This window comes from Streptomyces sp. NPDC001714 (assembly GCF_042892755.1).
GTDB lineage: Bacteria > Actinomycetota > Actinomycetes > Streptomycetales > Streptomycetaceae > Streptomyces.
In genome coordinates, this window is record NZ_JBIAUL010000029.1 from 1 (window position 1) to 55020 (window position 55020).

Genomic DNA, 55020 nt, shown 5'->3' on the forward strand with positions numbered 1-55020 from the left:
GCCACCCCGAGCAGCGCGGCCGGCTTGTGCCGGAGCAGCTGAGCCATGGCCTCGGCGATCAGCTCGCCACCCGCGGCGGCGTCCGGAACGATGACAACTTCCACGCTGGGCCTGCCGTTCTCAAGAGGGCTGGAGGGTCTGGAAGGTCTATGTGGTTTAGACCAATCTGATGGGACCAATCTAACAGAACCGACCCCTGTCGCCGGAGGCCGGGCGCAGAGAAAGGGGACAAGTGCGAGGTTACGTGAATACGTCAGATGGGGTGAATTGAGGAAAATCTCCGCGGCGGGGGGTCGCGTCCCGCCGGGCCGCCGAAAATTGCCCCGGACATCCGGCCCCACGGCCGCCCCCGGCGGGCTACGCTGCGATCGGATCAACTGTGAACAGTCTCCAACGCATGGACACACACCGTGGTCTAGTCCACAATTGCGTACGAGGGCTGAACGAGTACGGCATCAGCCGTACGGCACAGTCACACTCTTCCGTCTTCCCCGCACAGGAAGGCGGACCGAGGAACCGGAGCTCTCTGCCCTGACTGCCCCGGATCCTCACCTTCGGCCGACTGGGACCGCACACCCCACGGCCGTTGCTGCTCCGGGCTGCGGTGCCGGGAGGGTTGAGGGTCCCTCTCAGGCGCCGCGGCCCGCGGGTGTTTCCGGGCCCGCCCTTCACGCCGTACTCGCCGATTTTCGGCCATCCACATACCCCCAGGTACGCTCACAGACGTGCCCTCCATGAACGAACTGGTCCGCCAGCACACCGCCCTCGACGACTCCGACCTCGAGTGGCTCCATCTGCTGGTCTCGGAGTGGCAGCTGCTCTCCGACCTCTCCTTCGCCGACCTGGTCCTGTGGGTCCCCACCCGGGACGGCACCCGGTACGTCTCGGTGGCGCAGATGCGCCCCAACACCGGCCCCACCTCCTACCAGGACGACATGGTCGGCCACCTGGTCCCGCGCGGCCGCCGGCCGATGCTGGACATCGCCCTGGACGAGGGCCGGATCGTCCGCGAGGGCGACCCGGAGTGGCGCGAAGAGGTCCCCGTACGGGTCGAGTCCATCCCGGTACGGCGCGAGGGCCGGGTTCTCGGGGTCATCGCCCGCAACACCAACCTGCTGACCGTGCGCACCCCGAGCCGCCTGGAGCTCACCTACCTCCAGAGCGCTTCCGACCTCGCGCAGATGATCGCTGCCGGATCGTTTCCCTTCCCGAACCAGCAGGTCGACATGGACGCCTCGCCGCGCGTCGGCGACGGCCTGATCCGGGTGGACGGCGACGGCATCGTCCAGTACGCCTCCCCGAACGCCCTCTCCGCCTACCATCGCCTCGGCCTCGCCGCCGACCTGCTCGGCCACCACCTGGGGCAGACCACGGCCGAACTCGCCCCGACCAAGGGGCCGGTGGACGAGGCGCTCGCCAAACTCGCCAGCGGCTGGGCGCCGCGCGAGTTCGAGATCGAGTCCGAGGACGGCGTCATCCAGTTCCGGGCGATCCCGCTCAAGCCCAAGGGCACCCGCATCGGGTCCCTGGTGCTGCTCCGGGACGTCACCGAACTGCGGCGTCGCGAGCGGGAGTTGATCACCAAGGACGCGACCATCCGGGAGATCCACCACCGGGTGAAGAACAACCTCCAGACGGTCGCCGCGCTGCTGCGCCTGCAGGCCCGGCGCATCGACTCGGAACGCGGCCGGGAGGCCCTGGAGGAGGCGGTACGGCGGGTCGGCTCGATCGCCATCGTGCATGAGACGCTGTCCCAGAACCTGGACGAGCGCGTCGAGTTCGACGAGATCGCGGACCGGGTGCTCGCGATGGTCGCCGAGATCTCGCCGGGCAAGGTCGCGGGCCGGCGCACCGGCCGCTTCGGGATACTCGACGCCGAGGTCGCCACCCCGCTGTCGATGGTGCTCACCGAAGTCCTGCAGAACGCCCTCGAACACGGCTTCCGCGAGGGCGACACCGGCACCGTCGAGGTCACGGCGGTCCGCGGCGGTACCACCAAGGAGGCCCGGCTGCTCGTCACCGTCCAGGACGACGGCGTCGGCCTGCCCGAGGGCTTCGACCCGCACCGCTCAGGCAACCTCGGCCTGCAGATCGTACGGACGCTGGTGGAGGGCGAGTTGGGTGGCACGTTCGACATGGTGCCGGCGCCGGAGCGTGGGACCCGGGTGATCCTGGACGTTCCGGTGCGCCCGCAGAAATAGGCCGCGCCGACGGGGTGTCCGTGCGCGGCACGGGAGGTACGGGCACAGCAAAGAGCCCCGGACCTGGTGGGTCCGGGGCTGCTCGCTCGTTGCTGCTCTTACTGCTAAGCGCATCGGGGGTACTGCGCGCTGCGGCTCGGGGGCGGGAGATGCGTACTCGCTGTACGCGCCGCCAAGCTCAGGCTGTCACCAGGGGTGGGACTGTCAGGCGGTGGCCTGACGGGCCCGGTTGCGGGCGGCACGGCGCTTCATCGCGCGACGCTCGTCCTCGCTGAGACCACCCCAGACGCCGGAGTCCTGGCCGGACTCGAGCGCCCACTGCAGACACTGATCCATAACGGGGCAGCGCCGGCAAACGGCCTTGGCTTCCTCGATCTGCAGCAGCGCAGGACCAGTGTTGCCGATGGGGAAGAAGAGCTCGGGGTCTTCCTCGCGGCAAACGGCGTTGTGACGCCAGTCCATGGCTGCTACCTCTCCTTGGTATTACATGCACGTTGCTTGTGAATGTGAACGCTTTCACGAATCCCTCAACAAGTGAAGGGCCGACCGCCAGGTTCCCTGGCAGGGGTCCTGTGAGTTGAAGGGGGATTCCGGTGGTCAGTGGACGCCGGTGTTGCGGGCTGTCCCGACCGCCACGTAGAGCCTCGCAAACCTCAGCGACGGATACAACCCCTTCCGGAAAGTTTTTTTTGATTCCTCGGTGTCGACTGGGTCACAGCCGTACTTCCATGGGGTGGATCCTGGCCTAAACGTTCGAGTGAAAGGACTTTGGCCCGTTCCGCTCACACAATCACACGCAGTGCGCGGCGTACGCCTGTGAACGTCACGCTCGTACGCAGTCCTAGGTGGTCGCCGTCCATCTGGAGGGGGAGGGGCACCTTCGAATGCAAGGTGAACTGGTCCAGATCGTGCAGGGACACCGCGTGCTTGCCGTGGGGTCCGCGCTCGGGGGACGAAGTGAGCAACTGCGTGCCATACCGGGCAGCGGCGGCGGTCGACAGCCGGCTGAGACCGAGTACGTCGATACCTTTATCGAACGAGGCCTTAGGTGACGTGTACATCGGGCGATTGCCGAGATACGTCCAGGGCGAGGTGTTGCAGACTATCGCCACGACAAGATCCGTGATCGGGTCGGCGCCGGCCCGTTCGAGCGTGATCGTTCCGTGCCGGCGGTGCTGCTCGCCCAGGAATTGCCGGACGACCTGACGAACGTACAGCGCGTGCGTGGATTTCTTACCGAGCTCGCGCTGCTGCTCGACCCGGCCGACGACGCCCGCGTCGAAGCCGAGTCCCGCGTTGAAGGTGAACCAGCGGGCCGGGACCGCCTCGTCCTCGGTGCCGGGAGTACCGGCGGTCAGACCGAGGCCGACGACGCGCTCGCGCCTCTCGCGGAGCGCGTCCAGCAGGTCGCCGGTGGCCTCGACCGGGTCGTTGGGCAGGCCGAGGGCCCGGGCGAAGACGTTGGTGGAGCCGCCGGGGACCACGGCGAGGCCGGGCAGCCGGTCCGGGTCGGGCCCGTCGTGGAGCAGACCGTTGACCACCTCGTTGACCGTGCCGTCGCCGCCGAGCGCCACGACGAGGTCGATGTCGTCGCTCTCCGCCGCGAGCCGCGCCAGGTCGCGGGCGTGGCCGCGGTACTCGGTGGTGACCGCCTCCAGCTTCACTTCGCTCGCGAGCGCGTGGATGAGGACGTCGCGCCTACGTGCGCTTGTGGTGGTTGCCGCCGGATTGACCACGAGAAGTGCACGCATGGATTGCAGCGTACCTACTGGAAAGTACCGGGCCCAGACCGAGTTAGGGATCGGGTAAGAGATAGGGGCGTGAGTCTCAACACTCGGGTGCGAGGGCCGCGGCTCCCGCCGCGGGGCCGAGGGCTACCCTTTCCGGCGTGAGCAGTGAGGATGTGCCTACGGCCGAGAAGGCCGACGGAATCGACGGACCCCGTCCGCGGCGGCTGACGTATGCCGCCGCGCTGGCCGGGCTGGAAGGGCTCGCGCTGCTCGTCGGCGGGGTGTGGCTGGCCGTGCTCGGGTTCACCGGGAATCCGGACGACCGGGGGCAGGCCATCACCGGGGGCGTCACGGTGATCGTGCTGGCGCTGCTGCCGCTGATCGCCGCGCGCGGGCTGCTGCTGCGGAAGAGCTGGAGCCGGGGGCCGGCGGTGATCACGCAGATCATGGCGTTGCCGGTGGCGTACAACCTGCTCCAGGCCGACAGCGTGGCGATTCCGGTGGGGATCGTGCTGGCGGTGGTGGCGGTGGCCTCGCTGGTGCTGCTGGTGAACTCCGCTACCACCCAGGCCCTTGGGATCAAGGGGCCCGGGCGTAGTAGCTGATCTGCGGGTGGGTGGGCCCGCGCCCCTTCGGGGCGTTCTACTCCTCGACGAGCAGCTTTTCCCGCAGCTGAGCCAGGGTCCTCGCCAGCAGCCGTGAGACGTGCATCTGGCTGATGCCGACCTCCTGGGCGATCTGGGACTGGGTCATGTTGCCGAAGAAGCGGAGGAGAAGGATCCGCTTCTCGCGGGGCGGGAGGTCTTCCAGCAGGGGCTTGAGGGACTCGCGGTACTCGACGCCCTCCAGGGCCTCGTCCTCCGCGCCGAGGGTGTCGGCGACCGCCGGGGACTCGTCGTCGGTGTCGGGGACGTCCAGGGACAGCGTCGAGTAGGCGTTGGCCGACTCCAGGCCCTCCAGGACCTCCTCCTCCGAGATCGCGAGCTTCTCGGCCAGTTCGTGCACCGTGGGCGAGCGGCCGTGCTGCTGGGACAGCTCCGCCGTGGCGGTGGTGAGCGCGAGGCGCAGCTCCTGGAGACGGCGCGGGACGCGGACCGCCCAGCCCTTGTCGCGGAAGTGACGCTTGATCTCGCCGACCACGGTCGGGGTGGCGTACGTCGAGAACTCCACGCCCCGGTCCGGGTCGAACCGGTCGACCGACTTGATGAGGCCGATGGTGGCGACCTGGGTGAGGTCGTCCAGCGGCTCGCCGCGGTTGCGGAACCGGCGCGCGAGGTGCTCCACGAGCGGCAGATGCATCCGGACCAGCCGATTGCGCAGCTCCGCGTACTCGGCGCTGCCCTCCTTCAGCCCGCGCAGCTCGACGAACAGGGCGCGCGCGCCGCTGCGGTCCTGAGGTTCGCTGCGGTCCCGAGGCTCGTGCTGGGTCGCCTGCACCACCTCCGCGGCCAGCGCCTCGTCCTCGGCGTATCGCTCGTGCTCGCTCATCGTCCCGCCCGTCGCCCTTCCGCGAGCCTTCGCCCCGGCCCGGTTCGGGGCCGCGACCCCGTTCCGTCCTTCCGGGGGCGCGCCCTGCACGGCACCCTCCAGACCGACCTGCGCGGAGGGGTCCTCCGGGTGCGGCCTGGCCTGTTCCGGGATGCCGTCGATGCCGTCAGCCATGCGGCGGGAGCCCGCCCCGGGGCCTTCGCCCCCGGTCGGCAGTTCCCGTGTGCCGCGCTCTTCGTCCCGCACCGGCCCGTCCCCGTCCCTCACGCCGGCCCGGGTCCCGCGCCGCGCTGTTTGTAGAGGCTGATCGACACGGTCTTGTCCTCGTCGACGGCCGACGAGACCTTGCCCGCCAGGGCCGAGAGCACGGTCCAGGCGAAAGTGTCGCGCGAGGGGGCGTGGCCGTCCGTGGTCGGAGCGGAGACCGTGACCTCCAGCGAGTCGTCGACGAGGCGGAAGACACAGCTGAGCACCGAGCCGGGAACGGCCTGCTGGAGCAGGATCGCGCAGGCCTCGTCGACCGCGATGCGCAGATCCTCGATCTCGTCCAGGGTGAAGTCCAAGCGGGCGGCGAGACCGGCCGTGGCCGTGCGCAGCACCGACAGGTAGGCACCCGCAGCCGGCAGCCGGACTTCCACGAAGTCCTGGGTCGCGGGCTCGCCTGCGATCTGGGACACCCTCACCTCCATGGTGGTACAAGCTTTTCGGGGCCGAGGGTCGCCCCCCGGGGTAACGCACTACGTGGTTCAGCGGTGACGCTACCGCGCTCCGAACTTTTCTGTCCCCGGGACCCCAACCCCCTGGCGTCACTCACAGTAAACCTGTGGATACGCTCCGTGTCTAGAGGTCTGCCTTGCCCAATTGGGAAGAGCGCGCGCCGGGTTGACGTACCCCGGCGTAGAACCGTCGAACCGTCGGTTGCCGTGGTCTTCAGCAGCCGTAGTGCAGTGTCACACGAGGACGTGGTCGACGAAGCACCAGCGCCAGTCCTCGCCGGGCTCGAACGTCCGCATCACGGGGTGACCGGATGATTCGTGGTGGCCTGTCGCATGTCTTCCCGGTGACGAGTCGCAGCAGGCGACGTGGCCACAGGTCAGACAGAGCCGCAGTTGTACCGGGTGCCAGCCCTTGGCGAGACACTCCGGGCAGGTCTCGTTCTGTGGCTCGGGTTCCGGGTGCGGCAGCGCGTCGCGGTGCGTGCACTGTTTCATGATTGCCAGATTACGACGGGTGTGCGGGTGGCCGCGCGGAAAATGAGGGCGGGCGAGGACCATGGACGTGATGCCACTGCTGTTGCTGGTGGCGGGGAGCGCCGCGATCGCCGGTGCGGCCCGGCGCACTCCGGTGCCGGCGCCGCTGCTGCTGGTCGCGGCCGGCCTGGTGGTGTCGTACGTGCCCGGGGTCCCCGACTACACCCTCGACCCGGACATCGTGCTGCCGCTGGTGCTGCCGCCGCTGCTGTACAAGGAGGGCACCGAGAGCTCGTACCTCGACCTGCGGGCGAACATGCGGCCGGTGGCGCTGCTCTCGGTGGGGTACGTGCTCTTCGCGACCTTCGTCGTCGGCTGGGCCGCCTACCTGATCGTGCCCGGGCTGCCGCTGCCCGCGGCGCTCGCGCTGGGCGCGGTCGTGGCGCCCACGGACGCGGTCGCGGCCGCCGCCATCGCCCGCCGGGTGGGGCTGCCGTCCCGGCTCACCACCATCCTGCAGGGCGAGTCCCTGCTGAACGACGCCACGGCGATCACCGCCTACCGCGTGGCCGTCGCGGCCGCCATCGGGGAGGGCGCCTCCTGGGCCCACGGAATCGGGGAGTTCCTCCTGGCCGCGTTCGGCGGCGTGATCGTCGGTGTGCTGCTGATGGTGCCGATCCACTGGCTGCGCCTGCATCTGAAGGAACCGCTGCTCCAGAACACGCTGTCGCTGCTGATCCCGTTCGTCGCGTACAGCGTCGCCGAGCAGTTCCACGCCTCCGGCGTGCTGGCGGTCGTCGTCGTCGCCCTCTACCTGGGCCACCGTGCCTGGGAGGTCGACTTCGCCACCCGCCTCCAGGAGGAGGCCGTGTGGCGCATGGTGGCGTTCGTGCTGGAGTCGGCGGTCTTCGCGCTGATCGGACTGCAGCTGCCGGTCGTCCTCAAGGGCCTCGGCGCGTACGAGGGCATCGACGCCGCCTGGTACGCGTTCGCCCTCTTCCTGGTCGTGGTGGCGGCGCGGTTCGTCTGGATATACCCGGCGGCCTTCCTGCCGCGGTTGCTGTCCCGGCGGATCCGCGAGCGGGAGGACAACCCCACCTGGAGAAGCCCGGCGGTCACCGCCTGGGCGGCGATGCGGGGCGTGGTCTCGCTGGCCATCGCCTTCTCGATCCCGCTCACCGTGCACGGCGGCGCCCCCTTCCCGCAGCGCAACCTGATCCTGTTCCTGACCTTCACGACGGTCATCGGCACCCTCGTGGTGCAGGGCCTCAGCCTGGCCCCGCTGATCCGCCTGATGAAGTTCCCGCCCCGCGACACCCAGGCCGAGACCCTCGCCGAGGCGAACGCCCAGGCCCAGGCCTCCCGTGCGGCCGAGGCCCGCCTGGACGAACTCCTCTCGGACGACCGCAACGAACTCCCCCCGCCGCTCGCCGACCGCCTCCGCACGGTCCTGGAGCGCCGCCGCAACGCCGTCTGGGAGCGCCTCGGTCAGACCAACCCGGTCACCGGCGAGTCGGTCGACGACACCTACCGCCGCCTCTCGCGCGAGATGATCAGCGCCGAGCGCACCGTCTTCGTCCGGCTCCGCGACCACCGCTACATCGACGACGAGATGCTGCGCACCCTGCTGCGCCGGCTGGACCTGGAGGAGGCGGCGGCGTACCGGGAGGCAGAGTGAGATCCGGAACGCGGTCCGCGGCCCCGCACGCCGATCAGGCCGTCAGCACCGCCGCCACGGCCCCGCCCCGCCCCAGGCCGCCCTCCCGCGCCAGCTCGACAAGTCCGTACAGCAACTTGGCGACATACAGCCGCTCCACCCGCATCCCGTGCCGCTCCTCGAAGTCCTCCGCGAAGGCGTCGAGTTCCGGTGTCGTACGCCCGTACCCGCCGAAGTGGAACCGCTCGTCGAGCGACCACCGGCCGCGCCGCCCGCCGAACGCCTCCGCCTGCAACCGCTGTATCTCGCCCGCCAGGAACCCGCCCCTCAGCACCGGTACCCCCACCGCGCGCTGCCGCGCCCCCAGTCCGGCGGCCAGCCCGGCCAGCGTGCCCCCGGTCCCGCAGGCGATTCCCACCACGTCGGCTTGTCCCCGCAGCTCCGCGCCGAGGGCCAGGCAGCCGCGTACCGCGGCCGCGTTGCTGCCGCCCTCCGGCACCACGTACGCGTCCTCGGCCCCCGCCGCCCGCAGCAGACCGGCCAGCACCTGCGGCTCGGCCTTGCGCCGATACGTCGACCTGTCGACGAAGTGCAGCCGCATCCCGTCGGCCACGCACCGCGCCAGCGACGGATTCAACGGCCGGGCGGCCAGCTCCTCGCCCCGCACCACCCCCACCGTCGGAAAGCCCAGAAGACGGCCCGCGGCGGCCGTCGCGCGCAGGTGGTTGGAGTAGGCGCCGCCGAAGGTGAGGACCGGGCGGCCGGCCGCCGCCTCGATGTTCGGGACCAGCTTGCGCCACTTGTTGCCGATCAGCTCCGGATGGATCAGGTCGTCCCGCTTGAGGAGGAGACGGACGCCGTGGCGGGCGAAACGGTCGTCGGTCACCTCCTGCAGCGGGGAGGGGAGCCGGGGGGTGAGTATGTCGGCGCTGGTCACGTCGTCATTGTCGCCCGGGGTGCCGGCGCGGGCTCACTTCAGCCGGTCCCTGACGCGCTCGCGCAGCCAGGCCATCGAGAAGCCGCGCGGGTCCACCTTCCCCGGCTGCCACTCCAGGTGCCCGATCACCGACCGCTCCGACCAGCCGTGCCGCCGGCACACCGCCGCGGCCACCTTCTCGATCGCTTCCAGCTGGGCCTCGGGCCAGGGGTCCGCGCCGTCGCCCAGGTTCTCGCACTCGAAGCCGTAGAAGTGCCGGTTGCCGTCGGTGTTCGTCTCGTTGTCCGGGGGCAGGGCCTTCTCGGCGATCACCGCGCGCAGCACGTCGTCGTCGCCCAGCCCCGCGTGGTTGGCGCGGCCGTAGCCGACTAAGTGGACCGTGCCGTCCTTGGTGATGACGCCGTGGCACAGCGGGCCGGGCAGGCCGGGGTGGCCGTCGTAGCAGATCCGGACCGTTGTCTCGGTGCCGTGGGTCACCGTGTGGTGGATCATCACACCGTGGACGGGTCCCCAGGGGCCCTTGTGGTTCCGGTTGTGCTCCTTCCAGTCGCCGACCTCGACGACCGTGACGCCCTCGTCGCGCAACGCGTCGAGGAAAGCGCCCGCGGACATGGGTGGGGCCATGACCGCCTCCTTCGCGTCTGAACTATCCGTATCTTCCAGATCTTCTGGGCTTTCTACAGAAGTCGGGCTTAACGGGCCAGCCTCCTTCGAACTTGTTCGCATCTTGTGCGAGTCGATCCGGACAAGTCGGCATATCGAAGGGTGCGGATGAGGGGATTTGTCGGCATGCCCAGTAGTGCGATGATCTATTCCCGCTCTTTCGGGTAATGGTCCCGGCACGCTCCGTGATGACAGGGTGGCCCGTGAGACCGATGCGTGGGCAGTTCGGCGCCCGCGCAGGTATGGGAGGGCATTTCCTTATGTCGGTAGGCGAAGAGGTCCGCACGGATCAGGGCAAGCCGCAGCAGTCTCTGGACACGGCGGCAGCGCGGAACCTGGCCACCACGACCAAGTCCGCGCCCCAGATGCAGGAGATCAGCTCCCGCTGGCTGCTGCGGACACTGCCCTGGGTCGATGTCCAGGGCGGCACGTACCGGGTGAACCGACGGCTCACCTACACGGTCGGCGACGGCCGTATCACGTTCCTGAAGACCGGCGACCGTGTCGAGGTCATCCCCGCGGAGCTGGGCGAGCTGCCCGTCCTGCGGTCGTACGACGACGAGGAGGTGCTGGCGGAGCTGGCCCAGCGCTGCCGGCAGCGGGACTTCGCCGCGGGCGAGGTCATCGCCTCGTTCGGCAACGGGACGGACGAGGTCCACCTGCTGGCCCACGGCCGTGTCGAGAAGATCGGCACCGGCCCCTACGGCGACGACGCGGTCCTCGGCGTCCTCGCCGACGGCGCCTACTTCGGCGAGCAGGGCCTGATCGACCCGGACGCCATCTGGGAGTACACCGCCCGGGCGGACACGGCCTGCACCGTGCTGACCCTGTCCCGGCAGGACTTCGAACAGGTCGCCGAGCGCGCCGACTCACTGCGCGCGCATCTCCAGCAGCTGCGCGCGATCCCCGAGCAGCGCACCAACAAGTACGGCGAGAAGGAGGTAGCCCTCGCGGCCGGCCACAGCGGCGAGCCCGACATCCCGCACACCTTCGTCGACTACGAGGCCCGGCCGCGCGAGTACGAGCTGAGCATCGCCCAGACCGTGCTGCGCATCCACACCCGCGTGGCCGACCTCTACAACCAGCCGATGAACCAGACCGAGCACCAGTTGCGGCTCACCGTCGAGGCGTTGAAGGAGCGCCAGGAGCACGAGCTCATCAACAACCGGGAGTTCGGCCTGCTCAGCAACTGCCAGTACGACCAGCGGCTGCAGCCGCACGACGGCGTGCCCAGCCCGGACGACATGGACGAGCTGCTCAGCCGCCGGCGCGGCACCAAGCTCTTCCTCGCGCACCCGCGCGCGATCGCCGCCTTCGGCCGGGAGCTCAACAAGCGCGGACTGGTCCCCGAGACCGTCGAGATCGGCGGCAACCGCATCCCGACCTGGCGCGGAGTCCCGATCTACCCCTGCAACAAGATCCCGGTCACCGAGGCCCGGACCACCTCGATCATCGCCATGCGTACCGGCGAGGACAACCAGGGCGTCATCGGACTGCGGCAGGCCGGGATCCCCGACGAGATCGAGCCGAGCCTCTCGGTCCGCTTCATGGGCATCAACGAGCAGGCGATCATCAGTTACCTGGTCACGGCCTACTACTCGGCCGCCGTGCTCGTCCCGGACGCCCTCGGAGTACTGGAGAACGTCGAGATCGGCCGCTGGAGGTGACGTTTCCGCACTTGGTGGCCGTGTCCCCGCCCTCCGGGGCGGGTACACCCTCGGGGTACGTGCCGAGGCGGGGCGGAGACGCCACCGTACGCGCACTCCGCGAGGGGGAGGCCATGGGCGAGTTCGTGACGGAGCGGCAGCAGCGTGCCACGCAGCTGCCCGGGAGGCCGGAGTCGCCCGACGGGTCCGAGGCGGTCGCCGTACTGGAGCGGGTCCGGGCGTCCGTCGACCCCGAACTGCGCACCGCGGTGGCGTCCTTGCCCGGTTCGATGCGGCGGATCGCGCGCTACCACTTCGGCTGGGAGCACGCGGACGGCACCCCGGCGGACGGCAACGCGGGCAAGGCCATCCGGCCCGCGCTGGTCCTGGCCGCCGCCGACGCGCTCGGCGGACCGGCGGCCCGCGCGGCCGCCGTACGGGCCGCGGCCGCCGTGGAGCTGGTGCACAACTTCACCCTGCTGCACGACGACGTCATGGACCGGGACACCTCCCGAAGGCACCGGCCCACCGCGTGGACCGTGTTCGGCGACGCGGACGCGATCCTCGCCGGGGACGCCCTCCAGGCGCTGGCCCTCAGGCTGCTCGCCGAGGACCCGCACCCGGCGTCCGCGGCGGCCGCCGTCCGGCTCGCGGACTGCGTCCTCGAACTGTGCGCGGGACAACACGCGGACACGGCCATGGAGGGCCGGGCACCCGACGAGGTCACCCTCGACGAGGTGCTCGCCATGGCCGAGGCGAAGACCGGGGCGCTGCTCGGCTGCGCCTGCGCCCTGGGCGCGCTGTACGCGGGGGCGGGAGCGCCGGAGGTGGCGGCGCTCGACGGCTTCGGCCGCCAGGCCGGCCTGGCCTTCCAGCTGATCGACGACGTCATCGGGATATGGGGTGACCCCCGGCGCACCGGCAAACCGGCCGGCGCGGATCTGGCGGCCCGCAAGAAGTCCCTGCCGGTCGTCGCGGCCCTCACCTCCGGCACCCCGGCCGCCGCCGACCTCGCGGAGCTGTACGCCAAGCCGCATGTGCGGGCCGACGCCGACGAGATCGCGCGGACCGCCCTGGCCGTGGAGCGGGCGGGCGGCCGGGACTGGGCGCAGTCCGAGGCGGCCGACCGGATGGCCCGGGCGATGCAGGAGCTCGCCCGTGCCGTGCCCGGCCCGGAGGCGGCCGACGGCCTGCTCGCGCTCGCCGAGTTCGTGACCCGGCGCAGCAGGTGAAGACCCCGGAGCTCCCGGGACCGCGCGGCTCCTGACCCCGCGCGGTGCTCCGGGGGCTCCGGCCCGACGGGTCCCGCACATCCCCACGGTGTGCGGGGCTCGCCGATTCCCGACGTGGCGTTTCCTGCTGGGCGACGGGCGACGGGCGACGGGCGACGGGCGACGGGCGACGGGCGACGGGCGACGGGCGACGGGCGCGGCTGCCGGGCCCGGCCTACGCTGGGGGCATGGACAGCCAGGACCAGGTCTGTCCGGTCTGCGGACAGCCCGTCGAACGTGTGGTGCGACGGCACAAGACGCTGGGGGCCTGGGTTCCGGTCTGGGGACCCGGTCCCTGCCGTAACCCCCACTGCGGTGAGCACACCGAACCGCCGGGCCCGCAGGAGGCGTCACCACCCGGGCCCCCGCCGCCCGGGCCCGGCCGGGAGGGACCGTAGCGTGTCCGCATGACCGGACTCCCGAACATTCTGCACATCACCGAACGCTCCCTCTGGGAAGAGGCCCGCGCGCGGGGCGGCTACGAGATGTCCACCCGCGGCCGCACCCTCCAGGAGGAGGGCTTCATCCACTGCTCCACGCGTGACCAGCTCCCGCGCGTGGCGGCCTTCCTGTACGGCTCCTACGACGGCCCGGACGACCTGGTGGTGCTGGTCGTGGACCCGGCCCGGGTCGGCGCCCCGGTGAAGTGGGAGGCGCCGGAGCCGGGCGGTGAGGAGTTCCCGCACGTGTACGGACCGATACCGGTCACGGCCGTGGTGGACGTGGAGCCCTGGGTCCGGCACCCGGCCGGCTGACTCCTAGCCCCGGCTCGGGAGGCCGCCGGTCTCCGGGTCGCGGCCGGTGAGGCAGTAGACGCCGCCCGCCGGGTCGCGCATCACCGTCCAGTGGCGGCCGTCGGCCACGTGCACGGCGCCGAGTTCCTCGTGCCGGGCGCGGGTCGCCGGGATGTCCGCGCAGGCCAGGTCGAGGTGGGCGGCGGCGGGCTGCTCGTCGTCCAGCCGCTGGAGCAGGATCCGCACGGGCAGGCCGGCCGGCTGCCTGAGCACCCGGAACTCCGGCAGCGAGCCGGTGAGCAGCTCCCAGCCGGTCAGCTCCGCCCAGAACGCCGTCTCCGCCTCGTACGCGGACGGCGGGATGTCCAGGCTGACCTGGTCGAGCCGGCTGCCCGCCACGACCGGCGGCCGTACCGACTCCCCGTGCCAGGGCACGGCGCACCACGCCTGCCCGGCCGGCGACCGCAGGACCGCCCACCCGTCGTGCTCGGCGACCGGCTCGGCGCCGAGTTCCCGGGCTCGCTTCACGAGGCCCGGCACGTCCTCGACGCAGAGGTCCAGGTGAGCTCCGCCGGGCCCCGACTCGACGCCCTGGAGCTTGACACAGGCGTCGACGCCGGAGGTCGGCAGCAGCGTCACGAACTCGTCGTTCTCCCCACGGGGCGCGGAGAGGAAGGTGCCGGTGACGGCCGTCCAGAACGCCTGGGCGGTGGCGAGGTGCGCGGTGGGGCGGTCGGCGAAGGCGTACGTCCAGCGGATGCTCATGCGGTGATCGTAAGTGTGCTACTCGGCTGCCCGGCGCTCCGTGAAACGCAGCAGGTTCCCCGCCGGGTCCCGGAACGCGCAGTCCCGCACGCCCCAGTGCTGGTCCATGGGCTCCTGGATCACGTCACCGCCGTGCTCCCGCACCCGCTCGTACAGCGCGTCGCAGTCGGTGGTGGAGAAGATCACCCCGCGCAGCATGCCCTTGGCGAGCAGCTCGGCCATGGCCTGCCGGTCGGCGGGGGAGGCGTCCGGGTTGGCGCCCGGCGGCTCCAGCACGATCTCCACGCCCGGCTGCTGCGGCGACCCGACGGTCACCCACCGCATCCCCTCGAACTCCACGTCGTTGTGGACCTCCAGGCCGAGAACGTCACGGTAGAAGGCCAGCGCCTTGTCGTGGTCGTCGACGGCGATGAAACACTGCGCGAGTTTTACGTCCATGAGGTCAGGCTAGGAGGAAACCTCCGGCCGTGCGTGCGGTCGTACGCGTGCAGTGGAACGCGGGCAGTCGAACGCGTGCAGTCGAACGCGCGCCGTCAGTACGGCCGGCGGCGTGGCCGGGTGAACGTACGGGCCACACAGGACGGGATGACCGTGCTCTCCTCGTGGTCCCGTGCCCGGTACGCGCTCGGCGTCTCCCCGACCAGCTCGGTGAACCGCGAGCTGAAGGACCCCAGCGACGTACAGCCGACCGCCATGCACACCTCGGTCACCGTGAGGTCGCCGCGGCGCAGCAGTGCCTTGGCCCGCTCGACCCGCCGGGTCATGAGATGGCTGTACGGCGTCTCCCCGAAGGCCTTGCGGAAGCTGCGCTGGAAGTGGCCGGGGGACATGAGGGCGGTACGGGCGAGCTCGGCCATGTCGAGCGGCTCGGCGTACTCGCGGTCCATGCGGTCACGCGCCCGGCGCAGCCGTCTCAGGTCCTCCAGAGGGGTCACCCGACCAGCATGGCATGCACATCGCACACACGGCGGGGGTTTGTTTTTGGACGTGCGTTTCCCTCTGGTTCTCGCGTAATTGGCCCGGGCTTGTTTGCATAAAGGAATGGACCACATCACGTTCCTCGTGGCGGTCGTGATCGTCACCGCTCTTGCGTTCGACTTCACCAACGGGTTTCACGACACGGCGAACGCGATGGCCACGTCCATCGCGACCGGCGCGCTCAAACCGAAGACAGCGGTTCTGGTCAGCGGCGTACTGAACCTGGTCGGAGCCTTCCTCTCCACGGAGGTCGCCAAGACGATCTCCGGCGGCATCGTGAACGACGCCAAGGTGACCCCGGCGATGATCTTCGCCGGACTGGTCGGGGCGATTTTGTGGAATCTGATGACCTGGCTGGTCGGGCTGCCGTCCAGTTCCTCGCACGCTCTGTTCGGCGGGCTGATCGGGGCCGTCTGGGTCGGCGCGGGCTCCGGCGCGGTCAACTTCGACAAGGTTGTCGAGAAGATCATCATCCCGGCGTTCGCCTCGCCGGTGGTGGCGGGCGTCGCCGCGCTGATCGCGACGTACTGCGCGTACAAGATCACCGCCCGCGGCCGCGCGGACTCCGTGGGCAAGGGCTTCCGGCTCGGGCAGATCGGGTCGGCCTCGCTGGTCTCGCTCGCCCACGGCACCAACGACGCCCAGAAGACCATGGGCATCATCACCCTGACCCTGATCTCCGTCGGCGCCCTCCCCGGCGACGCCGGCCCGCCGGTCTGGGTGATCTCCACCGCCGGTCTCGCCATCGCCCTCGGCACCTACATCGGCGGCTGGCGGATCATCCGCACCATGGGCAAGGGCCTGACCGAGATCCAGTCCCCGCAGGGCTTCGCGGCGGAGACCGCCTCCACGGCCGTCATCCTGACCTCCGCCCACATGGGCTTCGCGCTCTCCACCACGCAGGTCGCCTCCGGTTCCATCCTCGGCGCGGGCGTCGGCCGGCGGCTCGCGGAGGTCCGCTGGGGCGTCGCCGGCCGCATGGTGGCCGCCTGGGTGATCACGCTGCCCTGCGCCGCGCTGGTCGGCGGCATCTCCGCGGCCACGGTCAAGCACGGCGGCAACTTCGGCACGGTCGTGGTCGCGCTGGTCGGCGCCGCGCTCGCGGCCGGCATCGTCGTGCTGTCGCGCCGCAACCCGATCGACGCGAAGAACGTCAACGACGGCCACGAGGTCGCCATCCGCACCACGACCCCGTCCAACGTCGGCACCGCCGCCTGAGTGAGGGAGTTCCCATGGACATCGACTGGACCGCACTCGGCCAGGTCACCGCGGTGAGCATCGGAGTTACATTCGCAGTGGTGGTCGTCTTCGCCCTCGGCGTCCTCGGGCTCGCCCGCTACGAGGGAGCCAAGGAGCAGGGCGGCACCAGCGCCGTCGGCGTCACCCAGGCAGGGCTGTGCTTCCTCGCCTGCGTGGCGGTGGTGACGTACAGCATCTACCTGATCGTGCCGCAGTTCCACTGACACGCCGATCCCACCAAGCCGCTGAGGAGGACTGGATGACGACGCCGGACCTGCTGTCCGACCTGGCCGACCTGAAGGTCGACTACAGCGACCCGGACGACCCCGTACTCATCCGCCCGGACGGATCCCCGATCGACACCTGGCGGGAGAACTACCCGTACGCGTCCCGCATGGAGCGCAAGGAGTACGAGTGGCACAAGCGGCTCCAGCAGATCGAGCTGCTGAAGCTGCAGACCTGGATCAAGGAGACGGGACGCCGGATCGTCATAGTCTTCGAAGGCCGGGACGCGGCCGGCAAGGGCGGCACCATCAAGCGCTTCACGGAGCACCTGAACCCCCGTGGCGCGCGCGTGGTGGCCCTGGAGAAGCCCACGGAGCGCGAGAGCGGGCAGTGGTACTTCCAGCGCTACGTCGAGCACCTGCCGACCGCCGGTGAGATCGTGATGTTCGACCGCTCCTGGTACAACCGGGCCGGCGTCGAGCGGGTCATGGGCTTCTGCTCGGACGACCAGTACCGGCGCTTCATGCGCCAGGCCCCGCTCTTCGAGCGGATGCTGGTGGACGACGGGGTGGACCTGGTGAAGTTCTGGTTCTCGGTCTCGCAGGGCGAGCAGCGGACCCGCTTCACCATCCGCCAGGTCGACCCGGTACGGCAGTGGAAGCTCAGCCCGATGGATCTGGCCTCGCTGGATCTCTGGGACAACTACACCGCCGCGAAGGTCGCGATGTTCCGCGAGACCGACACCGACTACGCGCCCTGGACCGTGGTGAAGAGCAACGACAAGAAGCGGGCCCGCGTCGAGGCCATGCGCAGCGTGCTGGCCCGCTTCGAGTACGCCGACAAGGACGAGGAGGTCGTCGGCAGCCCGGACCCGCGGATCGTGGGTGCGGCGGCCGGCCTGCTGGAGGCGGGCGAGGACGACCACGGCGGGCAGTAGCACCCCTCACCCGCCAGGGGCCGGCCGGTCGACCTCCGACCGGCCCTTCCTCGTACGCGGCCCCGCAACCCACGCCCGTGCCCACCGACTTGGTGATCGAGATTGCGCCCGTGAACGAGCTGGACCGGGGCGAGCGGATGGACACGGTTCGGCCGGGTGACCCATGATCCCTTGCATGATCCGCGCCGCCACCGAGAACGACGTCCCCGAGATACGGGCCATGATCCGCGAACTCGCCGCGTACGAGCGTGCCGTGGAGCAGGCCCGGGCCACCGAGGAGCAGCTCCGCGAGGCCCTGTTCGGCCCCCACCCCGCGGCCTACGCGCTGGTCGCCGAGGACGAGACCACGGGCGAACTCGCGGGCTATGCCCTGTGGTTCCCCACCTTCTCGACCTGGACCGGAACCCGCGGCATGCACCTGGAGGACCTCTACGTACGCCCGCACGCCCGCGGCGGCGGCCACGGCCGGGCCCTGCTCGCCGCCCTGGCCGCGTTCTGCCTGCGCAGCGGCTTCGAGCGCTTCGAGTGGTGGGTGCTGGCGTGGAACGAGCCGGCGATCGGCTTCTACCGGTCGCTCGGGGCGGAGTTCCTGGACGAGTGGCGCATCTGCCGCCTGACCGGCGATCCGCTCAAGGAACTGGCCGCCGCCTCATAGGCCGTACCTCGGAAAAAAGGACCGCACCCGAACCCTCCGGAACACCGTGAACGGCGGTCCGTCGGGACGGGTGCGGTCGATCAAGGCCTTGGCAACCGGTGCGGGTGCGGGTCAGGCCTTCTTGGTCTCCCAGAAGATCTTGTCGATCTCGGCGATGAGCTCCAGGGCCTTCTCGCCGGTCTTCGGGTCCGTGGACGCCTTGGCGGCGGACAGGGCCTTCAGGGTGTCGTTGACCAGCTGGTGCAGTTGCGGGTACTTCTCGAAGTGCGGGGGCTTGAAGTAGTCGCTCCAGAGCACCGAGACGTGGTGCTTGGCGAGCTCGGCACGCTGCTCCTTGATGACGGTGGCGCGCGCCTGGAAGTGCGGGTCGTCGTTGGCGGCCATCTTCTCCTGCACGGCCTTCACCGACTCCGCCTCGATGCGGGCCTGGGCCGGGTCGTACACACCGCAGGGCAGGTCGCAGTGCGCGCTGACCTTGACCTTGGGGGCAAACAGGCGGGAAAGCATGGAGCATTCCTTCCTCGTGATCGTCTTCTCAGGTGGGACATTACTCCCTGGGAAGCCTGATTTCGCGAGTGCCCCCATGGGCTTAGGACAAAAGTCCAGGGTCAGACTGAGACTGGTGGAGGAACGGACCGGGGAGGTGCCGGGGATGCCGGAGCTGTCGCAGGAGACCGAGCGGGGGAGGGGCGCCGCGCTCTTCGGACTGGCCGAGGTGACCGGCCCGTCCATGGTGCCCACGCTGTACCAGGGGGATCAGCTCCTGGTGCGGTACGGGGCCCGGGTGCGGGCCGGCGACGTCGTCGTCCTGCGTCATCCCTTCCAGCAGGACCTGCTGGTCGTCAAGCGGGCCGTGGAGCTGCGCGAGGGCGGCTGGTGGGTGCTCGGGGACAACGCGTACGCGGGCGGGGACAGCACGGACTACGGGACCGTGCCGGAGGAGCTCGTCCTCGGCCGGGCCCTGTTCCGCTGGCGGCCGCGCAAGCCGGATCAGCGTTCGCCGCTGGCGCTGGTGCGCTGGGCGCTCTCGGCCGCCAGGCCGGTGCTGGCCGACCGTTCCGGCCGGTCGGGGCGTTCCGCCTCCAGGCGTTTGCGGGCCCGGTAGGCGGCCACGTTGGCGCGGGTCGCGCAGCGGTCCGAGCAGTAGCGCCGGGAGCGGTTGGTCGAGGTGTCGAGGTAGGCGTTGCGGCACGGCGCAGCCTCGCACAGGCCGAGCCGGTCGACGCCGTACTCGGTGAGGTGGAAGGCCAGCCCCATCGCCGCGATCGCCGTGTAGCCGGCGGTGGCGTTGGAGGGGTGGTCGGCCAGGTGCATGTGCCACAGCGGGCGGCCGTCCTCGTCCCGGAAGTCGTGCCCGGAGATCTGCGGGCTGACCGGGAACTCCAGGAGGAGCGAGTTCAGCAGGTCGACCGCGAGGGTCTCCTCGCCCTTGTCGGCGGCCTCGAAGACCGCGCGGAGCCGGGCCCGCACCGAGCGGAATCGGGTGAGGTCGGCGTCGGTGGCTCGCCGGGCCGCCTGCTGGTTGCCGCCGAAGAGATCGCGGACGGCCTCGACCGAGGTGAGGGAGTCCTTGCCCCGGGCCGGTTCCTCGCTGTTGACGAGCCGGACGGCGTAATCCGAGTAATAGGCCAGTTCCACTTGTAGTCCTTACGCGGGCACTCTATGGTCGGTCGTGCGGTCGGGTAATAGCCGGTCGTGCTTCCAGGGTATTACGGGACTTGTGCGGTGGAGGGTTGCCATGACGGACGCGCCGACGACCACGACCACGACCGGGGCCGACTGGGGTGCCTGGCAGGAGAGCTGGGACCGGCAGCAGGAGTGGTACATGCCGGACCGCGAGGAGCGGTTCCGGATCATGCTCGACATGGTGGAGGCGCTGGTCGGTACGGCCCCGCGCGTCCTCGACCTCGCGTGCGGCACCGGCAGCATCAGCGGCCGGCTGCTCGCCCGCTTCCCGGACGCGGTGAGCACCGGGGTCGACCTCGACCCGGCCCTCCTCGCCATCGCCGAGGGCACCTTCGCGGGCGACGACCGGGTCACGTTCGTCACCGCCGACCTCAAGGACCCGGAGTGGACCACGAGGCTGCCGTACGACTCGTACGACGCCGTCCTGACCGCCACGGCCCTGCACTGGCTGCACAGCGAACCCCTCGCGGCCCTCTACGGTCAGGTCGCGGAGCTCGTCCGCGACGGCGGTGTCTTCATGAACGCGGACCACATGATCGACGACAGCACGCCCAGGATCAACGCGGCGGAACGGGCGCACCGGCACCGGGGTATGGATCAGGCCAAGGCGGCGGGGGCGCTGGACTGGGCCGAGTGGTGGCAGCTGGCGGCGCAGGACCCGGTGCTCGCCGGGCCGACGGCCCGCCGGTTCGAGATCTACGGCGAGCACGCGGAAGGCGACATGCCCTCGGCCGCCTGGCACGCCCGCGTGCTGCGTGAGAAGGGTTTCGGGGAGGCGCGGCCGGTGTGGTGCTCGCCGTCGGACACGCTGCTGCTCGCCCTGAAGTAGCACGCCGCTAGACCGAAGGGGCGGTACGAGGATGCTCGTACCGCCCCTTCGCGCCGTACCGCTACAGCACCTTCGACAGGAACGACTTCGTCCGGTCGTGCTGCGGGTTGGTCAGGACGTCGCGCGGGTGGCCGGACTCGACCACCACGCCGTCGTCCATGAAGACCAGGCTGTCGCCGACCTCGCGGGCGAAGCCCATCTCGTGCGTGACGACGATCATCGTCATGCCGTCCTCGGCCAGGTCCCGCATCACGTCCAGGACCTCGCCGACCAGCTCCGGGTCGAGCGCGGAGGTCGGCTCGTCGAAGAGCATCAGCTTCGGCTGCATGGCGAGCGCGCGGGCGATCGCGACGCGCTGCTGCTGGCCGCCGGAGAGCTGCGCCGGGTAGTGGCCGGTGCGGTCGCCGAGGCCGACCCGGCCGAGCAGACGCTGCGCCCGCTCCCGGGCCACCGCCTTGGTCTCGCGCTTGACCTGGACCGGCGCCTCCATGACGTTCTCCAGGGCCGTCATGTGCGGGAAGAGGTTGAAGCGCTGGAACACCATGCCGATGTCCCGCCGCTGCGCCGCGACCTCCTTCTCCTTCAGCTCGTAGAGCTTGTCGCCGTGCTGGCGGTAGCCGACCAGGTGGCCGTCGACGTACAGCCGGCCGGCGCTGATCTTCTCGAGGTGGTTGATGCACCGCAGGAAGGTGGACTTGCCGGAGCCGGACGGGCCGATCAGGCAGAACACCTCGCGCGGCAGCACCTCCAGGTCGATGCCCTTGAGGATGTGCGACAGCCCGAACGACTTGTGCACGCCCTCGGCCTTGACCATCGGCGCGCCGCTGCTCGGCGGGGTGATGTCCTTGACGAGAGAGCTCATCGGGCCACCTCCGGGCGACGGAACGAACCCCACCGGGCCAGATTCTTCCGCAGCCGCTGCAGCGGGGTGGGCGGGAGGTTGCGCGAGGAGCCGCGGGCGTAACGGCGTTCGATGTAGTACTGCACGATGCTGAAGATCGTGGTCAGGAACAGGTACCAGATGCAGGCGACGAAGTACATCTCGACGACCGCCAGCGAGGTGCTGGAGATGTCGGTGGCCTTCTTGATCAGCTCGGGGAGCTGGACCGCGTAGGCCAGTGACGAGGTCTTCAGCATGTTGATGAACTCGTTGCCGGTCGGCGGGATGATGACCCGCATGGCCTGCGGGAGGATCACCCGGCGCAGCGTCTGGCCCTGGGTCATGCCCAGCGCGTGCGAGGCCTCGGTCTGGCCCTCGTCGACCGACTGGATGCCGGCGCGGACGATCTCCGACATGTATGCGGCCTCGTTCAGGCCGAGCCCCAGCAGCGCGGTGAGGACCGGCGTCATCACCTGGTTCATCTCGTCCTTGTAGAACCCCAGGTTCAGGATGGGGAAGACGAGCGCGATGTTGTACCAGAGCAGCAGCTGGACCAGGACCGGGGTGCCGCGGAAGAACCAGATGTAGAACCAGGACACCGTGCTGGTGACCGGGTTCGACGACAGCCGCATCACCGCGAGCACCACGCCGAGCGCGACGCCGAGCACCATGGCCAGCACCGAGATGTAGAGCGTGGTCCAGGCGCCGGAGACGATGCCCTGGTCGAAGAGGTAGTCGGGGATGACGCTGTAGTTGATCTTCGCGTTGGAGAAGGCGATCCCGATCAGCACCAGCAGGGCGATGACCACGACGCCGGACACCCAGCGCCCGTAGTGGCGCACCGGGATGGCCTTGATCTGCTCCGGCGGCACGGACGGCGCCGGAATCCTGTCGACCGTGTCAGTCACTGTGACGGCCCTTCAGACGTGCGTGGGCGCTCAGGAGCCGCCGTTGATCTTCGACTCGGTCACCGCGCCCTGCGTGACGTTCCACTTGTCCAGGATCTTCTGGTAGTCACCGCTCTTGATGATGGCGGCCACGGCGGCCTGGATCGCGTCGCGCAGCTGGGTGTTCTCCTTGTTGACCGCGATGCCGTACGGGCCGGCCTCGATCTGGTCGCCGACGACCTCGAAGTCCTTGCCGCTGCCGGAGGTCTTGGCGTTGTAGGCGGCCACCGGGAAGTCGTTCAGGTCGGCGACGGAGGCGCCCTGCTTCAGACGGAGCAGCGCCTCGGGGTCGGTGTCGAAGGTCTGGAGGTCGATGGCCTTGTTGCCGTCCTTCGTACACTTCTTGCTCTGCGCCTTGGCGATGCCCTCGGACGTGGTGCCCTTCTGCAGGGCCACGACCTTGCCGCACAGGTCGTCCAGGGACTTGACGCCCTTCGGGTTGCCCTTCTGGACCAGGATCGAGGTGCCGGCGGTGAAGTAGTCGACGAAGTCGACGCCGTTGCCGGCCTTCTTGCCGGTGTCGGAGTCGATGCCGTTCTGGCGGTCCTTGGTGTCGTTCATCGCCGACATGATCACGTTGAAGCGGTTGGCCTGGAGGCCCACGATCAGGTTGTCGAACTTACCGTTCTGGAACTCGAACTTGACACCCAGCTGCTTGCCCAGCGCATCCGCGATGTCCGGGTCGACACCGACGGCCTTGCCGTTCTCCATGTACTCGACCGGCGGGTAGGCGATGTCCGAGCCCACCTTGATCACGCCGGCCTTGCGGATGTCGGCCGGCAGCTTGCTCGCCAGCGGGGCCGAGGACGTCGAGGAGGAGCCGCCGTCGCTGCCCTTGTCCGTCTGGTCACCGCAGCCGGTGAGGATCAGGGTGCCAGCGACCGCGATCGCACCGAACGCGGCAATCCTGGAGCGCGAGGTGGTGGTACGACGGGTGGAGCTTGCGGTCATGGTGGGTTCCTCCGACAGTGGGTAGGACAAGCCGATATACCGATGTGTCTGATATGTCGATATGCCGATGGGTCGACGGAAACACACACCTTCGGGTGTCGCGACCTCGCGGGTTTACGGCATCCTGCCATTGGGATTGCTCCAAGCAGACGTGTCACCATGTCAAAATCGGATAACGGGTGACCCCCGTGACGCGTCAGGCCGGTCCTTCCGTGACCCGCCGCCCCGCACATCTGCGGGAATCCGACCTTCCGGCCGGAGGATCTTCGGTTCACCGCCGGTTCGTCCCAGGCCGTAGCCGGTGGTCGTCTTCCGGTCACTCGCACCGCTCATCTGTCGGTTACCTACGACATCCGTGATGTGACCTTGCGCCTATTCGACTCGTCGTGGGCGCCGTCCGTCCGGTAAGAAGGTTCTTTACACCCCTCATCCGGGGCTCAGGGCGCGTGTGCGGCGCGCCCGTCGCGCAGGCGCTCGTACGTGCCACTCGTACGTATCAGTGATCGGGCCCTGCGCGGTGCCCGCCCATTCCCTCACCGGGAGTGGCCGACCCTCAAACCATGCATACCTAAGGGGTAAGACAAGTGGCAGCGGAGATCGTCAATCCTCGCAGCGACAGCGCGTCGGGCAGTGCGGACCAGGACGGCGGGGCCGAGCCCCTCGATTCCTTCGACCCGGCGTTCGCGCTGCACCGGGGCGGCAAGATGGCCGTGCAGGCCACCGTGCCGCTCCGTGACAAGGACGACCTGTCCCTCGCGTACACGCCCGGAGTCGCGCGCGTGTGCACCGCGATCGCGGAACAGCCCGAGCTGGTCAACGACTACACATGGAAGTCGTCCGTCGTCGCCGTCGTCACCGACGGTACGGCCGTGCTCGGCCTCGGGGACATCGGTCCCGAGGCGTCCCTCCCCGTGATGGAGGGCAAGGCGATCCTCTTCAAGCAGTTCGGCGGCGTGGACGCGGTCCCCATCGCCCTCGCCTGCACCGACGTCGACGAGATCGTGGAGACCGTCGTCCGGCTCGCCCCGTCCTTCGGCGGGATCAACCTGGAGGACATCTCGGCGCCGCGGTGCTTCGAGATCGAGCGCAGGCTCCAGGAGCGGGTCGACATCCCGGTCTTCCACGACGACCAGCACGGTACGGCCGTCGTGACGCTGGCGGCGCTGCGGAACGCGGCGCGGCTCAGTCGACGGGAGATCGGGCAGCTCCGGGCGGTGATCTCGGGCGCCGGCGCGGCCGGGGTCGCCATCGCCAAGATGCTGGTCGAGGCCGGTATCGGGGACGTCGCCCTCGCCGACCGCAAGGGCATCATCTCCGCGGACCGCGACGACCTCACCGCGGTCAAGCGCGAGGTCGCCGGGTTCACCAACAAGGCCGGGCTCAAGGGCACCCTGGAGGACGCGCTGGCCGGCGCCGACGTCTTCATCGGCGTCTCCGGCGGTACCGTCCCGGAGGAGGCCGTCGCCTCGATGGCCGAGGGAGCCTTCGTCTTCGCGATGGCCAACCCGAACCCGGAGGTGCACCCCGACGTCGCCCACAAGTACGCGGCGGTCGTGGCGACCGGGCGGTCGGACTTCCCGAACCAGATCAACAACGTGCTGGCGTTCCCGGGGATCTTCGCGGGCGCGCTCCAGGTGCGGGCCTCCCGGATCACCGAGGGGATGAAGATCGCGGCGGCGGAGGCGCTGGCGGCGGTCGTCGGCGACGATCTTGCCGCCGACTATGTCATTCCGTCTCCGTTCGACGAGCGGGTTGCGCCTGCGGTGACCGCGGCGGTGGCTGCGGCGGCGCGGGCCGAAGGGGTTGCCCGGCGGTGACGTCGCGCTGAATGGCCTCGCTCTCCTTGGGCGGGGCCATTTCTTTGCCCACCCGACCACCCGACCACCCGATCGGGCGCTTACGAGGTGACCGTTGTGCTGGGGGCTGCCGCCCCCAGGCCCCGCACAGGGGCTGTCGGGGCCGTCGGCGGGTGCCGGCGGGTGGGGGCCGGCCGCGTAGTTCCTCCCCCAGCCGTCGGCCGGGGGTACCCCCAGCGCCCCTTCGGGGCGCTTGTGCGGAGCGTTGCGTGCGAGGTACCGGGCGCAAGACGCAAGAGGGGATGTGTCACAACGGCCCCCGGTTTCGCGCCCGGCTCCGGGAACCTATCGTCGGCCCTATGTTCGCCGTCTACGCCGCCCGAATCGACCGCGACCAGCCGCTCTCCGGCCTTGAGTTGGGGGAGCGTCCCGCCCCCGAGGCCCGCGCCGGCTGGAGTACCGTCAACGTTCGGGCCGCCTCCCTCAACCATCACGATCTCTGGTCCCTGCGCGGCGTCGGTCTTCCCGAGGGCCGGCTGCCGATGATCCTCGGCTGTGACGCCGCCGGCGTCGACGAGGACGGCAACGAGGTCGTCCTGCACTCCGTGATCGGGCAGAGCGGCCACGGGGTCGGGCCGGACGAGCCCCGGTCCATCCTCACCGAGCGCTACCAGGGCACCTTCGCCGAGCAGGTCGCCGTGCCCACCTGGAACATCCTGCCCAAGCCCAGGGAACTGTCGTTCGCCGAGGCCGCCTGCCTGCCGACCGCCTGGCTGACGGCCTATCGGATGCTCTTCACGAACGCGGGTGTACGGCCCGGCGACTCGGTCCTCGTGCAGGGCGCGGGCGGTGGTGTCGCCACGGCCGCGATCGTGCTCGGCAAGGCCGCGGGGCTGCGGGTCTTCGCGACCAGCCGCGACGAGGCCAAGCGGAAGCGGGCCCTGGAACTCGGTGCCGTCGAGGCGGTGGAGCCGGGGGCCCGGCTGCCACAGCGCGTGGACGCCGTCATCGAGACCGTCGGCGCCGCCACCTGGTCCCACTCGGTGAAGTCGCTCCGGCCCGGCGGCACCATCGTCATCTCCGGCGCCACCAGCGGCGACCGCCCCTCGCACGCCGAGCTGACCCGGATCTTCTTCCTCGAGCTGAAGGTCGTGGGCTCGACCATGGGCACCAAGGACGAACTGGAGGACCTGCTCGCCTTCTGCGCCGCCACCGGCGTACGGCCCGTCATCGACGAGCTGCTCCCGCTCGACCGCGCCCGCGAGGGCTTCGAACGGCTGGAGTCCGGCGACCAGTTCGGGAAGATCGTACTGACCAGCTCCTGACCGGGTGGGGGACGGCCGGGCTTCAGGGTTGCGGGGTGCGCAGCAGCGCTCCGATGTGGGCCGCCGCCGTCGAGAGGTGGCGGCGGGCCTCGCGGAGCTGGTCCGTGGTGACCCCGTGGTCACGGGCCGCGTCGCGGATGTCGTCGCGGAAGCGGTCCAGGAGCCGGTCGAGGTCGCGGGCCGCGTCGCCGGTGTCGGTCTCGTCGCCGTGCGCCCACGCGGGGACGTACTGCGCCGGGAAGTCCTCCGGGGTCTGCGAGTACTCCGGGGCCGGTGCCGATGACGCCGCCGGTGCCGGCTTGCGCAGGTTCGGGCCGGTGCCGGGATCCGGCTCGGTGCGGGCGCCGAAGCCCTTGCCGTATTCCTTTCCGAACTCGCCGAACTCCTTGGCGAGTTCGGTGAGGCCCTCACGGACCCCCGTCGGCCAGTCGCCGCGCGTGAAGTGGTCCTGGACGTGCTCCTGCACCCGGCGGGCGATGCGCTGCATCTCCTCCTGGGCCTGGGCCCGCGCCCGGGCCTGGGCCTCCTGGGCCTGCCGGCGGGCCCGCTGGGCCTCGTCACGGGCCCGGCGGCTCTCGTCCTTGGCGCGGCGGGCCTGCTCCTTCCACTCCTGCTTGACCCGGCGCATCTCCTCCTTGGCGGCCCGCCACGACTCCTTGTCACCGAGGTCGCCGTACTCCCCGGCCCCTGTGCCGCCGCCGTGCCGGGCCTCGGAGGCGGCCTCGCGCACCTCGCGGCGCAGGTCACCGGCGGCTCCGCGCACGTCGGCCCTTATCTCGGCGGCCAGCTCGGCCACCGACTCCCGGATCTCCAGCTCCAGGTCGGCCAACTCGCCGCTGCGATCAGCCAGTTCGGCCCGGCCGGCGTCCGTGATGGCGTAGACCTTGCGGCCGCCCTCGGTGGTGTGCGTGACCAGGCCCTCGGCCTCCAGCTTGGCGAGGCGGGGGTAGACGGTGCCCGCCGACGGAGCGTAGAGGCCCTGGAAGCGCTCCTCCAGCAGCCTGATCACCTCGTAGCCGTGGCGCGGGGCCTCGTCCAGCAGCTTGAGGAGGTAGAGGCGGAGACGGCCGTGGGCGAAGACGGGAGGCATGTCAGAGCACCTTCTTGTCGGTCGTGCCGTCGGTCGGGGCGCCGGCCGGTTCTGCCGGTCCCGTGGGTGGCTCGGCCGCCCAGGCGGCCCGCTCGTCCTCGTCCTCCTTGGGCGGGCGGCGCAGCAGGGCGATGGAGCCGGAGACCGTGGTGGCGCGGAGCTTGCCGGTGCCCGCGCCGAGGCGGCCGGTGATCTTGTGGGCACCCCACTGGCCGTGCACGCGCAGTCCGTCGAAGGCGTTGGAGATCGTGCCGCTCGCGGTGTTGGCCTCGACCTCGGCGTCGGCCGGGTGCGGCAGCCGGATGGCGATCTCGCCGGAGACGCTGGTCAGCCGGACGTCGGTCGGGCCGTCCGGGTCCAGGTCGATGATCATGGAGCCGCTGACCGAGTCGGCGCGCACGGCGGAGCCCGAGCCCTCGACGACGGTCAGGTCGCCGGAGACGGAGTTGAACCGCAGGTCGCCGGTGACGGCCTGGGCCTCCAGGTTCCCGGACACCGTGTCCGCGCGGACCTCGCCGGAGAGGCCGACCAGGGTGGTGTCGCCGGTGACGCCCTTGACCACCGAGGTGCCGGTGATCCCGGAGACGACGGCCGCCGCGCCCACCACGCCCACCTCCACGCGGGTCTCCGCCGGGACGGCCAGGGAGACCACCGCGCTGCGCCGCCAGCCCTTGCGGTCGAGCCACTTGAGGAAGCCCTTCCAGGGCAGGTCCTCGTAGGCCACCGTGAGGGTGCCGCCCTCATGTGTGACGATCAGGGGCGGTCCCTCGATCTGGGTGACCTCCAGGCGGGTGGAACCCTCGTCGGTGCCCACGACGTTGACTGTTCCGTTGACGATGCGGACGTGCAGGTCGCTCACGGGGGTGTCGAAGTCGAGCTTCTCGGGCTCGGCGACGGACCACTCGGACTTGGACATGGTGCGGACCTCCTCGGGCCGGACACGACGGCTGGCGCGAACGCGATGGCACGGCTCGCGCCATATCGCGTCTTCCATGAAACACGATATATCGCGGGCGTGGGAAGTCAAGGCACCCGTGAGTGTGGTCGGTTGGGCGCGGTATTGACCGCGACGGGACCCGATGGGCTCGCATATCGGGCGATAAGCGGACGAGTTGCTTACCGTGTGTCCATGTCGACGGATGAGCCCAGGGCCGTCTCCCGGCCGTCGGGGGCGCAGAGCGTGGAAGGTATGCCGAGGGCCCATCGGCTGGCCCTGGCCGAGGTGGCGGTGGGGTTGCCGGCCGCCGCGTGGGGGGTGCGGCGGCACAGCGTGGGGTGGGCCGCCGTGGGAGCGGTGCTGATGGTGCACGGGGCGCTGGAACTGTCGTACGAGACGGTGTTTCCGCGGGACTGACCGACAGTTCAAGGGGGCCTGGGACCGTACTTCGGTGCGGGCCGGTGGGGGCTTCTCGCGCAGTTCCCCGCGCCCCTCACGGGGCGCGGACCCGAGGGGCGCCTACTCCTCGTCCTCGTCGTCCAGCCGGGCCAGCCACGTCGCCAGCCGCTCCACCGGGACCTCGAAGTCGGGGTTCAGGTCGACGAACGTGCGGAGCTGTTCCGCGAGCCACTCGAAGGTGATCTCTTCCTCGCCGCGCCGCTTCTCCAGTTCCTCGATGCCTCGGTCGGTGAAGTACATGGGTTGCTCTCCTGCTGCCTACATGTGTGGGTGCCCGGTGGTGGGCGCCTACCAGCCTAGGCGGACGGCAGAGGTCGCTGACGCGGGACCGAACGCCGAAGGGCCCGGCCCCCCGCAACGGGGGCCGGGCCCTTCGGCATGCCGGTGAGGTTTACGCCTCGAAGACCTCACGCACCAGCTGCTCCTGCTCGGCCTGGTGGCGCTTGGCCGAACCCACCGCCGGGGACGAGGAGTGCGGGCGCGAGATGCGCCGCAGGCGCTCGCCGGCCGGGACGTCCGCGCCGACCGCCAGGTCCAGGTGGTCGATCAGGTTGAGCGCGATGAACGGCCAGGCACCCTGGTTCGCCGGCTCCTCCTGGGTCCACAGGTACTTCTCGGCGTTCGGGTACTTGTTGACCTCGGCCTGGAGCTCCGCACCCGGCAGCGGGTACAGCCGCTCGAGGCGGATGATCGCGGTGTCCGTGACGCCGCGCTTCTGCCGCTCGGCCTCCAGGTCGTAGTAGACCTTGCCGGTGCAGAAGACGACCTTGCGGACCGCGGCCGGGTCGACCGAGGCGTCGCCGATGACCGGGCGGAACTGCCCGCTCGTGAACTCCTCCGCCTTCGAGGCCGCGGCCTTGAGACGCAGCATCGACTTCGGCGTGAAGACGACCAGCGGCTTGTGGTGCGGGTTGTGCACCTGCCACCGCAGGAGGTGGAAGTAGTTCGACGGGAGGGTGGGCATGGCCACCGTCATGTTGTTCTGCGCGCACAGCTGGAGGAAGCGCTCGATGCGGGCCGAGGAGTGGTCCGGGCCCTGGCCCTCGTAGCCGTGCGGGAGGAGGAGCGTGACGCCACTGGTCTGGCCCCACTTCTGCTCCGCCGCCGAGATGTACTCGTCGATGACCGACTGGGCGCCGTTGGTGAAGTCACCGAACTGCGCCTCCCACATCACCAGCGCGTCCGGACGGGCGAGCGAGTAGCCGTACTCGAAGCCCATCACCGCGTACTCGGAGAGCAGCGAGTTGTAGACGTTGTAACGGGCCTGGTCCTCGGACAGGTAGAGGAGCGGGGTGTAGTCCGCGCCCGTCTCCCGGTCGATCAGGACCGCGTGGCGCTGGCCGAAGGTGCCACGCTGGGAGTCCTGGCCGGACAGGCGCACCGGGGTGCCCTCCATCAGCAGCGAGCCGATGGCCAGGGTCTCGCCCATGCCCCAGTCGATCGTGCCGTCCTCGATCATCGCCGCCCGGCGCTGCAGCTGGGGCAGCAGACGCGGGTGGACGGTGAAGTAGTCCGGGATGTTGACCTGGGACTCGGCGATGCGCTTGACGACCTCCGTGGAGATCGCGGTCGGCACGGCGACCGGGAAGCCGTCCTGCGGCTCGTGGGCGGGCGCGGCGGCGGGCTGCGCGGTGGCCTCGCGGACCTCCGTGAAGACCTTCTCCAGCTGGCCCTGGTAGTCCTGCAGGGCCTGCTCGGCCTCTTCCAGGGTGATGTCCCCGCGACCGATCAGGGACTCGGTGTAGAGCTTGCGCACCGAGCGCTTCTTGTCGATCAGGTCGTACATCAGCGGCTGGGTGAAGGCCGGGTTGTCCGACTCGTTGTGACCGCGGCGGCGGTAGCAGATGAGGTCGATCACCACGTCCTTGTTGAACGCCTGGCGGAACTCGAAGGCCAGGCGCGCGACGCGCACGACGGCCTCCGGGTCGTCGCCGTTCACGTGGAAGATCGGGGCCTCGATCATGCGGGCCACGTCCGTCGCGTACATCGAGGAGCGCGAGGACTCCGGGGCGGCGGTGAAGCCGACCTGGTTGTTGATGACGATGTGGACCGTGCCGCCGGTGCGGTAGCCGCGCAGCTGCGACATGTTCAGGGTCTCGGCCACCACGCCCTGGCCCGCGAAGGCCGCGTCGCCGTGCAGCGCGACCGGCAGGACCGTGAAGTCCGTGCCGCCCTTGTTGATGATGTCCTGCTTGGCGCGGGCGATGCCCTCGATGACCGGGTCGACCGTCTCCAGGTGGGACGGGTTGGCGGCCAGCGAGACCTTGATCTGCTCGCCGTCCAGGCCGGTGAAGGTGCCCTCGGCGCCCAGGTGGTACTTCACGTCGCCGGAGCCGTGCATCGACTTCGGGTCGAGGTTGCCCTCGAACTCGCGGAAGATCTGCGCGTACGACTTGCCGACGATGTTCGCCAACACATTGAGCCGGCCGCGGTGGGCCATGCCGATGACGACCTCGTCCAGGCGGGACTCGGCGGCCGAGTCCAGGACCGCGTCGAGCAGCGGGATGACGGACTCGCCGCCCTCCAGGGAGAAGCGCTTCTGGCCGACGTACTTCGTCTGCAGGAAGGTCTCGAACGCCTCCGCCGCGTTCAGGCGGCGCAGGATCCGCAGCTGCTCCTCGCGCTCCATCTTGGAGTGCGGGCGCTCCACGCGGTCCTGGATCCACTTGCGCTGCTTCGGGTCCTGGATGTGCATGAACTCGATGCCGGTGGTGCGGCAGTACGAGTCGCGCAGCACGCCGAGGATGTCGCGCAGCTTCATCATCGACTTGCCGGCGAAGCCGCCGACGGCGAAGTCGCGCTCCAGGTCCCACAGGGTGAGGCCGTGCTCGGTGATGTCCAGGTCGGGGTGCTTGCGCTGCTTGTACTCCAGCGGGTCGGTGTCGGCCATGACGTGGCCGCGGACCCGGTAGGAGTGGATCAGCTCGAAGACGCGGGCGGCCTTGGTGACGTCGTCGTCGTGCGAGGCGTCGATGTCCCGCAGCCAGCGGACCGGCTCGTAGGGGATGCGCAGGGCCTCGAAGATGTCGTCGTAGAAGCCGTTCTCACCGAGGAGCAGGTTCGCGACGGAGCGCAGGAACTCGCCGGAGGCGGCGCCCTGGATGACCCGGTGGTCGTAGGTCGACGTGAGCGTCATGACCTTCGAGATGCCGAGCTTGTTCAGGGTGTCCTGGCTGGTGCCCTGGAACTCCGCCGGGTAGTCCATGGAGCCGACGCCCATGATGACCGACTGGCCGGGCATCAGACGCGGGACCGAGTGGACGGTGCCGAGGCCGCCGGGGTTGGTCAGGGAGACCGTGACGCCGGTGAAGTCGTCCATCGTCAGCTTGTTGTCGCGGGCGCGACGGACGATGTCCTCGTAGGCCTGCCAGAACTCGAAGAAGTTCAGCGTCTCGGCCTTCTTGATGGCCGCGACGACCAGCTGGCGGTCGCCGTTGGGCTTCACCAGGTCGATGGCGAGGCCCAGGTTGACGTGGGCCGGCTTGACCAGGGTCGGCTTGCCGTCCTTCTCGCCGAACGACCAGTTCATCGACGGCATGGCCTTGATGGCCTGGACCATCGCGAAGCCGATCAGGTGCGTGAAGGAGATCTTCCCGCCCCGGGCGCGCTTCAGGTGGTTGTTGATGACGATCCGGTTGTCGAAGAGCAGCTTCACCGGGACCGCGCGGACCGAGGTGGCCGTCGGCAGCTCCAGCGAGGCGTTCATGTTCTTCGCGACGGCCGCGGCGGGACCACGCAGGGTGACCAGCTCGGGACCCGCAGGGGCCTCGGCGGCGGGCGCGGCGGCCTTGGCGGCGGCCGGCTTCGCGGCGGCCGGGGCCGGGGCAGCGGCGGGCTTCGCGGGCGCCGGGGCGGGCGCTGCGGCCTTGGGAGCGGCGGGCGCGGCCGGAGCGGGCGCGGCGGGCGTCTGGGCGGCGGGCGCGGGCGCCGGAGCCGCCGGCTGGGCCGGCGCGGGTGTCGTGGAGGTGGTGCCCGCGGCGCCCGCGGCCGCGGTACCCGCCGGAGCCGAGGCGGCGGGCGCTCCCGGCTTGTAGTCGGCGAAGAAGTCCCACCAGGCTCGGTCTACCGAATTTGGGTCCTGGAGGTACTGCTGATAGATCTCGTCGACGAGCCACTCGTTCGGTCCGAACGCGGCTGCGGGGTTCTTGCCCGCTTGGTCTGCGTCGGTCGAGATGCTCGAGTTACTGGGGGACTGTGGCGACACGGCGGCAACCGCCCTCTTCCGCTTCACAAGGTTATGGACAGCGGGAATAAAGGCTACGCCTCCAAGACCGCGAAGGTCAGGTCGGGCCGGTTCATCGTCGCGTAAGTCACATCGAAAACTGTGTTTCAGGGCTTGATATGGCGGGAAACAAGCGTAGTTGCGCTGCGAAAGGACCGAACCAGGCATGGCTCCGCCGCGCCGGCGATCACCTCGCACCGAACCCCTGCGCGACCTGCGCGGAGGCCGCGCCTGATCACACGTGTCCGGCTGCGCGGACGGCCGGGCCGGCGACAGGTGGATCTTGAGGCTCCGGATCGAACTTTACGTCAACTTGGCACGGATGAAAGCCCCGGGAGAGTGACGATAATCCTGCAACCCCGATCGGATTCGGCCACGCCGATCCGGCCGCCGTGCAGATCCACCGCCCACCGGGCGATCGCCAGGCCCAGCCCGGTGCCGCCGTCGCTGCCCGGGCCGTGCGGCCGCCGTACGGCGCCGCGGTTGAAGCGCTCGAAGACGCGGTGCCACTCCGAGCGCGGGATGCCGGGGCCCTCGTCCAGGACCTCCAGCTCCAGCGACTCCGGCTGCGGCCCGCGCCGCGCCTTCACGGTCACCCGGCCGTGCGCCGGGCTGTGCTTGACCGCGTTGTCGATGAGGTTGGCCACGACCTGGTGGATGCGCTCCGGGTCGGCGTGCGCGGTCAGCTCGGGCGGCGAGACGTCGAGGTGCAGATGGACGTCCGTACGCGTGTGGTTCCCGGAGCCCGAGGTCATGCCCCCGCGCGCCCCGGCGACCATGTTGGCCTCCTTGAGCACACCGGAGAGGTACGGCCACACCTCGAAGCGGCGCTGCCGCAGGGGTACGACGCCGTTGTCGAGCCGGGACAGGTCCAGGAGGGTCTCCACGAGCCGTCCGAGGCGCTCGGTCTGCTTCAGGGCCGTGCGCATCGTCTCGGTGTCCGGCTCGGCGATCCCGTCGACGACGTTCTCCAGGACGGCCCGCAGTCCCGCGATGGGTGTGCGCAGCTCGTGCGAGACGTTCGCGACCAGCTCCTTGCGCTGGCGGTCCTGGGCCTCCAGCTCGTCGGCCATGACGTTGATCGTCTCGGCCAGGTCGCCCAGCTCGTCCCGGCGGTTCTCGCGCACCCGGCGCGTGTAGTCGCCCTGCGATATCGACCGGGCCACCGCGTTCATGTCGTCCAGCGGCGCGGTGAGCGAATGCGCCACGAACTGCGTTATCAGCAGTGTGGCGATCATCGAGAAGACCGTGATGAAGCGCAGCTCCGTCTTGGTGTGCACCGCGACGATCGACAGACCGGTGGTGATCAGGACCGAGACGACGACCAGCGCGCCCAGCTTGGTCTTGATCGAGAACGGGCGTACGCCGCCCCAGGGCTCCTCCCCGGGGCCTCTCGGTCCGACCGGCCCGCCGCTCATGGCGTCGGTGTCTCCAGCGCGTAGCCCACACCGTGCACGGTGCGGATCCGCTCGGCGCCGATCTTCCGGCGCAGCGCCTTGATGTGGCTGTCGACCGTGCGGGTGCCGGAGGCGTCCGCCCAGTCCCACACCTCGGCGAGCAGCTGCTCACGGGAGAGCACCGCGCGCGGGGTGTTCGCCAGGCACACGAGGAGGTCGAACTCGGTGGGGGTGAGGTGCACGTCCTCGCTGCGCACCCGGACCCGGCGCTGCGCGTGGTCGATCTCCAGCTCGCCGAGGCGCAGGATGCCCGAGCGGGGCGTGGAGGCCGCGATGGCCGCCCGCTCCACCCGGCGCAGCAGCACGTGCACACGTGCCGCCAGCTCCCGCATGGAGAACGGCTTGGTCATGTAGTCGTCGGCGCCGACCCCGAGGCCGACCAGCATGTCGGTCTCGTCGTCCCGCGCGGTGAGCATCAGCACCGGCACCGGCCGGGCGGCCTGCACGCGCCGGCAGACCTCCAGACCGTCGAAGCCGGGCAGCATGATGTCGAGGATCAGCAGGTCGGGCTGCCAGGCCTCGGCGGTGTCGACGGCGGCCGGACCGTCGCCCGCTGTTTGCACGAGGAACCCCTCGGCGCGCAGGCGGGCCGCGATGGCGTCGACGATCGTCGGGTCGTCCTCGACGACCAGAACCCGGCGCTGAGCGCCCGGAGTGGCCGTCGCCGTGCCGTTGTGGGAGGTGTGTGTCTGCTCCATCGCCCGCCCCTGTGTGCTTTCCGGAACCAGTGGGGTGATCCCATGACTGCGATTGACGCTTGAATGATCGGCGTCAGGGATGCACATTACGGGGACAGGAGGCGCACTCGCTATCCAGGGCGGACGGCAAGGTGAACGACGTCCGGAACGCCCCGGGCAACCGGGATCTCTTCGGTACGCACCCGTTGGAAACCGGCATTCCACAAGGTTCCCTCGAATTCCGCAGAGGGCTGCGCCGACCACACGGCCAGTACCCCGCCCGGCCTCAACACCCTTGCGCAGCCTGCGAGTCCGGCCGGTGAGTAGAGTCCCTCGTTGCCCTCGTCGACGGTCCAGCCGGGGCCGTTGTCGATGTCCAGGCACAGCGCGTCGAACGTGTCCGATGTCTCATTGACGTAAGTGATGAGATCACTCTCGACGATCACCGTGCGCGGATCGGCGAACGCGCGGGCGGACAGCGCGGAGAGCGGACCGTCCCGGTGCCAGTCGACGACCGCCGCCTCCCGCTCCACCACCGTGATCCGTCCCCACCGGGAGTCCTGTGCGGCATGGGCGAGCGAGAACCCGACGCCCAGCCCGCCGATCAGCACCGCCGGCTCGCTCCGCCCGTCCAGCGCCTGGTACGCGGCGTCCACCAGCAAACGTTCCGAGCGTCCGTCGGAGGTGTCCATCAGGAAGCAGCCGTTGGCGATGATCTGCAGGAGCTCGCCGTGTCTGCGCAGCACCACCTCGCCGTACGGCCCGTCGCGCCGGTCCAGGACCACCGGTGAATCCGAAGGGCCGGGGGCGCCGGAGGGCCCGGGGGAGCCAAGGGAACCGACATGCGGTGAGGTGGGGGAGGCCGAGGCGGTCATGGCCGCCATCCTGCCCCAACAGTGCTTTGGGGCCACGCGAATTACGGGTGTGCGGCAGCCGCACGGCTGTCACCCGTTCGAGGGGCCGTCCGGCGCTTCGCGCCCGCGGGTGACGGTGAGCGGCTCGTATGGTTCCTCCTGACCCCTCTTGGTTCTTCAGAAAATCCTTTGAATAGTCCCCTGGGTGGCGCCGGTCATAGACACCGGCTCGTCGGACGGCGAAGGGTGGGGTGAAACGGAAGGAGCGCCTCACCGTGGAACGGACCGCGAGGCCCGCATCGACGCCCACGCCCGAGCCCCTTCCTGCCGGGGACGTCGCCGCCCTCCTCGACGGCGTGCCCCGTCAGCGCGGCCCGCTCGCGGCGCCCGCCCCGAGGATCCCGCGCACCACCCTCCGGCTGCACCCCTGGCGGCTCCTCCCCACCCCCACCGGCACCCCGGTCACCTTCACCTACACGGCGGTCCTGGCCCTCACCTCGCTCTTCGCGACGTATGCGAGCCCCGGTCTCCGGTACGCGGTCTACCAGGACTCCAGCACCGACGTCGCCCACCTGCTGCGCACCCCGGTCTTCGTCCTGCTGGCCAGCGCGCTGTGGATCGCGGGCGGGCTGCTGTCGCCGTACGCGCTGGCCTTCGTGCTCGTCCTGACCGCACTGGAGCGGCGGATAGGCGGTGCCCGCGCGATCCTCGTCTTCCTGACCGGCCATGTCCTGGCCACCCTCGCGACCGAGGTGCCGGTCGGCCTCGCGGTCCTGGTCGGCCACCTTCCCGGCACCTCGCTGCACCGCCTCGACTACGGCATCAGCTTCGGGGTGGCCGCCAGCATCGGCGCGCTCTCCGGCCTCCTCGCCCCCTGGCTGCGCTGGCCGCTGCTCGCCCTGGTCGGCTACAGCCTCGTCACCGACCTGATCGCCTTCCAGGACCCGATGACCAACTGGGGCCACCTGATCTCGCTGGGCATCGGCACCGGGCTCTGGCCGGTGGTGAGGCGCTGGCGGCGGGAGCGGGTCCAGGGCCTCGCCGACGCCGTCCCTGTCGCTCCCTGAGCGCTCAGGCGCCCCGCGCCGCCGCCAGCCCCTTCGCCAACTCCGGTATCCCGAGGGCCGCTTCCTGCTCGGCCTTGGCGCCGTGCAGGCGGTTGGTGATTGCCGGGTGCCGCGTCGTTGTGGCTGGTCGCGCAGTTCCTCCCCCAGCCTTCGGCCGGGGGTACCCCCAGCGCCCCTGTGGGGCGCGTTTCAGTCGGCCGGGGTCCAGACGTACGGGGTCGTTGTCGTGAGCGTCCTGAAGCCCAGGCGTCTGAGGATCGGGGCGCTGTCGGCCGAGGCCTCCACGAGGAGGTAGGGGGCGTTCCTGGCCGCCGCGCGGGTCGCCCGGAGGGCCACCAGCGCCCGGTAGACGCCCTTGCCGCGCCACTCGGCCAGCGTGGAGCCCCCCAGCAGCATGGCGAAGTCCGTACCGGGCCGGAAGGCCACCCAGGCCGCCGAGACGACCTCCCCGGCCGCCTCGGCGACGTAGATCTCGTTGTCGTCCGGGGCGACCGCGAGCCGGCCTCTCAGGTGCCCGGCGATCCACGCCATGTCCGCGCCCCATACCGCCGTCTCCAGCGCGGCGATCCGGTCCAGGTCCGCGTCGGCGGTGACCCGGCGCAGTGTGACGCCCGGGGGCAGCGCGGGTGCGGCCACGGCCAGGTCCTCGACCAGGGCGATCACGACCGTCTCCGGCGGTTCGGGCACGAAGCCCGCCGTGCGCAGCCGGTCGGGGAGGTCCGCCGGGTCGTCGTGCCCGCGCGTCTTCCACTCGACCGCCTCGCCGCGCGCCGCGAAGAAGTCCCGCTGCCGGGCGATCAGCGCGTCCAGTTCGGGGCCGCGCACACCACCCCAGTCGCGCGGCCCGGTCACGAAGCCGCGGTGCTGGCCCACCACCCGGAGGACGGGGCCGTCGTGCTCGTAGGTGATCCCGGGGGCGGGGACGGGCTGGACGGCGCGCATCTGGGCGTCGTAGGCGGCCAGCAGGGCCGCGGTGCTGTCGGTGTCGGTCACCGGCTGACCGTACGGGGAATGAGCCCGCGCCGATGAACTGTTTTTACGGGCGTGGGACCGTGTTCGGCCAGGTCGGCAGTCGATCGCTCAGAGCGAACATATGCATGGGAACATTTCTGGGCTTGCAAACATTGAGTCGGCATAGCTCAAGTTGACTGCCGAAGGGGAGATCATGGCTTCGACGTCCGCATCACTCAGCCTCCCTGTGCTGCCGCTCGACGGCGAGGTTGTGCTGCCCGGGATGGTGGTCCCGCTGGACCTGAAGGACCCTGATGTACGCGCCGCCGTGGAGGCCGCGCAGGCCGCCGCCCGTACCGAGCCCGGCAAGCCCAAGGTGCTGCTGGTGCCGCGGGTCGACGGGACCTACCCGGGCACCGGTGTGCTCGGCACGGTGGAGCAGGTCGGCCGCCTGGCCGACGGCGACCCGGGCGCGCTGATCCGCGGCCGCTACCGGGTGCGCATCGGCGCCGGCACCACCGGCCCGGGTGCCGCCCTGTGGGTGGAGGGCACCCGCATCGACGAGAACGTCCCGGACCCGGTGCCCGGTCATGTCACCGAACTGGTCAAGGAGTACAAGGCCCTCGCCACCGCCTGGCTGCGCAAGCGCGGCGCCTGGCAGGTCGTGGACCGGGTGCAGGCCATCGACGACGTCTCCCAGCTCGCCGACAACTCCGGCTACTCGCCCTTCCTGACCACCGAACAGAAGATCGAACTCCTGGAGACCGTGGACGCGGTCGCCCGCCTGAAGCTGGCCACCCAGCAGCTCCGCGACCACCTCGCCGAGCAGGACGTGGCCGAGACCATCGCCAAGGACGTCCAGGAGGGCGTCGACAAGCAGCAGCGCGAGTTCCTGCTCCGCCGTCAGCTGGAGGCGGTCCGCAAGGAACTGCGCGAGCTGAACGGCGACGCCGCCAAGGACGGCGAGGAGTCCGACGACTACCGCGCCCGCGTGGAGGCCGCCGACCTGCCGGAGAAGGTCCGCGAGGCCGCCCTCAAGGAGGTCGACAAGCTGGAGCGGTCCAGCGACCAGTCGCCCGAGGGCTCGTGGATCCGCACCTGGCTGGACACGGTGCTCGAACTGCCGTGGAACGAGCGGACCGAGGACCAGTACGACATCCAGGGCGCCAAGGCGGTCCTGGACGCCGAGCACGCCGGTCTGGAGGACGTGAAGGAGCGGATCACCGAGTACCTGGCGGTGCGCAAGCGCCGTAGCGACCGGGGCCTCGGCGTGATCGGCGGGCGGCGCGGCGGTGCCGTGCTGGCCCTCGTCGGACCGCCCGGTGTCGGCAAGACCTCGCTCGGTGAGTCGGTCGCGCACGCGATGGGCCGCAAGTTCGTCCGGGTGGCCCTCGGCGGCGTCCGGGACGAGGCCGAGATCCGCGGTCACCGCCGTACGTACGTCGGCGCGCTGCCCGGCCGGATCGTCCGTGCCGTCAAGGAGGCCGGTTCGATGAACCCGGTCGTCCTCCTCGACGAGATCGACAAGGTGGGCTCCGACTTCCGCGGCGACCCCGCGGCCGCCCTCCTGGAGGTCCTGGACCCGGCGCAGAACCACACCTTCCGCGACCACTACCTGGAAGTCGAACTCGACCTGTCCGACGTCGTCTTCCTCGCCACCGCCAACGTCCTGGAGGCCATCCCGGAGGCCCTGCTCGACCGTATGGAGCTGGTCCGCCTGGACGGCTACACCGAGGACGAGAAGGTCGTCATCGCCCGTGACCACCTGCTCCCGCGCCAGCTGGAGCGGGCGGGGCTCGCCAAGGACGAGGTGGTCCTCGACGAGAGCGCGCTGCGCAAGCTCGCCGGCGAGTACACCCGCGAGGCGGGCGTCCGCACCCTGGAGCGCTCGATCGCCCGGCTGCTCCGCAAGGTGGCGGCCCAGCACGAGCTGGGCCAGCGGGAGCTGCCCTTCACGATCAGGGACGAGGACCTGCGCGCCCTGATCGGCCGGCCGCACCACGTGCCCGAGTCCGCCCAGGACCCGGCCGAGCGCCGCACGGCGGTCCCGGGTGTGGCGACGGGCCTCGCGGTCACCGGCGCCGGCGGCGACGTCCTCTTCGTCGAGGCGTCGCTGGCCGACCCGGAGACGGGCGCGGCGGGTCTGACCCTCACCGGTCAGCTGGGCGACGTGATGAAGGAGTCGGCGCAGATCGCGCTGTCCTTCCTCCGTTCGCACGGCGCCGAACTGGAACTCCCGGTCGGCGACCTGAAGGACCGGGGTGTGCACATCCACTTCCCGGCGGGCGCGGTCCCGAAGGACGGCCCGAGCGCCGGCATCACGATGACGACGGCCCTCGCGTCGCTGCTCTCCGGGCGGCTGGTCCGCACGGACGTGGCGATGACCGGCGAGGTCTCGCTGACCGGCCGGGTGCTGCCGATCGGCGGCGTGAAGCAGAAGCTGCTCGCCGCCCAGCGCGCCGGAGTGACGACCGTCATCATCCCCAAGCGCAACGAGGCCGACCTGGACGACGTCCCGGCCGAGGTGCTGGACAAGCTCGACGTCCACGCCGTGACCGACGTCCGCCAGGTCCTGGAGCTGGCGCTCGCGCCCGCCACGAACGGCGCGGTGCCGGAGGTTCCGGTAGCGGCGTGACGGACGCTGCCGGATGCAGAAGGCCCGGGTCCCCGCGAGGGGGCCCGGGCCTTCGCCCGGTGCGGCGTCGTCCGTCCGCGGCGCCGTCTACCCGTTGGCGAGTGCGACCACCCGGTCGACGGCCCCGTTGAACTTGTCGTGGTCCCCGACCGACGGTCCGGTCGACGTGTACTGCCACATCGTGTACGTCGACCAGCCGGCCGGCAGCGTGCCCACCTCCGAGGCGTACCGGGCGATCCACAGCGGGTTGGCGGTGGCGAAACCGCCGTAGTTGCCGGTGCAGTCGGTCCACCAGCTGGTCGCCGTGTAGATGACGGCGGCACGGCCGGTGCGGGCCTTGTACCTGTTCAGGAAGTCGGTGATCCAGGTGACCATCCCGCTCTTGGATTTGCCGTAGCACGCTGCGCCGTACGGGTTCCACTCGATGTCGAGGACGCCGGGAAGGGTCCGGCCGTCCCGGGACCAGCCGCCGCCGTGGTCGACGAAGTAGTCGGCCTGGGCGGCGCCGCCCGCGGTGTCCGGGGTCGCGAAATGGTAGGCGCCGCGGATCATGCCGACGTCGTAGGAGCCGTTGTACTGCTTGGCGAAGTAGGGGTTCGTGTAGGACGTGCCTTCCGTCGCCTTGGAGTACGCCCATCTGACCCCGCTGCCGAGCAGGGTCGACCAGGAGACGTCGCCCTGGTAGCTGGCGACGTCGACGCCCTCGGTCTGGGTGACGAGGTCGGTCTTGGGCGTGCCGCTCCGGCCGTCGTGGGCCAGGACGCCGATGCCCATGTAGGCCGAGCCGCGGGCCGGGACGGCCGGGCCGGACGCGTCGGCGTGGGCGGGGACCGGGGCGAGCGCCGCGAGCAGCAGCACCAGCAGGCCGGTCAGGAGTGTGGGGGCGGGTCTGTGCACGGGCATGACGTGCCTCCGTGGGGTGAGGTGAGGTCCCAGGTATGCCAGAGGCGGTCGGTCCGCGCGGCGCGACACGACGCAGTGTCACACGGCACGACGCGACTCAATGGCGTGGGCATGCCAGCGATTGCCTGGGTGCAGACGCTACGCACGGGCCGGACCCCGGGGGAAGGGGGTCCGGAGGCTGCCGTTGGTCTACGCCTGCGGAATACTTGGCGAGCTGCGGCGATGACGGGGCTTGACGGAAACTTTCAGGACTGCGAAACCGATCAGGGGTGCTGACGTGCACGAGGACGAAAAGGGCGACGAACAGCGCGCCGCCACCGGGTCGACGCCGAGTGGTGCGGACCGGGAGTTCCTGGCCCTGGAACGCGAGTTGACGGTGCTGCTGCGCCGCGCCCGGGCCAGCCAGGGCGAGATGGCCCGGGAGGTCCACCCCGACCTGGAGTCCGCCGCGTACGGACTGCTCGTACGGCTCGACGAGTGCGGCGGCCAGCGCGCCACCGAACTGGCCGCGTACATCGGCGTCGGCAAGGCCACCATGTCCCGCCAGCTGCGCGCTCTGGAGGAGCTCGGCCTGATCGCCCGGGAGCCCGACCCGGCCGACGGACGGGCCTGGCTGGTCGCCCTCACCGACGAGGGCCGGCGCCGGGTCGGCACGGTCCGCGAGGCCCGCCGGGGCCGCTACGTCCGCCAGCTCGCCCACTGGGACCGCACCGAGGTCGCGGAACTGGCCCGGCTGCTGAACCAGTTGAACGGCGTCATGGAGAAGTAGCCGCCACCGGGCCGCCCCCCCCGGGGGGGGGGGGGCTCACAGCTCGACGTACACCACCGTCGCGTCGTCGTGCGTCTTGCTCCGCCGCAGGAACACCCGCTCCTCCCGGTCGGCCGCCTCCAGCTCCCGCACCCGGCCGACCAGCGCCCGCGCACCCTCCTTGCGCACGACGTCCAGGAGGGCCGTCCAGTCGCCCTCGCGGAACTTCTCCGCCCAGCGGGCCGCCCCGTCCGTGAGGGCGGCCAGCGCGCGGACCTCGGCGAGGGGCACGGTCCCGGTGACCGCGCGGGCGGCCACCGAGGGGTCGGCGGCGGCCGTGAAGAAGCCGCCCTCCTTGTTGCGGACCGTGGCGTCGGCGATCGCGTCCGAGGCCAGCGAGGCGCGCGGCACCCGGTCGAGGCGGTCGTCCAGGACCGGGGTGACCGTGCCGTCGGGTGACCTCAGGAGCAGCACGGAGTCGGACAGGACCAGGAACTCCACGGTCTCCGTGGACCAGCGGCTCAGCACGACCGTCGCCTGCGGGGTACGCGGGTGAGAAAGGTCACAGGTGTCACCATGTGCCGCAGCTGTGCGGGCGATCGCCTGTTCGAGGATCTCCCGCAGCGTCAGATCTCCTCGCGAAACGGTCAGTTCGGTCAGTGCGCCGCCCAGCCGCGCGGTGAACCAGTGGACGGAATGCAGACACCCGGTGCCGTCCCGGGGCGGGGTCACTCCGTCCAGGACGATCACGCAACCCCCCTGCCCCGAGGCGGGAAGTCCGACACCGGCGAAGTCCTCGTTGGGGCGGTCGGGGGCACCGGGTTCCGAAACGACCTCAGTATGCATTCGGCCAGTCTGCACGACCCCTTCACGGACTTCACCAAAGGCTGGCAACGACCCCGGAATTGACGCGGTCTCGCAGGTCAGCCGCCTGTTTTGGGGTGGAATGACGCCCTCCGGGAAGGTGCGGTGGCGAATCCTGTCAAAGCCTGCCGTCCGCGTCCAACCGGCCAGCCGGAAAAGGCACCCGCATGGTCCGCCGGAACTTGCCCGCCAACTCCCCTCCGATGTTCACTCCTTCGGGTGGCGGGTCGGGTGATGTGAGACCACTGCCCACCGGCGCTGGGAGGGTCGGGGACCGATACGCAGGCGCACGCATCGGGTGCGTGCACCACTTGGCACCGAAATGCCGGGGATCATGACGGGGTGCCACCCAACCCCACGGGTACACGAGTTCAGGAATGCGAGCACCGGTGCAGAAGACGCGGCCTCGGCGCACAGGCAAGAAGACGGCCTCCGAAACGGGCGCCGCGGCCCCCGTCGGCACCGGCCGCCCCAAGCACGTCCGCACCCGGCTGATCGTGGCCGTGGCCGTGGTCGCCGCGGCGATCGCGGGGGCCGGAACGCCCGCCCTGCTCACCGCCTCCGGGCAGCTGAGCGACTCCCAGGACCTGGTGACCCTGTCCGGCCGCACCCAGGACGCGCTGGCCCTCGCCAACTCCCTCGCCGACGAACGCGACGAGGTCACCTCCTACATCGCGGCCGGCCGGCCCAAGTCCAAGGCGCCCTCCGAGGACCGCAGCGCCCGCGTCGACCGCCAGGTCGAGGACCTGCGCGCGGACACCGACGCGCCCGGCTGGCTGCGCACCGACCTCGACGGCATCGCCGCCGTCCGACGCTCCGCCCTCACCGGCAAGAGCACGGCCCTCGAAGCGCACCAGGCGTACTCGCAGACCATCACCGAACTGCACCGGCTCGCCGAGCAACTGGCCGAGCAGACGCCCCCCAGGGCCGGCTCCGGCGCCTACGCCCTCGCCGAACTGGACTCCGCCGTCCAGCAGTCCGCCGCCGCCCGCGGCCTGCTCCTCGCCGCCCTGAACATCCCCAGCACCACCCAGACCACGATCAGCCCGCTCACCGGTCTGCCCGTCACCAGCACCACCACCTCCGAGGCGGACAAGAAGCAGCGCGACGCGCTCACCGCCGCCGCCCAGCAGGCCAGGCTGCGCGCCGACGCGGCCCTCGCCGACTTCCGCGACACCGCGCCCAAGGCGGCGGTCGACTCGTACGACTCCACGGTCACCGGCGGTGACGTCAACGACGCCGACAAGTACCTGGCCGCCCTCACCGACCAGCCGACCCTCTCCGACGACGACCTCGGCACCGGCACCAAGAAGCTGGACGCGGCGCTGTCCGCCCGGGTCGACCTGATGCGGGGCGTGGAGTCGGCCCTCTACGACCACCGCACCAAGGACCTCGCGGCGCTCCGCGACGACGACGTCACCGCGCTGGAGATCCGCATCGCGGTGCTCGGCGCCCTGATGCTGGTCGCGGTCGGCATCGCCACGGCCATGGCCCGCACCCTCACCCGCCCGCTCTCCGTGCTCCGCCGGGGCTCGGCCCGCCTCGCCGGGGCCGAGGACCCGCGCACCGAGGAACCGGTCGCCTTCACCGGCCGCAACGACGAGTTCGCCCAGGTCGTCCGCTCCGTCAACGCCCTGCACGCGCACGCCGCCGGGCTCTACGACCGCATCGCCACCCTGGAGACCGACCGCAAGCACCTGGTCGGCCAGCGCCAGAAGATGGCCGACGCCCGCGAGGAACTGCGCGCCGAGGTCACCGACGCCGCCGCCCAACTGGAGCGGCTGCGCACCAGCATCGGCTCCACCTTCGTCAACCTCGCGCTGCGCACGCTCGGCCTGGTGGAGCGTCAGCTCGCCGTGATCGAGACCCTGGAGGAGCGCGAACAGGACCCCGACCGCCTGTCGACCCTCTTCAAGCTCGACCACTTCGCCACGGTCATGCGCCGCCACAGCGAGAACCTCCTGGTCCTCGCCGGCACCGAACACGTCCAGCAGCACGCGGGCCCGATCCCGCTGGTGGACGTCGTCCGGGCGGCGGTCAGCGAGATCGAGCGCTACGAGCGGGTCCGGATCGCCTCCCTCCCCCCGCACGCGCACGTGGCCGGCTTCGCCGCCGACGACCTCTCCCACCTCCTCGCCGAACTCATGGAGAACGCCACCGCGTCCTCCCCGCCCGACGTCCCCGTCGAGATCTCCGGCTGGCTGCTGGAGAGCGGCGAGGTCATGCTCTCCGTCCAGGACGAGGGCATCGGGATGACCGCCGACCGCATGGTCCGCCTCAACGGCCGCCTCGCCGAGTTCGACCCCGAGTCGCCCTACGACCAGGAGGGCGAGGACGGTCTCGGCCTCGGCCTCTACGTGGTGGCCCGCCTCGCCCACCGGCACGGCGTCCGCGTCCAGCTCCGCGAGCAGAAGCAGGGCGGGGTGGCGGCGGTCGTGGTCCTGCCCCAGCCGCTGCTGGCCCAGCCCCCGCGGACCGCGGTCCCCTCGGCCACGACCTCGGCCGGCGCCCACACCTTCTCCCTCCCCGGCGCGGACGCGGAGGTCAACTCCAACGTCCTGTACGGCCGCTCGACGGCCGGCGACCCGCTGGTGACGCTGGCGGAGAAGGCGGTACGGGAGGCGGACGAACAGCCCGCCCACGAACAGACGTCCCCGCCGAAGGCCGCGGACCCCGAGCCGACAGCCCGTCCGAAGGCGCCGGCGGAGACGTTCGCCGAGACGACGATGGAGCTGCTGGTCCCGCTGGAGCCGGAGGCGGGTGCGGGCGCGGCCGGGGAGCGCGCGCATCCTGCCGACGCCGGCGCTCCCAGCCGCCCGTGGCCCGCGGCCGCCGACGGCGAACGCGCCCCACTGGGGCCACCCGCACCCGACCACGAAAGCCGCACGGGTGGTGCGAGTGGGAACGACCTCGGCGAAGCCGAGGAGCACGCCCGCCCGCGGCCCGCGGCCGCCGACGGCGAGCACGCCCCGCAGGGGGACGCCGAGGCGGACGACGACGAGGTCACCAGCAAGGGCCTCCCCAAGCGCACGCCGAAGATCACCGCTCCCGCCCCACCGCCCCGCCAGCGCAGCACCGGCGTCGACGCGGACGCCCTCCGCCGCAGGCTCGGCGGCTTCCGCCGGGGCGCCGACGCCGGACGGCGTGACGTCGAGGCGGAGATCGCCGAGCAGACGGGCCAGAACCAGGTGCCGAGCACCGTACGAGCCGTACCCGGAACAGCCGTATCCGAAGAAGCCACGGGGGGCACAGTCGAGGAGGCAAGCAGTTGACCGCGCCCAGTACCTTCGGACTGAGCAGTGAAGCCCGCAACCTGCACTGGCTGCTGAGCAACCTCATCGAGGAGGTGCCCGGGATCCAGTCGGTCGCCGTGGTCTCCTCCGACGGGCTGCTCCTGCTCTCCTCGGACCCCGTCCGGAACGAGGAGGCCCGCGAGGCCAGGAACGAGAAGCGGACGGGCCCGCGCGGCTCCGCCGCCGACCTCGCCACCATCGTCTCCGGCATCGGCAGCCTCACCGTGGGCGCCGCCAGGCTGATGGACTTCGGCCCGGTCAAGCACACGATGGTCGCGATGGACGAGGGCAGCCTCTTCGTGATGTCGATCAGCGACGGCTCGCTGCTGGGCGTGCACGGCAGCGCGGAGTGCGACATGAGCGTGGTGGCCTATCACATGGCACTGTTCGTCGGCCGCGCCGGCCACGTCCTGACCCCCGAACTCCGCACCGAGCTACGCAAGTCCCTAGAGGCCGACGCGACGAGGAGCGGCCGATGAACGGCGCGCCGAAGAACCGCAGGCAGAACCTCCCGGTACGCGGCGGCGACCGCAAACCCGCCCGCGTCCGTCCCTACTCGCTCACCGGTGGCCGTACCCGCTTCGGTCACGTCCTCCTGGTGGAGACCTTCGTGGCCGCGCTCGAGGCCCCGGAGGAGCGCAAGGAACTGACGAATGGTTCCCTCAGCACCCGGGTGATGCCGGAGATGCAGGCCATCGTCGAACTGTGCCGCCGCATGCGCACGGTGGCCGAGATCGCCGCGCTGCTGAAGATGCCGCTCGGTGTGGTCCGGGTCCTGCTCAGCGACCTCGCGGACCAGGGAAAGATCCGTGTGTACGGAACCGGTACCGGACACGGCGTCGGCCGTCCGGACCGCGCTCTGCTGGAAAGGGTGCTGAGTGGACTACGCCGTCTCTGACGCCACCGGCGTCGACCCGCTCCTCGACGAGGAGGAGCAGCCGCGGTCCTGGCAGACGGACCGCAGCCGGGCCCCCATCGCGACGAAGATAGTCGTGGCGGGCGGTTTCGGTGTCGGCAAGACCACGCTGGTCACCGCCGTCTCGGAGATCACGCCCCTGCAGACCGAGGCGCTGATGACCGAGGCGAGCGAGGAGACCGACGACCTCACCGCCACGCCCGGCAAGCTGACCACCACCGTGGCCATGGACTTCGGCCGCATCACGCTCGACGACGACCTGGTGCTCTACCTGTTCGGCACGCCGGGCCAGCAGCGGTTCTGGTTCATGTGGGACGACCTGGTGCGCGGTGCGATCGGCGCCGTCGTCCTCGCGGACACCCGGCGCCTGAAGGACTGCTTCCCCGCGCTGGACTACTTCGAGAGCTGCGGGCTGCCGTACGTCGTCGCGGTCAACCACTTCGACGGCAGCGAGCGCTTCGAACCCGAGGACGTGCGCGAGGCGTTGACGATCCCGCCGCGCATACCTGTAATGATCATGGACGCCCGCCGTCGGATCTCGGCCATCGAGACACTGCTGTCCCTGGTCGCCCACGCGCTGGACGAAACCCCCGAGTAGCACCCCGGGTAGATCTTCTGAACCCTTAGGAGCCACCACCGCATGCGGAAGATACTCGTCGTGGGGGCCGGCCAGGCCGGTCTCCAGCTCGCCCTCGGCCTCCAGTCGCACGGCTACGAGGTCACCCTGATGTCGAACCGGACCGCGGACGAGATCCGCTCCGGCCGGGTCATGTCGACGCAGTGCATGTTCCACACGGCACTGCAGCACGAGCGCGATCTCCAGCTGAACTTCTGGGAGTCCCAGGCCCCGAAGATCGAAGGACTCGGCGTCTCGGTCGCGGCCCCGGGCTCCTGGGCGGAGGGCCCCGCGGTCCGCGCCATCGACTGGGTGGGCAAGCTCGACGGGTACGCGCAGTCGGTCGACCAGCGGGTGAAGATGGCCGGCTGGATGGAGACCTTCGCGCAGCGCGGCGGCCAGCTGGTCATCCACGGCGCGGCGGTCGGTGACCTGGACTACTTCGCCCGCACCTACGACCTGGTGCTGGTCTCGGCCGGCAAGGGCGAACTGGTCCAGATGTTCGGCCGCGACGCTTCGCGCTCCCCCTACACGGAGCCGCAGCGGGCGCTTGCCGTCTCCTACGTCCACGGTCTCGGCCCCCGCCCCGAGCACCCGGACTACTACGCGGTCCGCTGCAACCTGGTCCCCGGCGTCGGCGAGCTCTTCGTCATGCCGACCCTGACCACCTCGGGCCCCGCCGACATCCTCTTCTGGGAGGGCATACCCGGCGGCCCGCTGGACGTCTTCAACGGCGTCAAGGACCCCTCGGAGCACCTCTCCCTGACCCTGGAACTCATGGAGCGGTACACGCCCTGGGAGTACGCGCGGGCCACCAAGGTCGAACTGACCGACGCCGGCGGCACCCTCGCCGGCCGCTACGCCCCCACCGTCCGCAACCCGATCGGCCGCCTCCCCGGCGGCGGTCTGGTCCTCGGTGTCGCGGACGTCGTCGTCGCCAACGACCCGATCACCGGCCAGGGCTCCAACTCCGCCTCCAAGTGCGCCGCCTCCTACCTCGCCTCGATCCTCGAACAGGGTGAGAAGGAGTTCGACGAGACCTGGATGCAGGAGACGTTCGACCGCTACTGGAACACGGCCCAGCACGTCACCAAGTGGACGAACGCCATGCTGGCGCCCCCGCCGGAGCACATCCTCAACCTGATCGGCGCGGCCGGCCAGCTCCCGCCGGTGGCCAACCGTTTCGCCAACGGCTTCAACGACCCGGCCGACTTCGAGAACTTCTTCTACGAGCCGGAGAAGACAGAGGCGTACCTGGCCTCGGTGACCGCGGACGCCTGATCGCTTTCGGCCGCGGGTGCGTGGGGGTTGCTCGCGCAGTTCCCCGCGCCCCCAAAAGAAAGGGCGCTGCAGTGCGCCCCCGAAGGGGCGCGGGGAACTGCGCGACCAGCCACGACGGCGCCGCACCCGCCCCGGGCCGGTGCCCGTCGCGGCGCCCCCGTCCCACCGCATACGCTGATCGCATGACCCCCCAGGCCGCCACCCCCGCCTACCGCAGACTGTCCGTCGAGGAGCGGCGCAGCCAGCTGCTCGACGCGGCCCTCTCCCTCTTCGCGCACCGCGCGCCGGAGGAGGTGTCGCTGGACGACGTGGCGGAGGCGGCCGGGGTCTCCCGCCCGCTCGTGTACCGCTATTTCCCCGGCGGCAAGCAGCAGCTCTACGAGGCCGCCCTCAGGTCGGCCGCCGAGGAACTCGAACACTGCTTCGACGAGCCCCGTGAGGGCCCCCTCCTGCCCCGGCTCGCCCGCGCCCTCGACCGCTACCTCGCCTTCGTCGACCAGCACGACGCCGGTTTCAGCGCCCTGCTCCAGGGCGGCAGCGTGGTGGAGACCTCGCGGACGACGGCGATCGTGGACGGCGTGCGACGGGCCGCCGCGCAGCACATTCTCAGCCACCTGGACATCGCCGACCCCGGTCCCCGGCTGCGGATGACCGTCCGGATGTGGATCACCGCCGTCGAGGCGGCCTCCCTCATCTGGCTCGACGAGGACAAGCAGCCGCCCGTCGACGAGCTGCGGGACTGGCTGGTGGACCAGTTCGTCGCCGTGCTCAGCGTGACCGCGCGCCGCGACCCGCAGACCGCCGCCCTCGTCGACGCCCTCGCGGCGGGTGGCTGAAACTGGTGCCGTGAAGAGTCAGGACACCCCCTTCGAGGGCGGCCCCATGGACGGGAGGGTGCTGCCCGTGCTGCTCGGCATGACCGGCCACCCCCCGAAGACGTACCGCATCCCGGTCCCGGACCCGGCGGGCGGCCCGCCCACCGTCCTGGTCTACCGTCGCGTGCCGCGCGGGCAGAGCAAGCGTCTCGGGCTGTCCCAGGGCTGGAAGTACGAGTACGACCCGACGGGCAGGGGCGGCGGGGCGGGTGGCGGCAAGCCGAAGTGGCCGTGGTCGAAGGCGGGCGACACCGACGGGTGACATGGTTGCGCCGAATCGCGCACCCCGCCGCGCGGACCACACATACATATCCGATTATCGCGTGATCATCGCGATGTGGAACGGAGAGACCGTCCCGCATCGGAGGTGATGACGTGTCAGGAAGGTTTCTGCGTCTGGCCTGTGCGGCCGCGGTGGCGGCGGCCCAGGCCGTCCTCACGCCGCTGCCCGCACTCGCGGCACCAGACCCCGCGCAACCGGTCGCCGAGCTGCTGACGGACCTGCAGCAGGCCTTCCGGGAGGCCGAACAGGCCACCGAGACCTACAACGCGACGGCGGAACGGCTGCAGCGCCAGCGCGCCGAGGTGACCCGCCTGGACGGCGAGCTGGCCATCGCCCGGCGCTCCCTGCACACCAGCAGGACGGAGGCGGGCCGGCTGGCCCGGCAGCAGTACCAGAACACCAGCGGGATCTCCCCGTACGTACGGCTGCTGCTCGCCCGGGACCCGCAGCACGCGCTTGACGAGGGCCATGTCATCGGCGAGCTGGCGCGCGAGCGGGCGAAGACGGTGGGCCGCCTGGCCGGCGACGAGCGGAGACAGGCCGACCTGGCCCGCCGGGCCCGCACGGCGCTCGACACCCGACTCGCCCTGGCCGAGAAGCAGAGGAAGCAGCGCGACGAGGTGCGCAACCGCCTCTCCGACGTGGAGCGCATGCTGGTGTCCCTCACCTCCGACCAGCTCACGGCCCTCGCCGACCTGGAGCAGGAGAGGACGGCGGACGCCCAGCGGAAGCTCACCACGTCCGGCGCCCTGGGCACCACCACCCCACCGCCCTCCCCGGCAGGCGACCGCGCGGTGCGCTACGCGGTGCGGCAGCTGGGGAAGCCGTACCAGTGGGGCGCGGCGGGGCCGGTGTCGTACGACTGCTCGGGCCTGACCTCCCAGGCCTGGGACCACGCCGGCACCCCCATCCCGCGCACCAGCCAGGAACAGTGGGCGGACCTGCCCCACGTCCCCCTGAACCGCCTGCGCCCCGGCGACCTGGTCGTCTACTTCCCCGAGGCCACCCACGTGGCCCTCTACCTGGGCGACGGCAAGGTGGTCCAGGCTCCTCGCCCCGGCGCCAAGGTCAAGGTCTCCCCGATCGCGGCGAACCCGATTCTGGGCGCGGTACGCCCCGATCCGAAGGCCGGCTCCCTGGCGCACTACAAGCCCCCGACGATCCCGAAGACGGCGACAGAAGGCTCGGACGAGGTCTTCGGGACTCTGTAGCCGACCCCACCCCCACCCTCCCACACCCGAAACTCAGGCCAGCAGCCCCGAGCTCTTCCACAACCGCCGCCCCACCCCCCGAAGAACCCCGATGTCGTCCAGGAAGTCGGTCAGCCGCTTCGCGCCCGTCTGCATGACCTCCCGTCGATGCCCACTCGCCCGCACCTGCGCCACGGCCTCCCGCTGGTCCAGCCCCACGTTCGTGTAGACCTCGGGATTGACGAACGCCACCGAGAACACCCGCGCGAACTCACCGGAGGTGACCCGCGTGAACTCCTGCGACCACCGCGGCGCCGTCACCATCTGCCGGCGCAGCTCCTCGCGGGCGTACCGCACGTGCCGGGCCTCCTCGACCACGTGGATCCGCGTGACCCCGCGGACGAGCGGCTGGACCCGCTCGTCTGGGAAGGTCAGCCGCTGCATCCAGTCCAGCACCTCCTCCCCGAGCAGGGTGGCGGTGAAGGACCCGGGCGTCGTGGAGATCGTCTTGAAGAGGCGGCCCAGGTTCTGGTGGGCCCGGCTCACCGGGTACCAGGGCGCGTCCCCGCGCGCTATCAGCCGCGCGAACATCTTCGAGTGCCGGCACTCGTCCTCGATCTCGGTCAGCGCGTAGCGCACGTGCGCACTCGTCGCCGCCTTGTCGTAGATGTGCCGGACCAGCAGCTGCATCAGGATCAGCTCGAACCAGATGCCCAGCGAGGCCAGTGCGGCGGCCTCGTGCTGCGACAGCAGCACCCGCTGCTCCTCGCTCATCCGCTTCCACATCGGCGTGTCGTACAGCGACACCAGCTCCGGCGGCCAGAACCACTTGCCGTCCTCGAAGGGCGCGTCCCAGTCCAGCTCCTTGTCCGGGTCGAAGGAGTGCTTCGCGGAGGAGACGAGCAGCCGTTCGGCCACCTGCTCGCGGTCCTTGAGCAGGCCGAGCGCGTCCCGCAGTCCGTCGACCGCGTCGGCTTCCGTCAGGGTCGTCATGGCTCCCTCACCTCGTTACCCGGGGGTACGTCGTCGTCCGCTCTTATGAGACCGCTTGTCAGCAAGCCGGTCAATCCCCCGCGCGCGACTTGTTGACTCCGCGTCTCAGAACCCGAGCACCGCCCGCATCACCGACCGGGCGATCGGCGCCGCGTCCCCGCCGCCGCTGATGTCCCCGCGGTCCGCGGCCGCGTCCTCGACGACCACCGCCACCGCGACCTTCGGCTCCAGGTCGTTGTCCGCCTGCGCCCAGGACACGAACCAGGCGTACGGCACCCCGGAGTTGCCGATGCCGTGCTGCGCGGTGCCGGTCTTGCCGCCGACCGTGGCGCCGCGGATCGCGGCGTTCGTGCCGGTGCCCTCCTCGACCACGTCGACCATGAGTTCCTTCATGCGCACCGCCGTCGCGGCACTCATCACCTGCCGCACCGGCCCCGCACCGCCCGTGCCGACCGTCTCGCCGGTCCGCCGCACGGTCCGCTCCACCAGGTACGGCGGGTGCGCCAGCCCCCCGTCGGCCACCGCCGCCGCGACCATCGCCATCTGCAGCGGCGTGGCCCGGGTGTTGTACTGCCCGATCGAGGACAGGGCCAGCTGCGCCTTGTCCACGCTCGTGTCGAAGGTGCTCGGCGCGGCGGTGAACGGGATGCGCAGCCGGGTGTCGTTGAAGCCGAACGCCTGGGCCGTCGCCGTCATGTCCGCCGCCCCCACGTCCACGCCCAGCTTCGCGAAGACCGTGTTGCAGGACCACTCGAAGGCCGCCCGCAGCGAGGCGTCCGCGCAGCCGTCGCCCTCGTTGGTCAGCCGGGTCGTGGTGCCCGGCAGCCGGTAGGGATCGGGGGAGTCGGTCGGCGCGTCCAGGTCGGTGACCACGCCCGCGTCCAGGGCGGCGGCCGCGGTGACCACCTTGAAGGTCGAGCCCGGCGGATACGTCTGCCGTACCGCCCGGTTGAGCATCGGCTTCTCCGGGTCGCCGTTCAGCCGTGCCCAGGCCGAGGTCACCGCCTCGCCGTTGCCGGACAGTTCGGAGGGGTCGTACGACGGGGTGGAGACCAGGGCGAGGATCCGGCCGGTCGCCGGTTCGATCGCGGCGACCGCGCCCTTGCGGGAGCCGAGACCCCGGAAAGCGGCCTCCTGGGCGTACCGGTTCAGGGTGGTGACGACGTTCCCGCCGGGGCTCACCGCCCGGCCCGTGTCGTTCCACAGCTGGAGGGACGACAGCATCGGGTCGGTCCCGGAGAGCACCCCGTCCTCGGCGTGCTCCAGGAACGTCGTGCCGTACAGCTGGGAGGCGAAGCCGGTGACCGGGGCGTACAACGGGCCCTGCGGGTAGGTGCGTTCGTAGCGCAGCTGTTCCCCGCTGTCCCGGGAGCCGGTGACCGGCTCGCCGCCGACCAGGATGTCGCCGCGGGGGAGGCCGTAACGGGCGATCGAGTTCCGGCGGTTGGCGGGGTTGTCGTCGTACTGCCGGGCCAGGACGACCTGGACGCGGGCCGCGTTGACGAGGAGGGCGAACAGCAGCAGGGCGCACAGGGCGCGGGCCCGCCGGACGTAGCCGGCCATGCCGCCCCGCCGGCGGCCGTACCCGGTGCTCATGGGGCCACCTGCCCGTCGTAGTGGCGGCGGGCCGAGTCGCTCACCCGGATCAGCAGGGCCACGATGGCCCAGTTGGTGACGACCGAGGAGCCACCCTGGGCCAGGAACGGCATCGCCATGCCGGTCAGCGGGATCAGCCCGGTCACCCCGCCCGCGATCACGAACACCTGGAGCGCGACGATCGAGGCGAGCCCGACCGCGAGGAGCCGGCCGAAGGGGTCGCGCAGGGCGAGCCCGGCCCGGTAGCCGCGCTCGACGAGCAGGCCGTAGAGGAGGAAGATCGCGGAGAGTCCGGCGAGACCGAGTTCCTCGCCCGCGGTGGCCAGGATGAAGTCCGACTTGGCGGCGAAGCCGATGAGGACGGAGTGGCCGAGGCCCAGTCC

Annotated in this window: 55 protein-coding genes and 1 pseudogene (1 of these 56 only partly in view); 27 read left to right on the forward strand and 29 right to left on the reverse strand. The window is 70.8% G+C overall.

Features of this window, described 5'->3' with window-relative positions; all coding sequences use genetic code 11:
• Nucleotides 1-104: pseudogene (locus ACFY0P_RS45630) on the reverse strand (glucosamine-6-phosphate deaminase); the annotation flags it as partial.
• Between the two features lie 630 nt (nt 105-734).
• Here ACFY0P_RS45630 and ACFY0P_RS45635 point away from each other — a divergent pair.
• Complete coding sequence (locus ACFY0P_RS45635; RefSeq protein ID WP_388928229.1) at nt 735-2201, forward strand: sensor histidine kinase; 1467 nt, start codon at nt 735-737, stop codon at nt 2199-2201.
• A gap of 204 nt (nt 2202-2405) precedes the next feature.
• Here the strand turns inward: ACFY0P_RS45635 and ACFY0P_RS45640 are convergent, their stop codons facing one another.
• Both ACFY0P_RS45640 and ACFY0P_RS45645 read right to left on the reverse strand, forming a co-directional pair.
• Complete coding sequence (locus tag ACFY0P_RS45640) at nt 2406-2663, reverse strand: WhiB family transcriptional regulator (RefSeq protein ID WP_010353616.1); 258 nt, start codon at nt 2661-2663, stop codon at nt 2406-2408.
• 320 nt (nt 2664-2983) lie between these two features.
• Nucleotides 2984-3952: a diacylglycerol/lipid kinase family protein gene (locus ACFY0P_RS45645; protein ID WP_388928023.1), complete on the reverse strand. Its 969-nt coding sequence runs from the start codon at nt 3950-3952 to the stop codon at nt 2984-2986.
• A gap of 137 nt (nt 3953-4089) precedes the next feature.
• Between ACFY0P_RS45645 and ACFY0P_RS45650 the strand changes: the two genes are divergently transcribed.
• Complete coding sequence (locus ACFY0P_RS45650; protein ID WP_388928025.1) at nt 4090-4536, forward strand: hypothetical protein; 447 nt, start codon at nt 4090-4092, stop codon at nt 4534-4536.
• 37 nt (nt 4537-4573) lie between these two features.
• Here ACFY0P_RS45650 and ACFY0P_RS45655 read toward each other — a convergent pair whose 3' ends face one another.
• The 3 genes from ACFY0P_RS45655 to ACFY0P_RS45665 form a co-directional block, all read right to left on the reverse strand.
• Nucleotides 4574-5686 (reverse strand): RNA polymerase sigma factor SigF, encoded by a 1113-nt coding sequence (locus tag ACFY0P_RS45655; protein WP_388928027.1) that lies wholly within the window; start codon nt 5684-5686, stop codon nt 4574-4576.
• Nucleotides 5683-6096 carry an anti-sigma regulatory factor gene (locus ACFY0P_RS45660; protein WP_004925829.1) on the reverse strand — a complete coding sequence of 138 codons (414 nt, stop codon included), beginning with the start codon at nt 6094-6096 and terminating at the stop codon, nt 5683-5685. Before ACFY0P_RS45660 ends, ACFY0P_RS45655 begins: the two co-directional genes overlap by 4 nt.
• Nucleotides 6097-6369: 273 nt before the next feature.
• Nucleotides 6370-6630 (reverse strand): UBP-type zinc finger domain-containing protein, encoded by a 261-nt coding sequence (locus tag ACFY0P_RS45665; protein WP_388928030.1) that lies wholly within the window; start codon nt 6628-6630, stop codon nt 6370-6372.
• A 61-nt stretch (nt 6631-6691) separates the two neighbouring features.
• On the opposite strand from ACFY0P_RS45665, the gene ACFY0P_RS45670 reads away from it, so the two are divergent.
• Nucleotides 6692-8287 carry a Na+/H+ antiporter gene (locus ACFY0P_RS45670; protein WP_388928032.1) on the forward strand — a complete coding sequence of 532 codons (1596 nt, stop codon included), beginning with the start codon at nt 6692-6694 and terminating at the stop codon, nt 8285-8287.
• Between the two features lie 34 nt (nt 8288-8321).
• Here the strand turns inward: ACFY0P_RS45670 and ACFY0P_RS45675 are convergent, their stop codons facing one another.
• Together ACFY0P_RS45675 and ACFY0P_RS45680 are read right to left on the reverse strand one after the other, a co-directional pair.
• Nucleotides 8322-9203: a 1-aminocyclopropane-1-carboxylate deaminase/D-cysteine desulfhydrase gene (locus tag ACFY0P_RS45675; RefSeq protein WP_388928035.1), complete on the reverse strand. Its 882-nt coding sequence runs from the start codon at nt 9201-9203 to the stop codon at nt 8322-8324.
• Nucleotides 9204-9236: 33 nt separating this feature from the next.
• Nucleotides 9237-9827, reverse strand: coding sequence for an N-acetylmuramoyl-L-alanine amidase (locus tag ACFY0P_RS45680; RefSeq protein ID WP_388928038.1), 591 nt, complete (start codon nt 9825-9827; stop codon nt 9237-9239).
• Between the two features lie 299 nt (nt 9828-10126).
• Here ACFY0P_RS45680 and ACFY0P_RS45685 point away from each other — a divergent pair, with 299 nt between their 5' ends.
• The 4 genes from ACFY0P_RS45685 to ACFY0P_RS45700 all read left to right on the forward strand — a co-directional run bounded on the left by ACFY0P_RS45685 (nt 10127) and on the right by ACFY0P_RS45700 (nt 13538).
• Entirely contained in the window at nt 10127-11533 is a 1407-nt protein-coding gene (locus tag ACFY0P_RS45685; RefSeq protein WP_388928041.1) for a family 2B encapsulin nanocompartment shell protein, read from the forward strand.
• 113 nt (nt 11534-11646) lie between these two features.
• Nucleotides 11647-12744: a family 2 encapsulin nanocompartment cargo protein polyprenyl transferase gene (locus ACFY0P_RS45690; RefSeq protein ID WP_388928044.1), complete on the forward strand. Its 1098-nt coding sequence runs from the start codon at nt 11647-11649 to the stop codon at nt 12742-12744.
• Nucleotides 12745-12971: 227 nt separating this feature from the next.
• The gene (locus ACFY0P_RS45695) at nt 12972-13181 is read left to right on the forward strand and encodes a hypothetical protein (RefSeq protein ID WP_388928047.1); all 210 of its coding nucleotides are present in this window, start codon (nt 12972-12974) and stop codon (nt 13179-13181) included.
• A 9-nt stretch (nt 13182-13190) separates the two neighbouring features.
• A complete protein-coding gene (locus ACFY0P_RS45700; protein ID WP_388928050.1) occupies nt 13191-13538 on the forward strand; it encodes a DUF952 domain-containing protein in 348 nt (115 codons plus the stop codon).
• A 3-nt stretch (nt 13539-13541) separates the two neighbouring features.
• Here ACFY0P_RS45700 and ACFY0P_RS45705 read toward each other — a convergent pair whose 3' ends face one another.
• From ACFY0P_RS45705 to ACFY0P_RS45715, 3 genes are all read right to left on the reverse strand, one after another.
• A complete protein-coding gene (locus tag ACFY0P_RS45705) occupies nt 13542-14282 on the reverse strand; it encodes a VOC family protein (RefSeq protein WP_388928053.1) in 741 nt (246 codons plus the stop codon).
• A gap of 18 nt (nt 14283-14300) precedes the next feature.
• Nucleotides 14301-14720 carry a VOC family protein gene (locus tag ACFY0P_RS45710; protein ID WP_388928055.1) on the reverse strand — a complete coding sequence of 140 codons (420 nt, stop codon included), beginning with the start codon at nt 14718-14720 and terminating at the stop codon, nt 14301-14303.
• A 95-nt stretch (nt 14721-14815) separates the two neighbouring features.
• Entirely contained in the window at nt 14816-15169 is a 354-nt protein-coding gene (locus tag ACFY0P_RS45715) for a helix-turn-helix transcriptional regulator (protein ID WP_388928232.1), read from the reverse strand.
• Nucleotides 15170-15323: 154 nt separating this feature from the next.
• On the opposite strand from ACFY0P_RS45715, the gene ACFY0P_RS45720 reads away from it, so the two are divergent.
• From ACFY0P_RS45720 to ACFY0P_RS45735, 4 genes are all read left to right on the forward strand, one after another.
• Nucleotides 15324-16478: an anion permease gene (locus ACFY0P_RS45720; protein ID WP_388928058.1), complete on the forward strand. Its 1155-nt coding sequence runs from the start codon at nt 15324-15326 to the stop codon at nt 16476-16478.
• A gap of 14 nt (nt 16479-16492) precedes the next feature.
• A complete protein-coding gene (locus ACFY0P_RS45725; protein WP_388928061.1) occupies nt 16493-16723 on the forward strand; it encodes a hypothetical protein in 231 nt (76 codons plus the stop codon).
• A gap of 35 nt (nt 16724-16758) precedes the next feature.
• Complete coding sequence (gene ppk2, locus ACFY0P_RS45730) at nt 16759-17661, forward strand: polyphosphate kinase 2 (protein ID WP_388928064.1); 903 nt, start codon at nt 16759-16761, stop codon at nt 17659-17661.
• 175 nt (nt 17662-17836) lie between these two features.
• A complete protein-coding gene (locus tag ACFY0P_RS45735; protein WP_388928067.1) occupies nt 17837-18316 on the forward strand; it encodes a GNAT family N-acetyltransferase in 480 nt (159 codons plus the stop codon).
• A 111-nt stretch (nt 18317-18427) separates the two neighbouring features.
• Here ACFY0P_RS45735 and sodN read toward each other — a convergent pair whose 3' ends face one another.
• Nucleotides 18428-18823 (reverse strand): superoxide dismutase, Ni, encoded by a 396-nt coding sequence (sodN, locus tag ACFY0P_RS45740; protein WP_020130742.1) that lies wholly within the window; start codon nt 18821-18823, stop codon nt 18428-18430.
• A 145-nt stretch (nt 18824-18968) separates the two neighbouring features.
• Between sodN and sodX the strand changes: the two genes are divergently transcribed.
• Entirely contained in the window at nt 18969-19421 is a 453-nt protein-coding gene (sodX, locus tag ACFY0P_RS45745; protein WP_388928235.1) for a nickel-type superoxide dismutase maturation protease, read from the forward strand.
• Here sodX and ACFY0P_RS45750 read toward each other — a convergent pair.
• On the reverse strand, nt 19307-19954 hold the full coding sequence (locus ACFY0P_RS45750) for a CGNR zinc finger domain-containing protein (protein ID WP_388928070.1): 648 nt from the start codon (nt 19952-19954) through the stop codon (nt 19307-19309). The two genes, sodX and ACFY0P_RS45750, sit on opposite strands and share 115 nt — an antisense overlap.
• 100 nt (nt 19955-20054) lie before the next feature.
• On the opposite strand from ACFY0P_RS45750, the gene ACFY0P_RS45755 reads away from it, so the two are divergent.
• Nucleotides 20055-20831 (forward strand): class I SAM-dependent methyltransferase, encoded by a 777-nt coding sequence (locus tag ACFY0P_RS45755; RefSeq protein ID WP_388928072.1) that lies wholly within the window; start codon nt 20055-20057, stop codon nt 20829-20831.
• Between the two features lie 61 nt (nt 20832-20892).
• On the opposite strand, the gene ACFY0P_RS45760 is transcribed toward ACFY0P_RS45755, so the two are convergent.
• Genes ACFY0P_RS45760 through ACFY0P_RS45770 form a run of 3 tightly spaced genes read right to left on the reverse strand, consistent with a single transcriptional unit; the run spans nt 20893 to nt 23609 of the window.
• On the reverse strand, nt 20893-21693 hold the full coding sequence (locus tag ACFY0P_RS45760) for an amino acid ABC transporter ATP-binding protein (RefSeq protein ID WP_388928075.1): 801 nt from the start codon (nt 21691-21693) through the stop codon (nt 20893-20895).
• The gene (locus ACFY0P_RS45765) at nt 21690-22619 is read right to left on the reverse strand and encodes an amino acid ABC transporter permease (protein WP_388928077.1); all 930 of its coding nucleotides are present in this window, start codon (nt 22617-22619) and stop codon (nt 21690-21692) included. The genes ACFY0P_RS45760 and ACFY0P_RS45765 overlap by 4 nt, the downstream gene beginning before the upstream one ends.
• A 30-nt stretch (nt 22620-22649) precedes the next feature.
• Nucleotides 22650-23609, reverse strand: a complete 960-nt coding sequence (locus ACFY0P_RS45770) for an ABC transporter substrate-binding protein (protein WP_388928079.1) — start codon at nt 23607-23609, stop codon at nt 22650-22652.
• Nucleotides 23610-24193: 584 nt separating this feature from the next.
• Between ACFY0P_RS45770 and ACFY0P_RS45775 the strand changes: the two genes are divergently transcribed.
• Together ACFY0P_RS45775 and ACFY0P_RS45780 are read left to right on the forward strand one after the other, a co-directional pair.
• Nucleotides 24194-25426, forward strand: coding sequence for an NADP-dependent malic enzyme (locus ACFY0P_RS45775; RefSeq protein ID WP_388928081.1), 1233 nt, complete (start codon nt 24194-24196; stop codon nt 25424-25426).
• A gap of 338 nt (nt 25427-25764) precedes the next feature.
• Nucleotides 25765-26730, forward strand: a complete 966-nt coding sequence (locus tag ACFY0P_RS45780) for a zinc-binding dehydrogenase (protein WP_388928084.1) — start codon at nt 25765-25767, stop codon at nt 26728-26730.
• Between the two features lie 22 nt (nt 26731-26752).
• Here the strand turns inward: ACFY0P_RS45780 and ACFY0P_RS45785 are convergent, their stop codons facing one another.
• Together ACFY0P_RS45785 and ACFY0P_RS45790 are read right to left on the reverse strand one after the other, a co-directional pair.
• Nucleotides 26753-27820 carry a PadR family transcriptional regulator gene (locus ACFY0P_RS45785; protein WP_388928087.1) on the reverse strand — a complete coding sequence of 356 codons (1068 nt, stop codon included), beginning with the start codon at nt 27818-27820 and terminating at the stop codon, nt 26753-26755.
• Between the two features lies 1 nt (nt 27821).
• Complete coding sequence (locus tag ACFY0P_RS45790; RefSeq protein ID WP_388928090.1) at nt 27822-28736, reverse strand: DUF4097 domain-containing protein; 915 nt, start codon at nt 28734-28736, stop codon at nt 27822-27824.
• Between the two features lie 213 nt (nt 28737-28949).
• Here ACFY0P_RS45790 and ACFY0P_RS45795 point away from each other — a divergent pair, with 213 nt between their 5' ends.
• Entirely contained in the window at nt 28950-29174 is a 225-nt protein-coding gene (locus tag ACFY0P_RS45795; protein ID WP_388928093.1) for a hypothetical protein, read from the forward strand.
• A 102-nt stretch (nt 29175-29276) separates the two neighbouring features.
• On the opposite strand, the gene ACFY0P_RS45800 is transcribed toward ACFY0P_RS45795, so the two are convergent.
• The 5 genes from ACFY0P_RS45800 to ACFY0P_RS45820 form a co-directional block, all read right to left on the reverse strand.
• Nucleotides 29277-29456, reverse strand: coding sequence for a DUF6104 family protein (locus ACFY0P_RS45800; protein WP_152776632.1), 180 nt, complete (start codon nt 29454-29456; stop codon nt 29277-29279).
• Between the two features lie 151 nt (nt 29457-29607).
• A complete protein-coding gene (locus ACFY0P_RS45805; protein WP_388928097.1) occupies nt 29608-33420 on the reverse strand; it encodes a multifunctional oxoglutarate decarboxylase/oxoglutarate dehydrogenase thiamine pyrophosphate-binding subunit/dihydrolipoyllysine-residue succinyltransferase subunit in 3813 nt (1270 codons plus the stop codon).
• 326 nt (nt 33421-33746) lie between these two features.
• Nucleotides 33747-34856, reverse strand: coding sequence for an ATP-binding protein (locus tag ACFY0P_RS45810; protein WP_388928100.1), 1110 nt, complete (start codon nt 34854-34856; stop codon nt 33747-33749).
• A complete protein-coding gene (locus tag ACFY0P_RS45815) occupies nt 34853-35593 on the reverse strand; it encodes a response regulator transcription factor (RefSeq protein WP_089098810.1) in 741 nt (246 codons plus the stop codon). Before ACFY0P_RS45815 ends, ACFY0P_RS45810 begins: the two co-directional genes overlap by 4 nt.
• Before the next feature lie 110 nt (nt 35594-35703).
• Nucleotides 35704-36447: a spermidine synthase gene (locus ACFY0P_RS45820; protein ID WP_388928103.1), complete on the reverse strand. Its 744-nt coding sequence runs from the start codon at nt 36445-36447 to the stop codon at nt 35704-35706.
• 254 nt (nt 36448-36701) lie between these two features.
• Between ACFY0P_RS45820 and ACFY0P_RS45825 the strand changes: the two genes are divergently transcribed.
• Entirely contained in the window at nt 36702-37493 is a 792-nt protein-coding gene (locus tag ACFY0P_RS45825) for a rhomboid-like protein (RefSeq protein ID WP_388928106.1), read from the forward strand.
• Between the two features lie 189 nt (nt 37494-37682).
• Here ACFY0P_RS45825 and ACFY0P_RS45830 read toward each other — a convergent pair whose 3' ends face one another.
• Complete coding sequence (locus ACFY0P_RS45830; protein WP_388928237.1) at nt 37683-38435, reverse strand: GNAT family N-acetyltransferase; 753 nt, start codon at nt 38433-38435, stop codon at nt 37683-37685.
• Nucleotides 38436-38658: 223 nt separating this feature from the next.
• On the opposite strand from ACFY0P_RS45830, the gene lon reads away from it, so the two are divergent.
• The gene (gene lon / locus ACFY0P_RS45835; RefSeq protein ID WP_388928108.1) at nt 38659-41079 is read left to right on the forward strand and encodes an endopeptidase La; all 2421 of its coding nucleotides are present in this window, start codon (nt 38659-38661) and stop codon (nt 41077-41079) included.
• Between the two features lie 87 nt (nt 41080-41166).
• On the opposite strand, the gene ACFY0P_RS45840 is transcribed toward lon, so the two are convergent.
• The gene (locus tag ACFY0P_RS45840; RefSeq protein ID WP_388928111.1) at nt 41167-41982 is read right to left on the reverse strand and encodes a lysozyme; all 816 of its coding nucleotides are present in this window, start codon (nt 41980-41982) and stop codon (nt 41167-41169) included.
• A 277-nt stretch (nt 41983-42259) separates the two neighbouring features.
• Here ACFY0P_RS45840 and ACFY0P_RS45845 point away from each other — a divergent pair, with 277 nt between their 5' ends.
• Nucleotides 42260-42751, forward strand: a complete 492-nt coding sequence (locus tag ACFY0P_RS45845; protein WP_388928114.1) for a MarR family winged helix-turn-helix transcriptional regulator — start codon at nt 42260-42262, stop codon at nt 42749-42751.
• Nucleotides 42752-42787: 36 nt separating this feature from the next.
• On the opposite strand, the gene ACFY0P_RS45850 is transcribed toward ACFY0P_RS45845, so the two are convergent.
• A complete protein-coding gene (locus ACFY0P_RS45850; RefSeq protein WP_388928117.1) occupies nt 42788-43576 on the reverse strand; it encodes a protein phosphatase 2C domain-containing protein in 789 nt (262 codons plus the stop codon).
• A 407-nt stretch (nt 43577-43983) separates the two neighbouring features.
• On the opposite strand from ACFY0P_RS45850, the gene ACFY0P_RS45855 reads away from it, so the two are divergent.
• From ACFY0P_RS45855 to ACFY0P_RS45890, 8 genes are all read left to right on the forward strand, one after another.
• Nucleotides 43984-46866 (forward strand): nitrate- and nitrite sensing domain-containing protein, encoded by a 2883-nt coding sequence (locus ACFY0P_RS45855; RefSeq protein WP_388928120.1) that lies wholly within the window; start codon nt 43984-43986, stop codon nt 46864-46866.
• Nucleotides 46863-47366, forward strand: coding sequence for a roadblock/LC7 domain-containing protein (locus ACFY0P_RS45860; RefSeq protein ID WP_388928123.1), 504 nt, complete (start codon nt 46863-46865; stop codon nt 47364-47366). The genes ACFY0P_RS45855 and ACFY0P_RS45860 overlap by 4 nt, the downstream gene beginning before the upstream one ends.
• Entirely contained in the window at nt 47363-47785 is a 423-nt protein-coding gene (locus ACFY0P_RS45865) for a DUF742 domain-containing protein (RefSeq protein WP_388928125.1), read from the forward strand. The genes ACFY0P_RS45860 and ACFY0P_RS45865 overlap by 4 nt, the downstream gene beginning before the upstream one ends.
• Complete coding sequence (locus tag ACFY0P_RS45870; protein WP_388928128.1) at nt 47766-48401, forward strand: ATP/GTP-binding protein; 636 nt, start codon at nt 47766-47768, stop codon at nt 48399-48401. Before ACFY0P_RS45865 ends, ACFY0P_RS45870 begins: the two co-directional genes overlap by 20 nt.
• Nucleotides 48402-48443: 42 nt before the next feature.
• A complete protein-coding gene (locus ACFY0P_RS45875) occupies nt 48444-49700 on the forward strand; it encodes a styrene monooxygenase/indole monooxygenase family protein (RefSeq protein ID WP_388928131.1) in 1257 nt (418 codons plus the stop codon).
• A gap of 182 nt (nt 49701-49882) precedes the next feature.
• The gene (locus tag ACFY0P_RS45880; protein ID WP_388928134.1) at nt 49883-50536 is read left to right on the forward strand and encodes a TetR/AcrR family transcriptional regulator; all 654 of its coding nucleotides are present in this window, start codon (nt 49883-49885) and stop codon (nt 50534-50536) included.
• A 10-nt stretch (nt 50537-50546) separates the two neighbouring features.
• Entirely contained in the window at nt 50547-50837 is a 291-nt protein-coding gene (locus ACFY0P_RS45885; protein ID WP_388928137.1) for a hypothetical protein, read from the forward strand.
• A 113-nt stretch (nt 50838-50950) separates the two neighbouring features.
• Complete coding sequence (locus ACFY0P_RS45890) at nt 50951-52069, forward strand: NlpC/P60 family protein (RefSeq protein ID WP_388928140.1); 1119 nt, start codon at nt 50951-50953, stop codon at nt 52067-52069.
• 33 nt (nt 52070-52102) lie between these two features.
• On the opposite strand, the gene ACFY0P_RS45895 is transcribed toward ACFY0P_RS45890, so the two are convergent.
• The 3 genes from ACFY0P_RS45895 to ACFY0P_RS45905 all read right to left on the reverse strand — a co-directional run.
• Nucleotides 52103-53041, reverse strand: a complete 939-nt coding sequence (locus ACFY0P_RS45895; RefSeq protein WP_388928142.1) for a diiron oxygenase — start codon at nt 53039-53041, stop codon at nt 52103-52105.
• A 105-nt stretch (nt 53042-53146) separates the two neighbouring features.
• Nucleotides 53147-54637, reverse strand: coding sequence for a penicillin-binding transpeptidase domain-containing protein (locus ACFY0P_RS45900; RefSeq protein ID WP_388928145.1), 1491 nt, complete (start codon nt 54635-54637; stop codon nt 53147-53149).
• A protein-coding gene (locus tag ACFY0P_RS45905; protein WP_388928148.1) for an FtsW/RodA/SpoVE family cell cycle protein crosses the window boundary here: on the reverse strand, nt 54634-55020 show its 3' end. Its footprint extends 975 nt past the window's final position; 387 of the gene's 1362 nt are visible here — the last part of the coding sequence; its start codon lies off the right edge, out of view; it ends in the stop codon at nt 54634-54636. Before ACFY0P_RS45905 ends, ACFY0P_RS45900 begins: the two co-directional genes overlap by 4 nt.

What these genes read in the sequence shown, in the direction of transcription:
- ACFY0P_RS45635 (WP_388928229.1), top strand. Translation starts at nt 735, where the DNA reads ATGAACGAACTGGTCCGCCAGCACACCGCCCTCGACGACTCCGACCTC.
- ACFY0P_RS45640 (WP_010353616.1), bottom strand. Translation starts at nt 2,663, where the DNA reads ATGGACTGGCGTCACAACGCCGTTTGCCGCGAGGAAGACCCCGAGCTC.
- ACFY0P_RS45645 (WP_388928023.1), bottom strand. Translation starts at nt 3,952, where the DNA reads ATGCGTGCACTTCTCGTGGTCAATCCGGCGGCAACCACCACAAGCGCA.
- ACFY0P_RS45665 (WP_388928030.1), bottom strand. Translation starts at nt 6,630, where the DNA reads ATGAAACAGTGCACGCACCGCGACGCGCTGCCGCACCCGGAACCCGAG.
- ACFY0P_RS45670 (WP_388928032.1), top strand. Translation starts at nt 6,692, where the DNA reads ATGGACGTGATGCCACTGCTGTTGCTGGTGGCGGGGAGCGCCGCGATC.
- ACFY0P_RS45680 (WP_388928038.1), bottom strand. Translation starts at nt 9,827, where the DNA reads ATGGCCCCACCCATGTCCGCGGGCGCTTTCCTCGACGCGTTGCGCGAC.
- ACFY0P_RS45685 (WP_388928041.1), top strand. Translation starts at nt 10,127, where the DNA reads ATGTCGGTAGGCGAAGAGGTCCGCACGGATCAGGGCAAGCCGCAGCAG.
- ACFY0P_RS45690 (WP_388928044.1), top strand. Translation starts at nt 11,647, where the DNA reads ATGGGCGAGTTCGTGACGGAGCGGCAGCAGCGTGCCACGCAGCTGCCC.
- ACFY0P_RS45695 (WP_388928047.1), top strand. Translation starts at nt 12,972, where the DNA reads ATGGACAGCCAGGACCAGGTCTGTCCGGTCTGCGGACAGCCCGTCGAA.
- ACFY0P_RS45700 (WP_388928050.1), top strand. Translation starts at nt 13,191, where the DNA reads ATGACCGGACTCCCGAACATTCTGCACATCACCGAACGCTCCCTCTGG.
- ACFY0P_RS45705 (WP_388928053.1), bottom strand. Translation starts at nt 14,282, where the DNA reads ATGAGCATCCGCTGGACGTACGCCTTCGCCGACCGCCCCACCGCGCAC.
- ACFY0P_RS45710 (WP_388928055.1), bottom strand. Translation starts at nt 14,720, where the DNA reads ATGGACGTAAAACTCGCGCAGTGTTTCATCGCCGTCGACGACCACGAC.
- ACFY0P_RS45715 (WP_388928232.1), bottom strand. Translation starts at nt 15,169, where the DNA reads ATGGACCGCGAGTACGCCGAGCCGCTCGACATGGCCGAGCTCGCCCGT.
- ACFY0P_RS45720 (WP_388928058.1), top strand. Translation starts at nt 15,324, where the DNA reads ATGGACCACATCACGTTCCTCGTGGCGGTCGTGATCGTCACCGCTCTT.
- ACFY0P_RS45725 (WP_388928061.1), top strand. Translation starts at nt 16,493, where the DNA reads ATGGACATCGACTGGACCGCACTCGGCCAGGTCACCGCGGTGAGCATC.
- ppk2 (WP_388928064.1), top strand. Translation starts at nt 16,759, where the DNA reads ATGACGACGCCGGACCTGCTGTCCGACCTGGCCGACCTGAAGGTCGAC.
- ACFY0P_RS45735 (WP_388928067.1), top strand. Translation starts at nt 17,837, where the DNA reads ATGATCCGCGCCGCCACCGAGAACGACGTCCCCGAGATACGGGCCATG.
- sodN (WP_020130742.1), bottom strand. Translation starts at nt 18,823, where the DNA reads ATGCTTTCCCGCCTGTTTGCCCCCAAGGTCAAGGTCAGCGCGCACTGC.
- sodX (WP_388928235.1), top strand. Translation starts at nt 18,969, where the DNA reads ATGCCGGAGCTGTCGCAGGAGACCGAGCGGGGGAGGGGCGCCGCGCTC.
- ACFY0P_RS45755 (WP_388928072.1), top strand. Translation starts at nt 20,055, where the DNA reads ATGACGGACGCGCCGACGACCACGACCACGACCGGGGCCGACTGGGGT.
- ACFY0P_RS45760 (WP_388928075.1), bottom strand. Translation starts at nt 21,693, where the DNA reads ATGAGCTCTCTCGTCAAGGACATCACCCCGCCGAGCAGCGGCGCGCCG.
- ACFY0P_RS45770 (WP_388928079.1), bottom strand. Translation starts at nt 23,609, where the DNA reads ATGACCGCAAGCTCCACCCGTCGTACCACCACCTCGCGCTCCAGGATT.
- ACFY0P_RS45780 (WP_388928084.1), top strand. Translation starts at nt 25,765, where the DNA reads ATGTTCGCCGTCTACGCCGCCCGAATCGACCGCGACCAGCCGCTCTCC.
- ACFY0P_RS45785 (WP_388928087.1), bottom strand. Translation starts at nt 27,820, where the DNA reads ATGCCTCCCGTCTTCGCCCACGGCCGTCTCCGCCTCTACCTCCTCAAG.
- ACFY0P_RS45790 (WP_388928090.1), bottom strand. Translation starts at nt 28,736, where the DNA reads ATGTCCAAGTCCGAGTGGTCCGTCGCCGAGCCCGAGAAGCTCGACTTC.
- ACFY0P_RS45795 (WP_388928093.1), top strand. Translation starts at nt 28,950, where the DNA reads ATGTCGACGGATGAGCCCAGGGCCGTCTCCCGGCCGTCGGGGGCGCAG.
- ACFY0P_RS45800 (WP_152776632.1), bottom strand. Translation starts at nt 29,456, where the DNA reads ATGTACTTCACCGACCGAGGCATCGAGGAACTGGAGAAGCGGCGCGGC.
- ACFY0P_RS45810 (WP_388928100.1), bottom strand. Translation starts at nt 34,856, where the DNA reads ATGAGCGGCGGGCCGGTCGGACCGAGAGGCCCCGGGGAGGAGCCCTGG.
- ACFY0P_RS45815 (WP_089098810.1), bottom strand. Translation starts at nt 35,593, where the DNA reads ATGGAGCAGACACACACCTCCCACAACGGCACGGCGACGGCCACTCCG.
- ACFY0P_RS45820 (WP_388928103.1), bottom strand. Translation starts at nt 36,447, where the DNA reads ATGACCGCCTCGGCCTCCCCCACCTCACCGCATGTCGGTTCCCTTGGC.
- ACFY0P_RS45830 (WP_388928237.1), bottom strand. Translation starts at nt 38,435, where the DNA reads ATGCGCGCCGTCCAGCCCGTCCCCGCCCCCGGGATCACCTACGAGCAC.
- lon (WP_388928108.1), top strand. Translation starts at nt 38,659, where the DNA reads ATGGCTTCGACGTCCGCATCACTCAGCCTCCCTGTGCTGCCGCTCGAC.
- ACFY0P_RS45840 (WP_388928111.1), bottom strand. Translation starts at nt 41,982, where the DNA reads ATGCCCGTGCACAGACCCGCCCCCACACTCCTGACCGGCCTGCTGGTG.
- ACFY0P_RS45850 (WP_388928117.1), bottom strand. Translation starts at nt 43,576, where the DNA reads ATGCATACTGAGGTCGTTTCGGAACCCGGTGCCCCCGACCGCCCCAAC.
- ACFY0P_RS45865 (WP_388928125.1), top strand. Translation starts at nt 47,363, where the DNA reads ATGAACGGCGCGCCGAAGAACCGCAGGCAGAACCTCCCGGTACGCGGC.
- ACFY0P_RS45875 (WP_388928131.1), top strand. Translation starts at nt 48,444, where the DNA reads ATGCGGAAGATACTCGTCGTGGGGGCCGGCCAGGCCGGTCTCCAGCTC.
- ACFY0P_RS45880 (WP_388928134.1), top strand. Translation starts at nt 49,883, where the DNA reads ATGACCCCCCAGGCCGCCACCCCCGCCTACCGCAGACTGTCCGTCGAG.
- ACFY0P_RS45895 (WP_388928142.1), bottom strand. Translation starts at nt 53,041, where the DNA reads ATGACGACCCTGACGGAAGCCGACGCGGTCGACGGACTGCGGGACGCG.
- ACFY0P_RS45900 (WP_388928145.1), bottom strand. Translation starts at nt 54,637, where the DNA reads ATGAGCACCGGGTACGGCCGCCGGCGGGGCGGCATGGCCGGCTACGTC.